47 protein-coding genes, 1 other RNA gene and 2 pseudogenes (2 of these 50 only partly in view) are annotated in these 57,671 nt (G+C 48.3%); 23 read left to right on the top strand and 27 right to left on the bottom strand.

Annotated elements, in window-relative coordinates; genetic code table 11:
• Positions 1-427, top strand: the final stretch of a protein-coding gene (locus V5J35_RS09565; RefSeq protein WP_354011031.1) for a sulfite exporter TauE/SafE family protein. 437 nt of this gene lie to the left of the window's left edge; 427 of the gene's 864 nt are visible here — the last part of the coding sequence; its start codon lies beyond the left edge, outside the window; the stop codon is at positions 425-427.
• Between the two features lie 64 nt (positions 428-491).
• On the opposite strand, the gene V5J35_RS09570 is transcribed toward V5J35_RS09565, so the two are convergent.
• The 3 genes from V5J35_RS09570 to V5J35_RS09580 all read right to left on the bottom strand — a co-directional run bounded on the left by V5J35_RS09570 (position 492) and on the right by V5J35_RS09580 (position 3,413).
• Positions 492-1,742 (bottom strand): ammonium transporter, encoded by a 1,251-nt coding sequence (locus V5J35_RS09570; RefSeq protein ID WP_354011032.1) that lies wholly within the window; start codon positions 1,740-1,742, stop codon positions 492-494.
• Positions 1,743-1,864: 122 nt separating this feature from the next.
• The gene (gene glnK, locus V5J35_RS09575) at positions 1,865-2,203 is read right to left on the bottom strand and encodes a P-II family nitrogen regulator (protein ID WP_262565631.1); all 339 of its coding nucleotides are present in this window, start codon (positions 2,201-2,203) and stop codon (positions 1,865-1,867) included.
• 304 nt (positions 2,204-2,507) lie between these two features.
• Entirely contained in the window at positions 2,508-3,413 is a 906-nt protein-coding gene (locus V5J35_RS09580) for a hypothetical protein (protein WP_354011033.1), read from the bottom strand.
• 568 nt (positions 3,414-3,981) lie between these two features.
• Here V5J35_RS09580 and V5J35_RS09585 point away from each other — a divergent pair.
• From V5J35_RS09585 to V5J35_RS09595, 3 genes are all read left to right on the top strand, one after another.
• Positions 3,982-4,242, top strand: coding sequence for an accessory factor UbiK family protein (locus tag V5J35_RS09585; RefSeq protein ID WP_354011034.1), 261 nt, complete (start codon positions 3,982-3,984; stop codon positions 4,240-4,242).
• A gap of 356 nt (positions 4,243-4,598) precedes the next feature.
• Entirely contained in the window at positions 4,599-5,528 is a 930-nt protein-coding gene (locus tag V5J35_RS09590; RefSeq protein ID WP_354011035.1) for a hypothetical protein, read from the top strand.
• Positions 5,529-5,739: 211 nt separating this feature from the next.
• The gene (locus V5J35_RS09595) at positions 5,740-7,260 is read left to right on the top strand and encodes a YifB family Mg chelatase-like AAA ATPase (protein ID WP_354011036.1); all 1,521 of its coding nucleotides are present in this window, start codon (positions 5,740-5,742) and stop codon (positions 7,258-7,260) included.
• A gap of 112 nt (positions 7,261-7,372) precedes the next feature.
• Here the strand turns inward: V5J35_RS09595 and rpoH are convergent, their stop codons facing one another.
• From rpoH to ftsY, 4 genes are all read right to left on the bottom strand, one after another.
• Positions 7,373-8,227: an RNA polymerase sigma factor RpoH gene (gene rpoH, locus V5J35_RS09600; RefSeq protein WP_354011037.1), complete on the bottom strand. Its 855-nt coding sequence runs from the start codon at positions 8,225-8,227 to the stop codon at positions 7,373-7,375.
• 162 nt (positions 8,228-8,389) lie between these two features.
• Complete coding sequence (gene ftsX, locus V5J35_RS09605; protein ID WP_354011038.1) at positions 8,390-9,484, bottom strand: permease-like cell division protein FtsX; 1,095 nt, start codon at positions 9,482-9,484, stop codon at positions 8,390-8,392.
• 2 nt (positions 9,485-9,486) lie between these two features.
• Positions 9,487-10,155 (bottom strand): cell division ATP-binding protein FtsE, encoded by a 669-nt coding sequence (gene ftsE / locus V5J35_RS09610; protein WP_354011039.1) that lies wholly within the window; start codon positions 10,153-10,155, stop codon positions 9,487-9,489.
• Positions 10,156-10,172: 17 nt separating this feature from the next.
• A complete protein-coding gene (gene ftsY, locus V5J35_RS09615) occupies positions 10,173-11,750 on the bottom strand; it encodes a signal recognition particle-docking protein FtsY (protein WP_354011040.1) in 1,578 nt (525 codons plus the stop codon).
• 188 nt (positions 11,751-11,938) lie between these two features.
• On the opposite strand from ftsY, the gene rsmD reads away from it, so the two are divergent.
• Both rsmD and V5J35_RS09625 read left to right on the top strand, forming a co-directional pair.
• A complete protein-coding gene (gene rsmD / locus V5J35_RS09620) occupies positions 11,939-12,538 on the top strand; it encodes a 16S rRNA (guanine(966)-N(2))-methyltransferase RsmD (protein ID WP_354016325.1) in 600 nt (199 codons plus the stop codon).
• A gap of 89 nt (positions 12,539-12,627) precedes the next feature.
• The gene (locus V5J35_RS09625) at positions 12,628-15,906 is read left to right on the top strand and encodes an RING finger domain-containing protein (protein WP_354011042.1); all 3,279 of its coding nucleotides are present in this window, start codon (positions 12,628-12,630) and stop codon (positions 15,904-15,906) included.
• A 23-nt stretch (positions 15,907-15,929) separates the two neighbouring features.
• On the opposite strand, the gene V5J35_RS09630 is transcribed toward V5J35_RS09625, so the two are convergent.
• The 3 genes from V5J35_RS09630 to V5J35_RS09640 form a co-directional block, all read right to left on the bottom strand.
• On the bottom strand, positions 15,930-16,865 hold the full coding sequence (locus tag V5J35_RS09630; RefSeq protein WP_354011043.1) for a 5-oxoprolinase subunit C family protein: 936 nt from the start codon (positions 16,863-16,865) through the stop codon (positions 15,930-15,932).
• Positions 16,862-17,521, bottom strand: a complete 660-nt coding sequence (pxpB, locus tag V5J35_RS09635; RefSeq protein WP_354016326.1) for a 5-oxoprolinase subunit PxpB — start codon at positions 17,519-17,521, stop codon at positions 16,862-16,864. Before pxpB ends, V5J35_RS09630 begins: the two co-directional genes overlap by 4 nt.
• 99 nt (positions 17,522-17,620) lie before the next feature.
• Positions 17,621-18,355 (bottom strand): 5-oxoprolinase subunit PxpA, encoded by a 735-nt coding sequence (locus tag V5J35_RS09640; protein WP_354011045.1) that lies wholly within the window; start codon positions 18,353-18,355, stop codon positions 17,621-17,623.
• 254 nt (positions 18,356-18,609) lie between these two features.
• On the opposite strand from V5J35_RS09640, the gene V5J35_RS09645 reads away from it, so the two are divergent.
• A complete protein-coding gene (locus V5J35_RS09645; protein WP_354011046.1) occupies positions 18,610-19,701 on the top strand; it encodes a malate dehydrogenase in 1,092 nt (363 codons plus the stop codon).
• Positions 19,702-19,842: 141 nt separating this feature from the next.
• A complete protein-coding gene (locus V5J35_RS09650; RefSeq protein WP_354016327.1) occupies positions 19,843-21,507 on the top strand; it encodes a hypothetical protein in 1,665 nt (554 codons plus the stop codon).
• 85 nt (positions 21,508-21,592) lie between these two features.
• On the opposite strand, the gene V5J35_RS09655 is transcribed toward V5J35_RS09650, so the two are convergent.
• Together V5J35_RS09655 and V5J35_RS09660 are read right to left on the bottom strand one after the other, a co-directional pair.
• Positions 21,593-21,997, bottom strand: a complete 405-nt coding sequence (locus V5J35_RS09655) for a C2H2-type zinc finger protein (protein WP_354011398.1) — start codon at positions 21,995-21,997, stop codon at positions 21,593-21,595.
• Positions 21,998-22,090: 93 nt separating this feature from the next.
• A pseudogene (locus V5J35_RS09660) lies at positions 22,091-22,327 on the bottom strand (C2H2-type zinc finger protein); the annotation flags it as partial.
• A 254-nt stretch (positions 22,328-22,581) separates the two neighbouring features.
• Between V5J35_RS09660 and V5J35_RS09665 the strand changes: the two are divergent.
• The 3 genes from V5J35_RS09665 to V5J35_RS09675 all read left to right on the top strand — a co-directional run bounded on the left by V5J35_RS09665 (position 22,582) and on the right by V5J35_RS09675 (position 24,938).
• Positions 22,582-24,054 (top strand): coniferyl aldehyde dehydrogenase, encoded by a 1,473-nt coding sequence (locus V5J35_RS09665; protein WP_354011048.1) that lies wholly within the window; start codon positions 22,582-22,584, stop codon positions 24,052-24,054.
• Between the two features lie 113 nt (positions 24,055-24,167).
• Positions 24,168-24,653: a pantetheine-phosphate adenylyltransferase gene (coaD, locus tag V5J35_RS09670; protein WP_354011049.1), complete on the top strand. Its 486-nt coding sequence runs from the start codon at positions 24,168-24,170 to the stop codon at positions 24,651-24,653.
• 33 nt (positions 24,654-24,686) lie between these two features.
• Positions 24,687-24,938 (top strand): YfhL family 4Fe-4S dicluster ferredoxin, encoded by a 252-nt coding sequence (locus V5J35_RS09675; RefSeq protein WP_354011050.1) that lies wholly within the window; start codon positions 24,687-24,689, stop codon positions 24,936-24,938.
• 100 nt (positions 24,939-25,038) lie between these two features.
• Here the strand turns inward: V5J35_RS09675 and V5J35_RS09680 are convergent, their stop codons facing one another.
• The 7 genes from V5J35_RS09680 to V5J35_RS09710 all read right to left on the bottom strand — a co-directional run bounded on the left by V5J35_RS09680 (position 25,039) and on the right by V5J35_RS09710 (position 31,237).
• The gene (locus V5J35_RS09680) at positions 25,039-25,260 is read right to left on the bottom strand and encodes a DUF2835 family protein (RefSeq protein ID WP_262565594.1); all 222 of its coding nucleotides are present in this window, start codon (positions 25,258-25,260) and stop codon (positions 25,039-25,041) included.
• Between the two features lie 158 nt (positions 25,261-25,418).
• Entirely contained in the window at positions 25,419-26,240 is an 822-nt protein-coding gene (locus tag V5J35_RS09685; protein ID WP_354011051.1) for a hypothetical protein, read from the bottom strand.
• 172 nt (positions 26,241-26,412) lie between these two features.
• Positions 26,413-27,567, bottom strand: a complete 1,155-nt coding sequence (locus tag V5J35_RS09690) for a histidine-type phosphatase (protein ID WP_354011052.1) — start codon at positions 27,565-27,567, stop codon at positions 26,413-26,415.
• Positions 27,568-27,632: 65 nt separating this feature from the next.
• Entirely contained in the window at positions 27,633-28,865 is a 1,233-nt protein-coding gene (locus tag V5J35_RS09695) for a UbiH/UbiF/VisC/COQ6 family ubiquinone biosynthesis hydroxylase (RefSeq protein ID WP_354011053.1), read from the bottom strand.
• Positions 28,866-28,891: 26 nt separating this feature from the next.
• Entirely contained in the window at positions 28,892-30,157 is a 1,266-nt protein-coding gene (gene ubiH / locus V5J35_RS09700) for a 2-octaprenyl-6-methoxyphenyl hydroxylase (RefSeq protein WP_354011054.1), read from the bottom strand.
• Between the two features lie 78 nt (positions 30,158-30,235).
• Positions 30,236-30,823, bottom strand: coding sequence for a UPF0149 family protein (locus V5J35_RS09705; RefSeq protein WP_354011055.1), 588 nt, complete (start codon positions 30,821-30,823; stop codon positions 30,236-30,238).
• Positions 30,824-30,895: 72 nt separating this feature from the next.
• Positions 30,896-31,237 (bottom strand): helix-turn-helix domain-containing protein, encoded by a 342-nt coding sequence (locus V5J35_RS09710; protein ID WP_354011056.1) that lies wholly within the window; start codon positions 31,235-31,237, stop codon positions 30,896-30,898.
• A 391-nt stretch (positions 31,238-31,628) separates the two neighbouring features.
• Between V5J35_RS09710 and V5J35_RS09715 the strand changes: the two genes are divergently transcribed.
• Positions 31,629-31,934, top strand: coding sequence for a cell division protein ZapA (locus V5J35_RS09715; protein ID WP_354011057.1), 306 nt, complete (start codon positions 31,629-31,631; stop codon positions 31,932-31,934).
• Positions 31,935-32,048: 114 nt separating this feature from the next.
• Positions 32,049-32,227, top strand: a non-coding RNA gene (gene ssrS / locus V5J35_RS09720) — 6S RNA.
• Between the two features lie 50 nt (positions 32,228-32,277).
• Here the strand turns inward: ssrS and V5J35_RS09725 are convergent.
• Together V5J35_RS09725 and tfpB are read right to left on the bottom strand one after the other, a co-directional pair.
• Positions 32,278-32,766, bottom strand: a complete 489-nt coding sequence (locus V5J35_RS09725) for a hypothetical protein (protein WP_354011058.1) — start codon at positions 32,764-32,766, stop codon at positions 32,278-32,280.
• 57 nt (positions 32,767-32,823) lie between these two features.
• On the bottom strand, positions 32,824-34,572 hold the full coding sequence (tfpB, locus tag V5J35_RS09730) for a type IV pilus assembly ATPase TfpB (RefSeq protein WP_472924779.1): 1,749 nt from the start codon (positions 34,570-34,572) through the stop codon (positions 32,824-32,826).
• Positions 34,573-34,817: 245 nt separating this feature from the next.
• Here tfpB and V5J35_RS09735 point away from each other — a divergent pair, with 245 nt between their 5' ends.
• Positions 34,818-35,411, top strand: coding sequence for a hypothetical protein (locus tag V5J35_RS09735; RefSeq protein ID WP_354011059.1), 594 nt, complete (start codon positions 34,818-34,820; stop codon positions 35,409-35,411).
• Here the strand turns inward: V5J35_RS09735 and V5J35_RS09740 are convergent.
• Positions 35,408-36,019 (bottom strand): CYTH domain-containing protein, encoded by a 612-nt coding sequence (locus V5J35_RS09740; protein ID WP_354011060.1) that lies wholly within the window; start codon positions 36,017-36,019, stop codon positions 35,408-35,410. The two genes, V5J35_RS09735 and V5J35_RS09740, sit on opposite strands and share 4 nt — an antisense overlap.
• 148 nt (positions 36,020-36,167) lie before the next feature.
• Here V5J35_RS09740 and V5J35_RS09745 point away from each other — a divergent pair, with 148 nt between their 5' ends.
• Both V5J35_RS09745 and V5J35_RS09750 read left to right on the top strand, forming a co-directional pair.
• Positions 36,168-36,845: a TIGR00153 family protein gene (locus tag V5J35_RS09745; RefSeq protein WP_354011061.1), complete on the top strand. Its 678-nt coding sequence runs from the start codon at positions 36,168-36,170 to the stop codon at positions 36,843-36,845.
• A 26-nt stretch (positions 36,846-36,871) separates the two neighbouring features.
• Positions 36,872-38,144, top strand: a pseudogene (locus tag V5J35_RS09750) (inorganic phosphate transporter).
• Positions 38,145-38,152: 8 nt separating this feature from the next.
• On the opposite strand, the gene V5J35_RS09755 reads toward V5J35_RS09750, so the two are convergent.
• Positions 38,153-39,205 (bottom strand): methyltransferase domain-containing protein, encoded by a 1,053-nt coding sequence (locus V5J35_RS09755; RefSeq protein WP_354011063.1) that lies wholly within the window; start codon positions 39,203-39,205, stop codon positions 38,153-38,155.
• Between the two features lie 173 nt (positions 39,206-39,378).
• On the opposite strand from V5J35_RS09755, the gene argE reads away from it, so the two are divergent.
• Both argE and argA read left to right on the top strand, forming a co-directional pair.
• Entirely contained in the window at positions 39,379-40,533 is a 1,155-nt protein-coding gene (gene argE, locus V5J35_RS09760) for an acetylornithine deacetylase (RefSeq protein ID WP_354011064.1), read from the top strand.
• A gap of 229 nt (positions 40,534-40,762) precedes the next feature.
• On the top strand, positions 40,763-41,998 hold the full coding sequence (gene argA / locus V5J35_RS09765; RefSeq protein ID WP_354016328.1) for an amino-acid N-acetyltransferase: 1,236 nt from the start codon (positions 40,763-40,765) through the stop codon (positions 41,996-41,998).
• A gap of 119 nt (positions 41,999-42,117) precedes the next feature.
• On the opposite strand, the gene V5J35_RS09770 is transcribed toward argA, so the two are convergent.
• Positions 42,118-43,674 carry a hypothetical protein gene (locus V5J35_RS09770; RefSeq protein ID WP_354011066.1) on the bottom strand — a complete coding sequence of 519 codons (1,557 nt, stop codon included), beginning with the start codon at positions 43,672-43,674 and terminating at the stop codon, positions 42,118-42,120.
• A gap of 432 nt (positions 43,675-44,106) precedes the next feature.
• Here V5J35_RS09770 and V5J35_RS09775 point away from each other — a divergent pair, with 432 nt between their 5' ends.
• On the top strand, positions 44,107-44,703 hold the full coding sequence (locus V5J35_RS09775) for a hypothetical protein (RefSeq protein ID WP_354011067.1): 597 nt from the start codon (positions 44,107-44,109) through the stop codon (positions 44,701-44,703).
• A 13-nt stretch (positions 44,704-44,716) separates the two neighbouring features.
• Here the strand turns inward: V5J35_RS09775 and V5J35_RS09780 are convergent, their stop codons facing one another.
• From V5J35_RS09780 to thiI, 3 genes are all read right to left on the bottom strand, one after another.
• Positions 44,717-47,062: a hypothetical protein gene (locus V5J35_RS09780; RefSeq protein ID WP_354011068.1), complete on the bottom strand. Its 2,346-nt coding sequence runs from the start codon at positions 47,060-47,062 to the stop codon at positions 44,717-44,719.
• A 230-nt stretch (positions 47,063-47,292) separates the two neighbouring features.
• Complete coding sequence (locus V5J35_RS09785; RefSeq protein ID WP_354011069.1) at positions 47,293-47,802, bottom strand: dihydrofolate reductase; 510 nt, start codon at positions 47,800-47,802, stop codon at positions 47,293-47,295.
• 116 nt (positions 47,803-47,918) lie between these two features.
• Positions 47,919-49,379 carry a tRNA uracil 4-sulfurtransferase ThiI gene (thiI, locus tag V5J35_RS09790; protein ID WP_354011070.1) on the bottom strand — a complete coding sequence of 487 codons (1,461 nt, stop codon included), beginning with the start codon at positions 49,377-49,379 and terminating at the stop codon, positions 47,919-47,921.
• A 565-nt stretch (positions 49,380-49,944) separates the two neighbouring features.
• Here thiI and V5J35_RS09795 point away from each other — a divergent pair.
• From V5J35_RS09795 to V5J35_RS09810, 4 genes are all read left to right on the top strand, one after another.
• Positions 49,945-51,123: a hypothetical protein gene (locus V5J35_RS09795; protein WP_354011071.1), complete on the top strand. Its 1,179-nt coding sequence runs from the start codon at positions 49,945-49,947 to the stop codon at positions 51,121-51,123.
• 460 nt (positions 51,124-51,583) lie between these two features.
• Entirely contained in the window at positions 51,584-52,987 is a 1,404-nt protein-coding gene (glnA, locus tag V5J35_RS09800) for a glutamate--ammonia ligase (protein WP_354011072.1), read from the top strand.
• 195 nt (positions 52,988-53,182) lie between these two features.
• Positions 53,183-53,719 (top strand): DUF4124 domain-containing protein, encoded by a 537-nt coding sequence (locus V5J35_RS09805; RefSeq protein WP_354011073.1) that lies wholly within the window; start codon positions 53,183-53,185, stop codon positions 53,717-53,719.
• Positions 53,720-54,024: 305 nt separating this feature from the next.
• Positions 54,025-57,671, top strand: partial view of a retention module-containing protein gene (locus tag V5J35_RS09810; RefSeq protein WP_354011074.1) — the start only. Its footprint extends 5,782 nt past the window's final position; only the first 3,647 of its 9,429 coding nucleotides appear in the window; it begins with the start codon at positions 54,025-54,027; its stop codon lies off the right edge, out of view.

Here is a 57,671-nt window from a genome sequence, read left to right on the forward strand (position 1 = left end):
GAAAGGTACAAAAAAACAGCCTGAACAACGAGAGCAATCAGACATCCATACTAAAAAAGGAATAATGGATTATATTCAACCGGCTCTGGCAGGTGCTGGCTCCGGAGTTGTTATTGGCGCTACGGGTTTTGGTGGTGGCGTGCTGCTGTTGCCTATCCTGACGGTGTTACTGCGGGTTAATATCAAGCAGGCCGTTGGTTCTTCTATCGTTATCGCCCTGCTATTGTCTTCACTCTCTGCCCTCACCTACAGCGGCGGGGGGCAGGCTGATATGGTAACAGCGTCCATCCTGATAGAAGGCTCACTGATAGGAGTACCTGTGGCAGGCAAAATGGTCAAATTAGTATCTGGCAAAGCACTGCACAGACTGACTCTCATTCTGATCACCCTGAGTGCTTTAATGATGATGTCCAGCGCTCTTGGTTAACATCCCATTAATCATAAGTCCCCAGTCATCCCCGTCAAAACCGGGGATGACTGGATGCTTCAGATTACTGCTTTCCGGTAAACTCCGGATAGGCTTCCATACCGCATTCAGTAATATCTGCGCCTTCATACTCTTCTTCTTCAGTAATGCGCAGGCCGATGATAGCCTTCACCACACCCCAGACTATCAGTGAGGCACCGAAGACCCAGGCAAAGATTGAGGCGATACCCAATAGCTGAGCACCAAGTGTTGCCTCACCATTGGTCAGAGGTACTGCCAGCAGTCCCCAGATACCCACAATACCGTGTACAGAAATGGCACCGACCGGGTCGTCCAGACGCAACTTGTCGAGGGCAACGATAGCAAACACAACCAGTGAGCCACCGACAGCACCGATCAACGTAGCAGCCAGAGCTGTTGGCGTCAGAGGTTCTGCGGTAATCGCAACCAGACCAGCCAGAGCGCCATTCAGGGCCATGGTCAAATCAGCTTTACCAAACAGCAGTCGTGCAACAATCAGAGCAGCAATAACACCACCTGTCGCACCGGCATTGGTGTTAACAAAGATCTGGGCGACAGCGTTAGCGTTTTCAACATCAGAAATTTTCAGCTGTGAACCGCCGTTAAAGCCAAACCAGCCCAACCACAGAATAAAGGTACCCAGAGTCGCCAGAGGCAAGTTGGCACCCGGCATTGGGTTAATGGAACCATCTTTGCTGTACTTGCCCTTACGAGCACCCAGCAGCAGAACACCTGCCAGTGCAGCAGAAGCACCCGCCAGATGAACAACACCTGAACCTGCGAAATCCTGGAAGCCGGCTTCATTAAGGAAACCTCCACCCCACTTCCAGAAACCCTGAACGGGATAGATAAAGCCGGTCATGAACACTGCAAACAGCAGGAATGACCAGAGTTTCATTCGTTCAGCCACTGCACCAGAGACAATGGACATAGCGGTCGCGACAAAGACAACCTGGAAGAAGAAATCTGAACGCAATGAATAGTAAGGTGCATCGTCGCCGCCGGCAGTCACGGCTTCAACCGAATTTTCACCGCCAATCAATGTACCGAGTACTGGCAGAATGCCACCTTCATTGGTACCCGGATACATAATGGCGTAACCACACAACAGGTACATGGTGCAGGCAATGGCAAACAGGGCAATGTTTTTGGTAAGAATTTCTACGGTGTTTTTCGAACGCACCAGGCCAGCTTCCAGCATGGCAAAGCCAGCCGCCATCCACATGACCAGTGCGCCCGACATCAGAAAATAGAATGTATCGAGTGCATACGACACCTGAGCAAGATTTTCCACGAGTCCCCTCCTCGAAGGAATTCACAATATTGTTCTTTTGCTGTGAACGTATTTTTCAGGTGAAAAACAACGACCGTTACAGGCTGATTAAAAGCTATTTATTAGTAGCCTGACGACGTCTGTCAGATAGCGTCTTCACCGGTTTCGCCGGTTCGAATACGAATCGCCTGCTCCAGCGTCGTTACAAAGATTTTGCCGTCACCGATTTTGCCAGTGTTTGCGGCTTTGGAAATAGCTTCAATCACCTGATCCAGCAGGTCATCGGAAATACCCACTTCAATCTTCACCTTGGGCAGAAAGTCAACAACATACTCGGCTCCACGGTACAGTTCGGTATGACCTTTCTGGCGACCAAAGCCTTTTACTTCCGTCACGGTAATACCCTGCACGCCAATTTCTGATAATGCTTCACGAACATCATCCAGCTTGAAGGGCTTTATAATGGCTGATACCAACTTCATGCATCTCTCCCGGGTCTAGTTAGCTCTTGGGTAAAAATAAGCAGCTAGCCTGACTAGCTGAAACAGTGAGGAGGGAGCTTAAGTCTACGACTTTCGCCATGGACGGTTAAGCCCTGCCTCATAAATTTATTCTTGTTAATGCAGGTGTTGTGCCAACTTATCCCAGTCAGAGTCATGGCTGTCAGCCGCCGATTTTCAGGGCATCCCCGGTCATCGCACTTTTTGCGTGCATCGTCTTTTTATAAGTTTCATAAAAATGCACCAATAAGGTGCAAATACCCCCTCTCGTTTTCCTTCAGAATTTCTAATGCCTGATATCTTCCGCTTGAGTTTCATCGCTATACAAGTAAGTATTTTCTGTCTCACTGTTTTTATATTTTTCATGCAATAAAGCAGGATCACCAATAAAGTGTTCAAATTCAAAAAAAGTTAACCCGTTCACCTGAAGGCAACCAAACGTAAGGGATTCATCACCACGGTTACCCCCACTCTTGCAGAACCGGCCTATCGGGCAAACAGGAGAATCCCCCATGCAGAAGGCTCCTGATGGTGGCTTCATGGTAATCGATTTAACACTGACATAAGTTGAGTTATTGTCAGGTTTCCAGAGTGGATGAAGTAGAAAATAAACGGTTCGACGTGAATCATCCAGCGTATACATGATTGACATGCACTGCCTGGCTTTCAGGTGTGCCAGTCCGTATTTATATAAAGCAATCCATTGTAAAGTCACATTATTCTTCCGCATATCTGCACCATCTTTGATATGCATGGGCAGCCCAGTTAGTACGATAGAACTATTTAGTGACAAACCCATGTTGCTACGGTCATCCAGGTGACTGATTTCGAGTACGTCATCACTCACTTCCAGTTTATTTTCTTTCGAAAAATGACATTCCTTTGTCAATGTAAACTGCTTAAGGTAAGCGTCAGGATCACCAAACGTTTCCTTTAAGTGATTATGTTTTCCTTCGGTTGTCTGGATGGGACCAAACAGGACGGGCGATTGGTTGCTATCACGACACATCATGCCCAGTGGCTCGAATTGACCTATGCATAATTCTTTACTTTCAGTTTCAGGGTCGGTGCCGACAATAAAATGGAAATCTGAGGTGAAAGCCAGCTGGACGGCATAAGCCCTGTAATAGAGCCATGTAGAATATTTGATACCCTTAATCATTTTAAATGGATGAACCCAGAAAGAGGCCATTTTTTTTCCGGAGTTGTCAGGTTCGGAGTGTAACATCACCGACATACACTGCTGTTCTTTCAGATGGTCCAGTGCATACTGATACAGACACGGCAACCAATGCATACCCAAATACGGCAATTCCAGCTCACCTGATTCATTTGTTTCCAGTTCTACCCAGGGGCAGGTTTTGAGTCTGGAGACAAAGCCTTCTGACAGTTCATCACTATCGACTACTTTTGTATAATTCTGGCAGTTCTCTAATTGGGGTACCCATGCGTACCCAGATGGTGAAGCGGCAAATAATATTGTTACCATGCACCAGCATAAACAAAACCGTTTTTTAACAACCAGAATTTCGCGGACATTTATCAGTAGAGAGACTGAACCGCTTGACTTGTCAGCGTAAAAACAGTGCATAAGTTCGGGCTGCCATATTTAAGAGATATTCAGGTTGACTGGATAATAGCCCCGGTATCGCATCTCTGCCGATTTTGCAGCTACTGAGACATACCTTGAATCTTGAAGTCACTTTGCTTACAGTCAGGACAGCTAGCCATACACAACCAATAAGCAGTCAGGAACCCCCATGATCGACAAGGCAGCCATCATCAATAACATTGCCAGCCGGGCAGGCCAGATGCTCAGTGCAGAGAAAAGCAAAACCGCTGAAGATATTGAGCACAATATAAAAGCCCTGGTCAGCAGTACAATGACCCGGTTTGAGCTGGTGTCTCAGGATGAATTCGATGCCCAGATGGCCGTTTTACGGCATACCCGTGAACGCCTGGAGGCACTGGAGAAAAAAGTGGCTGAGATGGAAACTGCACTGGCAAAAAAGGTCGAATAATCCGAACTCAATGATTCCGCCAGTATCCGATTCCATATGGCCACAGGCGCCAGCACGGCGGGAGTCGTTAATTTCTTCGAGAAAGGTCATTAAAGGAGCAGGCTTTAAAACAGCCTGTTTTTTTATGCGTAAGCCCTGAATACTGGCTAAAGCCGCAACAATAAGACCAGTAGCGCAGTTAATAGCAGTGTTTTCTAGTGCCTTCGGCAAATGCGAGGAGGGATCAGACCCAATACGCTACCGGCCAGATAGCTGTCATATTAGCACTGTGGAAAAAATATAAATGTAAGAAAAAAATCCTTAATCAACTACTTTTATTTAGGGCTTCTTATCAGCATGTCTAAAGGTACGTTTGTATGGTGAATCAGAACAGTTTTTCAGTGCTTTACTTGAAAAAGTACCTAATGGTTATTTTGTTTTGCTCGATGACCATTTCTCAGGCAGCGAGCGCTGGAGACCCCACACAAACATATGGTACGAGACATAGGGACAGCAACGCTATAATAGTCTGGTTGCTAGTGTCAGGAAGTTTTTTACTTGGTTATTCCGTCATTCCCTGGCTAGGCCAGTATTATGTTTCGATACCAAAAATAACCTATAACGAATATTACTCAAACGGAAAACTCATACTTGAACCTGAAATTTCCAGAGATGGATATACGACGATGATTTGGTTTTTAGCATCGCAAAATACCAAACGTGCCATCTGTGAACCAATTACCTTGATCAATGCACCAGAGTTTGATTCCCATAAGATAAGGAAAAAATGTAATCAATGGCTTAGCCAAAACAGCATATCCTTTCCCCATGATATCGCAGGTGTAACCATCGACAGACTCAATACGCTTCTCTTACCCAAACTGGTTTACCACCCGAATGAAGATCGTTTGGATTTTCTGGTTACCGACGTGACCTATGTAGATTATGACAACAGGCTATTCCAGAAAATTCCTGAAGTTTGCAATGTCGACAACCTGTGGGAACGCCACAACATTTCATTTATTAATTCATATAAAAAATCAAACAAAAGCTTACTTTTGTCCCATGAGTATCCTTACATTAATAAGAAACAGGAAGCCAGAAGCACATCAGAAAGGCACTCTTATCACATTGCGATTCCCGGTTTATTGCGCCTGCATGATCAGGAAGGTGATTATTATATAGCGACAAAAAAATCGGGAACTGATGCCACCCTGTGCTACTGGAAAATTAATAGCCACTGGAAACAACACTGCAAAACAATGCGCCTCGACGAAGCCGGTACTCCAGAGAGTGTTGTTCAATAAACAGTCCGGAACGAATGTCATCAACATGGAGAGGTAAACTTTTCTAATTGTTTTCCCCATCCTGGGTGAAGTTTGGAGGAACCGTCCATTCAGTAATAAATATTCGGTAATAAGGTCATTAGAATCACCCCTGTGCGCACGTGGATTCACTGCTATTCTTTCTCCCCATTCTGCTCACAAGACTAACAACAAAACAGAGGCAACTCTCTTCGTGTCCAAAATTGCGGTTGTTCATACTCGTGCCAGAACCGGACTGGAGGCACCGCCTGTCACGGTTGAAGTCCATCTTTCAGCCGGGCTTCCCGCCCTTAATATGGTCGGGTTACCCGAAACTGCTGTGCGGGAAAGCAAAGACCGGGTACGCAGCGCCTTAATCAACAGCGGCTACGAATTTCCAACCAGTCGCATTACGGTGAACCTTGCACCAGCCGATTTACCGAAGGAAGGCGGTCGCTTTGATTTACCCATCGCCCTGGGAATTCTGGCGGCTTCAGGCCAGTTGCCTATGGACACCCTGAATGGTTATGAATTTCTGGGAGAACTGGCACTGACCGGCAAATTGCGTCCGGTTACCGGCTCATTACCCGCCGCTATTGCCGCCCGTAAGGCATCCCACCGGCTACTTCTACCAGACGACAGCGCACAGATTGCCAGCCTGTGTCGAGAGGCCGAAATAATTGGGGCAGAAGACCTTTTACAGGTCTGTGCGCATCTGACCGGACAGACTCTGCTGGAACCCGTCACAGCACAGCTCAATAATAACGAGGCAATTGGCTACCCGAATCTGTCCGATGTAAAAGGCCAGCAGCAGGCAAAGCGGGCGCTGGCAACCGCAGCTGCCGGTGGACACCACCTGTTGTTGTTTGGTCCACCGGGAACCGGAAAAACCATGCTGGCCAGTCGTTTGCCCGGACTCCTGCCAGAGCTGTCTGATGACGAAGCCCTTGAAGTGTCGGCGATACATTCGCTGTCATTACAACAGCAGCCTGTCACCTGGAAACAACGCCCTTTCAGGAATCCACACCATACGTCTTCTGCTGTTTCTCTGGTAGGCGGTGGCTCTCACCCACGCCCCGGTGAAATCTCTTATGCACATCAGGGCGTTCTTTTTCTGGACGAGCTGCCTGAATTCCAAAGGCTGGCTCTGGAAGTATTACGCGAACCACTGGAAACCGGAGAAGTAGTGATTGCACGGGCCAGAGGGCAGGCAACTTTTCCCGCCGCCTTTCAGCTGGTGGCCGCCATGAACCCCTGCCCCTGTGGCTATCTGGGGGATACCCGGCGAAGCTGCGAGTGTTCGCCAGAGCAGGTGCGTCGTTATCAACGCAGAATATCTGGTCCGTTGCTAAACCGCATAGACCTGCAGATTGAAGTCGCTTCCCAGAATGCCGCAACACTGTTCCAGCACAACACAGTTGATGCGGAACACTCCACGGAATCCGTCAGACAAACAGTGGTTAAAGCCAGAAACCGACAGTTCCAGCGACAGGGTAAAACAAACGCCCGCTTGTCAGCCCGGGAAATCAACCGGTACTGCGCTTTGAATAAAGCTCAGCAAACATTTCTGACCAACCTGTGCGACAAGCTTGGGTATTCAGCCAGAGCCGTACATCGCATTCTCAGGGTAGCGCGTACACTAGCCGACCTGGATGAACAGGAGTCTATTCAGAAAAATCATCTGGCAGAAGCGATTCATTACCGGAAGCTGGATCGGGAACATCCGAAAAAATAGTTTCAGGAAACGTTTCAGACAGGAGAATAGTTCAGGGGCAGGAACGTCAACCACGCGCAGGCGGGGATCCACTGTTCGTGGTGGGTTCCCGCCTTCGCGGGAACGACTGTATTCAGGCTGAAATGGCGTTTTTTACTTTTTTCATCGCATTCTTTTCAAGCTGACGAATACGCTCGGCAGAAACGCCGTATTTATTGGCAAGCTCATGCAATGTGGCTTTTTCTTCACTGAGCCAGCGTTGCTGCAAAATATCCTGACTGCGCTCATCAAGCTGTGCCAGTGCATTGCGCAGCATGTTAACGGATGATTGCGACCAGTCGCTGTCTTCCAGCAGAGTAGCCGGATCGTGGCTTTTGTCTTCCAGATAGTGAACCGGAGCCTGATAAGCCTGATCATCATCGTCAGCCGCATAGCCGTCAAAGGCAGTGTCCTGCCCCGCCATACGACCTTCCATTTCCCGCACGACATTAGGTTCTACACCCAGATCACTGGCAACGGATTTTACTTCGTCGTTGGTAAACCAGGACAGGCGCTTCTTGGAGCTGCGCAGGTTAAAGAACAGTTTGCGCTGAGCCTTGGTGGTGGCGACCTTAACAATTCGCCAGTTTTTCAGAATATATTCGTGAATTTCCGCTTTGATCCAATGCACAGCAAAAGACACCAGACGCACACCCACTTCAGGATTAAAACGCTTGACCGCCTTCATCAGGCCAACGTTGCCTTCCTGAACCAGGTCAGAAATGGGCAGACCATAACCGGTATAGCTTTTGGCAATATGAACGACAAAGCGCAGATGTGACATTACCAGCTGCCGGGCAGCTTCAAGATCATTCTTGTAGTAAAGGCGACCAGCGATGGATCGCTCTTCTTCAGCAGACAACACAGCAATGCTGCTAACGCCCTGCATGTACGCTTCAATATTGCGTCCTGGCACTAACATATCAACTGGTTGAAGACTGGTTCCCATAATCAACTCCACTGGAGTGCAATACAGGCACTCATCTAAACATTCTGACTGTTAAACAGACGTAATAAGGAAATAACCTTTCCCATTATATCAAAGTTTATCATTTTTGAAGCCAGTCACTTTACAGGATTCTTTCGCCTTTTACAGTGGCAATGATCAACTTTACGACATATCAATATTACGAATATGACGCTGACAACTGACCGCAGCACCTGCAATGCCTAAGACAATACCGCTGAATATCAGTGTTAGCAGGATACTGCCACCCGGCCCCTGCGGAGCGAATGAACTACCATACAGGCCAGCCAGCTCCAGAACATTCGCCATCAAACCCAGTAATACACCCCAGGCAATCAGGTAGGCCAGCAGGGCTCCGCCCAGTCCATACCACACACCGGCATAAAGGAATGGCAGCATAACAAACCCGTCGGTACCACCCACCAGCTTGATAACCCTGATCTCATCCCGGCGGCTTTCAATGCCCAGCCTTACCGTATTACCTATCGCCAGAATAACCGTTATCCCCAGCAATAATGACAATAACAGGGCAAACTGATCCAGCAGGTCGACGATGGATTGCAGCCGTTGAACCCACTCCCTGTCGAGTTTGGACTCCAGAACGCCGGAAACGTTCTGATAACGTTCTGCCAGTGCATTCATTTCTTCATAACCCAGACCTGGAACTGGCAACACTTCAATCACACCCGGCAAAGGGTTATAGCCCAACGCGTTAACGACCCCTTGCATATCGGTTTTTTGCTGAAACTGCTGCAGACCTTCATCAGGCGTGATATAGACAATAGAGTCAACATCCGGGTCGTTGGCGACTTCTGCCCGAATATTGGCGATCTGGGAGCGGTTCAGGCCAGCATCCAGATAAACCGAAATGCGGGGGTTCCCCTCCCAGCCATTTCCGAGAATCTGCAGGTTGGCCACCAGCAGATACATGAGTGCAGGCAAGGCAAAAGCCACACCAATCATCAGGCAGTTCAACAGCGTGGACACTGGTGCCTGTATTAACCGACGGAAAGACTCAACGGCATTCTGTCGGTGCAATGCTTTAAGATAGGTAAAGCTGAACCCGCCGGATTCATGTTTTGCCGCCCCTCGCTCTGCATCAGCTTCCTGTCTTATATCAGGGGCTTTGCCTGGCCTGCGGGTCTTATCATCCTTTTGAGGATTGCTGCCGGGCTTTTTACGGCGGCCCTTTCCGGGGAACGCTGCTTTATTTCTGGGAAGTGCCTTTTTAGGAAACACGTTCAGGCTACCTCCTGATCATTGACCAGATGCCCCTGATCCAGAGTCAGCACCCTGTGTCGCATACGGGCAACCAGTGCCAGGTCATGACTGGCAATCAGTACCGTGACGCCAATCTGGTTAAAATTCTCAAACAGTTTCATCACTTCTGCAGACAGGTTCGGGTCAAGGTTACCCGTTGGCTCATCTGCCAGAATCACCGGAGGACGGTTAACCACAGCACGGGCCAGACCAACCCGTTGCTGCTGTCCGCCGGAAAGGGAGGATGGCAGCATTTTTTCCTTGTTAAGCAGACCGACCATATCCAGCGCGGCACGCACACGTCCGGCGGCCTCATCACGGGAAACACCGGCAATGGTCAGCGGCAGGGCAACGTTGTCGAAAACCGTACGGTCAAACAGCAACTGATGATCCTGAAACACCAGCCCGATATTCCGCCGGAAATACGGAACCTGACCATGATTGAGGTCTTTAACGTTATGTCCACCGACCAGCACCTGACCACTGCTCGCCTGTTCCATGCGCATGATCAGTTTGAGCAGGGTGCTTTTACCGGCTCCGGAGTGTCCTGTCAGAAAGGCAATTTCACCCCGGCGCAGGTGGAAGCTGACATTCTCCAGCCCCACATGCCCTCCGGGGTAATGCTTGCAGACATTGTCAAAGCGTATCATTCAGCATCCTGCTCTGGTTAGGTGTCAGACTGCCTGTCAGGCTTTCTGTCAGACCCTCTGTCGAACAATGCTTCAACAAACTCTCTGGCGTCGAACGGTCGCAGATCATCAATCTGCTCACCCACCCCCAGAAAACGAATAGGCAACTGCAACTGTTTAGACAGGGCAAAAATGACACCGCCTTTTGCCGTACCATCCAGTTTGGTCAGTGCCAGACCTGACAGTTCAACCGCTTCGTTGAAGATTTTTGCCTGATTCAAAGCATTCTGCCCGGTACCGGCATCCAGCACCAGCAGGGTTTCATGAGGTGCGCTGTCGTCCAGCTTACCAAGAACCCGCTTCACCTTTTTCAGCTCTTCCATCAGGTTGTCTTTGTTATGCAGACGACCTGCGGTATCAGCGATCAGAACATCAATACCACGGGCTTTAGCGGCTTCAAAAGCATCGTAGATCACCGAAGCACTGTCGGCACCGGTGTGCTGTGCAACCACCGGGATACGGTTGCGCTCGCCCCAAACCTGCAGCTGCTCAACCGCCGCAGCGCGGAAGGTATCACCCGCTGCCAGCATGACACTTTTGCCTTCAGCCTGAAGTTTGCGTGCCACTTTACCAATGGTGGTGGTTTTACCCACACCATTGACGCCCACCACGAGAATCACGAACGGCGCTTTTTGCTGGTCGATCACCAGAGGTTTATCAGCCGGAACCAGAATGCTTTGCAATTCCTGTTTCAGAGCATCCATCAGGGCATCCGCATCGTTCAGCTCTTTACGGCTGACACGCTGGGTCAGGTGTTTGATGATCTCTGTGGTCGCTTCCACACCAACGTCTGACACCAGCAACTGGGTTTCCAGCTCTTCCAGCAGGTCATCGTCGATTTCCTTTTTACCGATGAAAATATCAGCCACACCCTCGACCAGAGCCGTTCGGGTTTTGCTGAGTCCTTTCTTCATGCGGGCAAAGAAGCCAAGCTTTTCTGCCTTGGGTTCAGGCTGCACAGCCGCAGCAACCACTTCCTGAACGGGCTCTGGCTCTGGCTCTGGCTCTGGCTCTGGCTCTGGCTCTGGCTCTGGCTCTGGCTCTGGCTCTGGCTCTGGCTCTGGCTCTGGCTCTGGCTCTGGCTCTGGCTCTGGCTCTGGCTCTGGCTCTGGCTCTGGCTCTGGCTCTGGCTCTGGCTCTGGCTCTGGCTCTGGCTCTGGCTCTGGCTCTGGCTCTGGCTCTACAGGAGTTTCCTGTACCTGCTCTACCTCTTCAACAATCGTTTCTGCTTCCTGAGGCGCTTCTTCTTGTTCTGGCTCAGTAATAACCGCTGCAAGCGGTTCAGCCACTTCAGGCTGTTCCGTAACAGGTTCTGCTGTTACTTCAGGCTCAGCCTGAGCAACTGGCTCTATATGGCTTTCTTCTGTAACAGGCTCAGCAACCGGAACAGCCGGCTCGACTATGGTTTGCTCAACAACGGGCTGCTCTGCTGCCGTTTCAACATTATCCTGGGTATTGTCCACGGTTTCCGGGGCTTGGGTTTTCTCCTCCCTTCTTCCCCAGGGCCAAAAACGTCGCTTGGCCTTTTTCTCATCATTTTTGCGAGAACCGAACATAGACTACTTCATCAAATAGTTGGGATAGGCCACTGCCAAAAAACAGTGGGGATAAATCAAGTGCGTATCCTATCTTAAATCGCGTTTGCAAGAAACGAACTTTCCTTACCTGCTCAGGGTCTGACCGCTGGTTATCTCCTTTGGGCATTCATTTTGTTACAATCGCCGCCCTTTGAATTGTTTAGAGATTGCACCGATGGCACGAAAAGCATCCGGTAAACCTTCCGCCAGAGGCGGGAGGTGGTCAGATTCGCATCATTGCTGGCGACTGGCGTGGCAGGAAGCTGCCTGTTGCTGACCTTCCGGGGTTACGTCCAACATCAGACCGGGTGCGCGAAACCGTTTTTAACTGGCTGGCACCATACATTCCCGGCGCCCGTGTTCTGGACTGTTTCAGCGGGACTGGCGCACTGTCTCTGGAGGCATTGTCCCGAGGCGCAAAAGAAGCTGTTATGCTGGAAATGGCAACACCTGCGGTCAAAACCCTGAAGAGCAACCTCTCCTTACTGAAAGCGGATAATGGTCAGGTGATGGGAACCAATACCCTGCAATTTCTGAGCAAGCCCTGCCCCGAGCCATTTGATGTTATTTTTCTCGACCCACCATTTCGTCAGGGAATGCTGGAAGAAACCTGTCGTTTACTTCAGGACAATGGTTACCTGCATGAACAGACCATTCTTTATATTGAAGTCGAGAAAGAACTGGACCCTCTGCCGGTTCCTCAAGGCTGGCAGCTGTTGAAGTCAAAACAGGCCGGCCAGGTCAGCTTTAACCTGTTATCCGGTTAAAGCCAAAAGATTTATTTACAAAATAGATTCAATATCTATTATTACGCACCAGTAAGCTCCTGCGGAATGTTGTGCAGGTATAATCAGCAATGGTACGAACAAGATATAAAACTATCTATGTGGCTGCTTTTGTATCGGTACTACTTGTATCGGTACTACCGGCTGTCTCGCTGCACGCTTTTGCTGCCCCCTTCTTTGGTGGAGAAACAGGTCTGGTTCAGGTTGAGAAAAATTTTGTCGGAAACTTTATCCGTGTAGGCAAGGACATCACTTATCGCAGGTATTTTTATTATTTTACAACTAAAGAGGGGATTTACGCCTTGCTCAGCGGTTTGGCTCAAATGCTCCTCACAGGCTACGTAGACTATCAGGTGGCTCGAGAGGTAAGAAATTTAGCCCCAAGCCCTTTTCTGAAACATGCGGGCTTTTTGTTAACCTTGTATTCCCTGCCGCTGATGGTTCGCAGCACTACCAGCTGGTACATGAGCAAGCGTCTGACAACTGAACAGATCATAATAGACAGCCCCCATATCCAAAACCGGTTTTATCTTGAGTTGTCCTACAATCCTTCTGGCTCAGGGGAAGTACTCAAGATACTTCCGGTTCCTGCCAGTATTGTCCGGTCAAAGCTCAATGAAAACAACCAACAACCATCTCCTGCCCTTGACCTGTGGAATAACTTTTACAAAGTCCTCCTGAAAAAGGACTATGTGTCCGTAGAGCTTTCATGGTTTGAGCATGACACAAAGGCTGGCATTTTAGTGAACTTCATAAATGGAGCGGGTGATAAACAGAGCCGTATCATCAATGTTGAGCATTTTAAAAGAGAGCGACTTCCGGCCAGTATTGAATCACTGCTCCATAACGAGTGGAAACCTGATAGCCATCTACAACATTTTTCAATTAATTTGCCAGTCATCAGCCTGCTCAAAGGCGATGTTATTCAGCGGGTCATGGAACTCGTGCTTTCTGAAGATAAAGAGAGTGTGGTGATCCCCTCCGGCTCGCTATTAACGTTTATCTCATCAGCAGAGTCCGGACTACCCTATGAAATAAACCTCTGCCGGGAGGGTCAGGTTTATTGTGACACCATCCTGCAATTGTTCTGGCGCCCCTTACCTTACCCTCACTACAGGCTGGCACTCAAGTTCGCGGACTCAGGGTACATAAGGCACCATGAAAGCGTGTTGCGTTCCACTCTTGCACAGCCAGGGGATATCAACCTGGCAGAACAACTGACTCAGTTGTTTGAAAAAGTAGTCTTTTCCGCTGTTATGGAGTTTATCCGGCAACAACAGGAATACACCGAACTGAGTTTACCAGAATCCGGCAAAGTGCTGGTTGCTAATGATCTGGTACGATATTCCACCGTAGAGTGGATAGGTATTCTCAGGGCTTTGAAAAGCAAACCGCATGAAGTCGACATGGATAAGGTTTGTATATGGCTGACAAACAACGGTTTTGCCTGGCCTGAGTTTTTTCAGCTAAAAGTTACGTCGACAAACAGAGTACAGACCGTTCATCCAATTTCTCCATCCTTGCTGCCTATTCTGACCAACCTGCCTCCCCGAGCACAATGGAATGTACTGGATATCTTGCTGAACACGTCTCCCATATATTTTTTTGCCGCATTTAAAAAGCTTACCCATCGAGACAAAATAAAATTTCTGCGAGCTTCTGAAGGAGACGAAACAACGATTACTGAAATTCTCTCACATCTGGATGAGAACCAGGTTAACGCTTTTACGGATTTGCTGGTCGACTCGTTTAAATTCGAAAATCATCAGCATGTCTCCCTGACTGCTTTACTCTCAGCACTTCCCGAAGAGGCAAAAGACAAACTGATTAACTCTCTTACTGCGGTATTCGATGAAGAGGAGGAGGATCTGCTTTTCAGCTACATAATAAAGAATAAAAAAACCGAAGCTTTCCGGATTCTGGTTGCTCACCCGGAAAATGCTATTCAAGACAAGCTGGCAAAAAGCATTGTCGCATACATAGAAGAAGGCGGTGATATCTGGCAGAACCTGTTCATTACCCTGCCTGCACAGGAAAATTTCATAAAAAAATTAGTGCTGTATATAAGCCAGCACTGTGAACCATCATCCATATCGTACAATTTTCTGGGAACATTAAGCACTAAGCTTCTGGAGTCTCCGAAATATGATGACGACCTTCTGCTCTTCCTGATTGCAGAACTGGCAAAAAACGGTTTTATATCTGCTGCCAGTCAGCTGGTGATTGCTCCTGATATGTTGCACCGGTCCATGGAAAAAGCTTTAGAAGCAAGCAACCCGAACCTGTATACCGGGCTAGCTAGGGTAAGTAGTGAACTATACCTTCAGCATATTTTGAGCAACTACTCCGACAATGGGGAAAAAGCTCAGGAATGGCTTAAGCATTTGCCTGCTGACACACAAGAAAAACTGATAACTATAGGGTTAGATGCTGATCAGGCTGGTACTGATTTTCTGCTGAACAACACCAGACCTGAAGCTGTCGCTCAAAGTGTTTTACAGTATTTGCAAAAGTCAGAGCAAAAGCGCAACAACTGGGAGCGCATGCAGATCAACCATGGAATGCTAACGCTTAAATTAGTGATCAATCATCAGTGTAAACCGTGTATGCCTCCTCTGCTGCAATGGCTATCAGCGAAGTCCGGGGACCAGCTGACTGAGGGACTCGCAAACCTTGAGTTGCCTGAGGAGCAGACCAGGTGGTTTGCTGATACTACAGTTTCAATGATCAACTCCAAAGAGATCGAACCGGCGCATATCACTGGACTACTAGTGGGTATTGCAAAAAATTTGTCTTTCCGCTGTATTAAAGCGCTTATCGAACCACTGCCGGAAACGGTTTCTACCTCTCTTATGATTGGCCTGGAAGAACAGCTAAAGCAACGTCCGGAGCATTTTGCTACAGCACTTGAAAGTTTGTCTGAACTACAGGCTGGCCACTATCTTGCCACACTGACGAATTCTCAGGAACTATGGGAAAATAGCCTATGCAATGCTTATATGACGACTCAGAAACTGGTTACTAGCCTTCATGCTGTTGCCCGGTTTCAACCGAATGAAGCGCACTTCGAAACCATTAAAGGCTGGTCACGCACTATTTTGAGTACTGGAAATTTTGTTAAGAAAAAAGACCTTCAGGAAGATCTGGCCTGTAGCATTTGTCAGGAGGTATTTAAACAACCTGTCGTATTGCCGTGTGGACACACGAGTTGTCGTGGTTGTATTACTGAATGGGTTCAGCATAGTCGAAGTTGCCCGAATTGCAGATTAGACATTTTCAGAGACTGGACCTTTCCCTCAAACCATGCTTTAGAAAAGTTGATCAACAATAGAAAGCTTCAAAGTGAATAAGTATTTCAATAACCAGGAGTTTTTTATGCAGAATGGCTTATGCCACAGAAAAACTGTTTCTCAACCCGATACCCGGCTTCAGCTTTATACAGGTCTTTCTTAACAAACCGGATGGTGCCTCCGGGCTGACATTGCGCCAGTTTATTCAGGCTCCCTGCTGTAACACAGCCTATTTTGGGATACCCCCCCATGGTCTGTCGATCCCGCATCAGAATAATAGGCTGACCATCGGCTGGAATCTGAATGGCTCCCGGGGCAATGCCTTCCGAAACGAGGTTTTGCCTCTGGCACTGAATGGCTTCTCCTGAAAGGCGGTAACCCATTCGATCTATCTGGGGGGTTACACAGTAGACCGAGTTAAAAAAGCGCTGCCGCTCCTGCCTGCCAAACCACTCGTACTGATAGCCGGGTATGACTTCCAGGGTAATATCCTGACAATATTCAGGAATAAATTCATCAGGCACCTGTTTTGTTAACACAGGTTTACTGACCGGATAGTGCAGGCAGTCACCTGCACATAATTGTTTACCATCCCGATGCAGGCCGCCCAGCTGGTCACGTACGACAGTGGCGCAACTTCCCAGTATTTCAGGAATATCCAGACCGCCCCTGACAGCAAGATAAGCCCTTACCCCCGAGCGCGCCCCTTTAAACGACAGTTGATCCCCGGTCTGGATTGAATAGCTTTGCCACGGTTGAATCGCCACACCATTAAGCTCCGCAGACATATTGGCACCCGTGATGGCTATGGTGGTGGGTAACTGGAATTCACAATGGAATGACCCAAGATTTATTTCAATCTGAGGATCATTAAGCGGGTTGTCGAGCAGACGGTTTGCCCAGGAGAAAGCATGTTCATCCATAGGGCCACCGGGGCTGACACCTATATTCTGATAGCCGAAACGCCCCAGGTCCTGAATCAGGCTCAGTGGCCCCGGCTCTAAAATACGAAGTGTCACACTCCCTCCTGGAATCGCTGATCTTCCAGAGAATGCTCTTCTTGAGAAAGAACACCACCCATGTCTAAAAAAGCGGTCTTGCTGATCGGGATAAATTTCACCTTTGCCCCTACCTCAAATAAAGATAAATTCTTACGCTGATAGTCAATGGGGTTGACCGGGGAACGACCAATGATCTGCCAGCCACCCGGAGACTCTCTGGGATAAATGGCAGTTTGTCGTTCGGCAAGCGCAACACTGCATGCCGGAACCTTTAACCGGGGTGTTTTTTTTCTGGGGACGGCAATGCGCTGATCGGTATTGCCAAGGTAGGCAAAGCCGGGAGCAAAGCCAATGGCATACACCCGATACAGTGTTGAGGCATGAATATTGATCACTTCCTCAAAACTCAGACCTGTGTGATCAGTGATGACTTTTGCATCCAGAGAAACTTCAGGCCCGTAATAAACAGGCAGTTCTATCAAAGAAGGTTCAGCCTCTTCAGCCAGACTGCCGCGACAATGATCAAGAACGTGCTGAAGCTTCTGTACAAAGGATTGATGCCCAATGGTCATCAGGTCAAAGCTGACAAGAATCGACCTGTAGGATGGCACAACATCAATGATGCAGCCCCCCATCTCCTGCTTGAATAATTGACAGAGACCGTGCAATTTCATCAGCGGTTTCCGGGCTGGGCTCCGGGGTATCCGGGGTGTCTGGGGTAAGAGCATCAGCAAAATAAATGATGACACTGTTTTCATTAACCGGGCATATTTTCATGGGCAGGCAGCCCTGTCGTGTAATAGCTTTGCTGTTGGCAGGGCAAGCGGGCTATCACCGTGAATACACAGCGTATCAGCATGAACCGGAATAATCTGGCCGGTTGCGGTTGTCAAAGAGCCCTGCTCAATCAGTTGCAGTGCCTGTTTCTCAACTTTTCCTATCGAGGTGTACAGGGCATCGGGCTCCGAGCGAGGCTTTAGTCGGCCATTATCATCGTAGGCACGATCAACAAACGCTTCAAACCATAATTCGACACCGTATGAAGCCGCTAAATCCTGATATTTTTCAAAATCAGGCACCGCCATCACCACCAGTGGTAGTCCGGCATTATAGCTCTGTATGCCTTTGAGCAGCGCAGTAAAGACACTGTCGTCTTTCATCATGGCGTTATACAGAGCGCCATGAGGCTTTACATAATCCAGTGATGCATTTTCACTCAGGCAAATAGCCTGCAAAGCGCCAATTTGATAAATAAACAATGCGGTAAGGTCACTGGATTTCATGGGAATATAACGGCGTCCAAATCCCTGAAGGTCTGCATAGCCAGGGTGAGCCCCAATACTTACCTGACACCGCTTCGCCATTTTCACGGTTTTTGTCATGACTGACGGATCAGACGCGTGCATACCACAGGCAATGTTTGCCATATCCAGATAAGGCATTATGTCTTCGTCGCACCCCAGGCTCCAGATACCAAAGCTTTCTCCCATATCGCAGTTGATTTTCATGCCGCTTATTCCTGATTTGCCCATTGAACCCGACCCGGCTGTTTAACACTTGCTTTCACAGAGCTACAAATACAGTCAATGGTAATAGCTGACACTACATTTCAACAGTCTAAATAGTGGACACACCCTAATTGCCTAAGTAATCTTCACTGCGCTGATCCTGATCAAAAAAAACAGCGCCGGTTAAATTGTAAGATGCCGGATTACAAAGATTTTAAACTGAATCGTATTTATAAAACCTAAGGAGCGGTTTCATGAAACAACCTGTACGCATTGCGGTGACTGGCGCAGCCGGTAACATCAGCTACTCTCTGCTGTTCAAGATTGCTGCCGGTGAAATGCTGGGGGCTGATCAGCCAGTTATCCTGCAACTGGTTGAAATTCCACAGGCAATGGACAAGCTGCGCGGCGTAGCCATGGAGCTGGAAGACTGCTCATTCCCGCTGGTTCACGGTATTTCCCTGCACGACAACCCGTTCGACGGTTTCAAAGGCGTTCACTACGCTATGCTGGTAGGCGCCCGTCCTCGTTCCAAGGGCATGGAACGCGCTGACCTGCTGGAAGCGAATGCGGCTATCTTCTCCGAGCAGGGCAAGGCTCTGAACGAAGTGGCTAACCGCGACGTTAAAGCACTGGTCATCGGTAACCCAGCTAACACCAACTGTCTGATCCTGTCCCGTAACGCTCCTGACCTGGATCCATCCCAGTTCTGTGCCATGACCCGTCTGGACCACAACCGCTCCCAGGGCATTCTGGGCAACAAGCTGGGCGTTAACCCGTCCGACATCGACGGTGTTGTTGTCTGGGGCAACCACTCCCCAACCATGTACCCGGATCTGCACAATGCAACCGTTCTGGGTGGCGAGTCGGTTATCGACCAGATCGACGAAGACTGGTACAAGAGCGAGTTCACACCTCGTATCCAGAAGCGTGGTGCTGAAATCATTGAATGGCGTGGACTGTCTTCAGCGGCTTCAGCTGCTCAGGCAGGTCTGGACCACATGCGCGACTGGGCTCTGGGCAGTGACGGCAAGATTGTCAGCATGGGTATCATCTCCGATGGCAGTTACGGCGTTGCCAAGGGTATCTACTACTCCTTCCCATGTATCTGCGAATTCGGCAGCTACCAGGTTGTTAAAGGTCTGGAAGTCAACGAATACGGTCAGGCCATGATGAAGAAGACCGAGCAGGAGCTGCTGGAAGAAAAAGCCGCTGTCGACCACCTGCTGCCTGCTGAAACCGCTGAATCCCGCGAGAACCTGAAGACTTCTACCGACGGTCAGACTCAGTTCGACAACGGTATCGACGCGGCTTCCGCTTACTACAAAGCTGACCGCATCTGTTGATCAGCGCCCCCGCGTTAGCTCCTCCTGGAGCTAACGCGTCCCCCTTCTCCAAACGCTAACCTCATACTGGGAACTTTCCTTCTGAACGGCTATCAAAGTTTGGACCGTACAGTTTTTTTAAGTGGGAGTTAACAAACAGCTATGGATAGCGTACAGACAGCATCTTCACCTTTGCACGAAAGCGGAGCTTCAACCAGTTTTACCTGTCCTGAGCCTGCGTCAACTGGCTCTCATCACACGAGTAAATCCTGGTTATCCCGTAAGCGAAAGAGCCTGCCACCTGTTGAGCATGACCAGGTAAGTCCAGACAATCAGCCAGTCAAGAAAAGGCGGGTTAAATTAGTTAAACAAACTAATGAGACTGAAGAGGATAAGCGAAAAGCTGCTGTCGCTAAACATCGTTCAGAAAGCCAGGCTCTCAAAGTCGCAAAAAGGAATGCAATGAAAGAAGTAGAGCAATGGCTAAAGGACAAGGATATTGACACAGAGAGCTTAAAGCCAACCGACACAGAAGTAGAAAAAGTTTCTCAGTATGAAAAAATTTTACATTCCTATAAAGACAGGGGTGATGAAACAGCTATATTATGCCAGAGTGCGCTTGGAGAATTAGCTGAAGTTTTTTGTGATTTCAAATGGGACCCTAAAAGAGAAAGCAAAACAAAAACTGTGGAAAAAAACACAAAACAACTAAACCAATCAATAAGGAAAACAAAAAAATTAAAAAAACTCATCACTTTAAATGAAAAAAATTATAACAAACTAATAAACTTAAGAAAAATGGTAGTTAGCAAGTTCTGTACTAATAATAGCACCAACAGAAATAGGAATTACGCCAAAGCCTTATACTCTAAAGCTCAGCCATTAATAGAAAGTTTACCAGAAAACGAACGCACCAATATGAATGAAAAATTAGACCTGCTTGGTAGATTAGCAGGTCTAACACAAAAACCAAAAAGGAAAAACAATTTCAAATCAGCCAATTGGGTTAAAGAGAGAGATAAAAAAATAAAAGAAGCTTGTGACAAGCTGGAAAACATTTTGCTGGAAAAATACAATATCAGAATTGTAAAAAATTCTCACTTCAACCTTATTCATATTGCTAAGGAAAGTATCGAGTTACTCAAACAGCATGGCCAGTTGCCTGCCAAAACATACACACAAAAAGAATTCAAAGAATTTACCAACAGAGACAAAAGAACTGAAAAAACCAAAAAAGACAGCAAAGAATATAGCAAAGAACATAGAATAAAAATAAACAATGCTTTATTAGGGTTACAAGCTTGCTTAGGCAGCCATTTTATTAACAGTTACGGCAATGCAGATTTTGAAACTACAATATTAGCAGCTTGTGACTTTCTTGATAAACATAAGCCTGATCCTCAATTACCCATACCCACACAAGAAGCCGCAGAAGAAGCCCCCCAGACTCAACCAGCCCTGCCATCAACATCACTTAGCTTTGAACCAAAAGAGTCTGCCTGTAGTTCAAAACATATTTACAATCTCCGCAAAGAGCTTGCCTATGCAGAATTGAGAGAAGCTATAAAGCGCTGGCCTGTTTTTCCAAATCCTATCCGAGATAAAAGAGAGTTAATCTGTGCGACTGAATATTGTATTAAATCCATACAGTGGACAGCACCCATAACTTACGAGGCATACCAGCGATTCCTTTCGTCTCAACAGGTAAGCAAGGACTACGATAGCACCCCTGAAGAATCTATCAATAAACAACTGGACTCATTAAAAAAACAATTAATGGAGGTGGCAATACACTCTGAAAGAATAGAAAAAAAAGCAGGACATTGAAATTATCAGGGCCGCAGTCGAATATCTTAACGGCAGGTCTGAAGAAAGCTGCAGGCATTAGTTGCCACTCAGGTGGTGTCTGTAATTACAAAAAATCTTCTTCGCTTACATCTAGAACAGGCAAGCCCCAGCCTGATGTCGCCTCATTTGACACCCCGGAATCACGCCCTGCTAAAAGCGTACCGTTATTCGTCGTTGCTGTTGCCATTCCCTCTGCCGGCAGAGGCACCATGGTTGTAGTGGTCGCAGTAGTACAACTGGTCACCAGGTATGCACTACCCTCGGGGGAGACAATCGTGCTGACGGTTGTTGAATTACCACAGGCTGCCACAGTTTGAAGCGATGTAGTCGTTACGATACCTACAGGCTCTACTTGGGACTGCACTGAAACTGGTGTAGGGCTCTTGTGTTTTCGCTTCATGTGTCCCTCATAATCAGCTTTCCGGGTAAACCCAAGCTGGCATAGGTCACACTGGTAAGGACGCCCCATGTCATGAACCCTCATATGCCTTTTAAGGCTATTTGCCTGGTTAAAGTCCCAGTTACAAACCTGACACAAGTATGGCCGTAAACCTGAATGGGTTTGGGCGTGATTTCTCAGATGTTGTCGTGTATCGAACGAGCGATAGCACTGCGTGCAGTAAAATTGCCTCTTATGGGAGTGGATTTCACAGTGTGTATCAAGGTTTGCCTGTGTCAGAAAATGACGATGGCATTCAATGCAAACGAAACGCGCCTGATTGGCGTGAGCTGCCATGTGAGCACTGAGTTCAACTAAAGTACCAAACTCTGTACGACATACTTCACAGGTATAAGGCATACGAGGTAATCATCGTTCGTAGGGATGGAGTTAAGCACTTACCACCGACGGGAGTAACTCTTCAGTTTCAACTCCCAGATTAGTATTATCAGGAGCACTTTGCATAAGGACTTCTCAACCCTGGTCTATGAGCAATAAGTCAGAAAATAGGATTCCATGTGGTTGAGTACTTATCGTTGAATGATGAAAAAGTCATTGAGCTTTTAACTCAATCTCTGACACACTGGCTCTCTAACATCTGAAGGAAGCAGACCATGAGTGAGTTCGTTCTGGAAAATAATAATCAGACCACCTCCAGCGTAACCGAAATACCTGCTGCTAATATGGAAAAGACTCTGGCAGAACAGCTGCACAAGCAGCGGGAAGCCTTCCTCCAGAACCCTTGCCCAAGCGCCTCGGAACGGCGTGAATGGCTACAGCAGCTTAAACAGGCTTTGCTCAGCCATCAGGAGCAACTTATTCAGGCGATTGATACCGACTTTGGTGGACGTTCCCGCAATGAAACCTTGCTGGCGGAATTTATGTCCTCCCTGAGTGATATTGCCTACGCCAGCAAACGTCTGAAAAAATGGATGAAACCCAGCCGTCGTCGTGTACCACTGCACCTGCAACCTGCTTCAGCCAGGGTGATTTATCAGCCCGTGGGGGTTGTAGGCATTATTGTTCCCTGGAACTACCCGCTGTTTCTGGCTATGGGGCCATTAGTTGCCGCGCTGGCAGCCGGAAACCGCTGCATGCTGAAACTGTCTGAGTTCACTCCGGACACCTCAAAACTGATGGCTGATATTATTGCCAGAACCTTTCCGGATGATCTTGTAACCGTGATCAACGGTGAGGAAGATGTTGCCGCTGCTTTTTCCAGACTGCCTTTTGACCATCTGTTGTTTACCGGCTCAACATCGGTGGGCAAGCATGTGATGCGTGCCGCTGCGGACAACCTGACACCTGTGACACTGGAGCTGGGCGGTAAATCTCCGGTCATTATAGACAATGACTTTCCATTGCAGGAAGCGGTCGAACGCATCTGCTACGGCAAATCCCTGAATGCCGGTCAAACCTGTGTGGCTCCGGATTATATTCTTATCGACAAGTCACGACAGCAGGCGTTTGTCGATACTTACTTTAAGACGTTCCGCTCGATGTACCCAACCGTCAGTGGTAACAGTGACTATTCAGCCATTATTAATCATCGCCAGCATCAACGACTTTTGTCGTTAATTCAGGATGCCAGAGACAAAGGGGCAACGGTTGTAACTCTGGATGATGAAACTATTTCTGACGGTTCTCGTCGTATTCCTCCACACCTGATTCTGAATGCCACAGACGATATGGAGGTGATGCAACAGGAAATTTTTGGCCCCCTGCTGCCGGTCATTGCGATTGATAACCTTGAAGAAGGCATTGATTATGTTCGGGCGCGCCCCCGCCCTCTGGCTCTGTATTATTTCGGGTCCAGTAAGCAGCGCCAGAACCAGGTACAGCAGCAGACCCATTCAGGTGGTGTCTGTATTAACGAAACCCTGATGCACGTTGCCATCGACGATATGCCATTTGGCGGCATCGGCCCTTCAGGCATGGGTCACTACCACGGGCAGGAGGGATTCCTGACCTTCAGCAAAGCGAAATCGATCCTGTCCAAGGGGCGCTTTAACTCCGCCAGGCTGATATTTCCGCCTCATAACAGCCGGTTCAAACAAGCCATACTGAAGTTCCTGTCATCACGTTAACGTGAGAAGAGGCCGTGATAAATTTGAGCCTGAAGGCTGATTTCGTTACGATTGCGCCCTGATTTGCCAACACAACCTCCGCTCAGGGGGATACAGCAGGAAAAGCACTTTCGATGAGCAAAGTTATCTATCCTGGCACTTTTGACCCGATCACTAAAGGCCATATGGATCTGGTCGAGCGCGCCGCTCGCATCTTCGACGAAGTTGTTATTGCGGTGGCTGCCAGCCCCAGAAAAAAACCTTTATTCGACCTGAATGAGCGGGTTCGACTGGCTGAGGAAAGCATTGCTCACCTTGATAATGTCAAGGTCACCGGCTTTAGTTCCCTGTTGGCAAAATTTCTGGAAGAACAGCAGGCAACCGTGATTCTGCGCGGCTTGCGTGCTGTTTCTGACTTTGAGTATGAATTTCAGATGGCGAACATGAACCGTGTTCTGGCGCCATCTGTAGACAGCCTGTTTCTGACGCCTGCGGAGCAGTATTCGTATATATCCTCAACCCTGGTGCGTGAAATCGCTTCTCTGGGTGGAGACATAACGAATTTTGTAGACCCTTGCGTTGGCAAGGCTCTGGCTGAAAAGTTTGGTCAGAAAGACTGAGTTGATCAGAACAGGCTTTTCGGAGAAGATCCCATGGCTTTAGTCATTGTTGACGATTGCATCAACTGCGACGTCTGCGAACCTGAGTGTCCTAACAGCGCCATCTCCCCGGGAGATGAAATCTATGAAATTGACCCGACTCTGTGTACAGAGTGTGTGGGGCATTACGATGAGCCTCAGTGTCAGAATGTCTGCCCTGTCGACTGCATTGAGCTGGATCCTGAACACCAGGAATCCAAAGAGGAGTTGATGGAAAAGTACACCATCATCACCAGCGCTGCGTAATATCTGCGGCTTTTAATGCCGCTTGATGCTAAAGATAGAGGCATTGTTTCTGACAATGCCTCTTCTGTATCTGACTATATTGGATTCACTCAGGGCTGGATTAACTCAGACGGCGTAAATCACCCAGTTTGCCGTCATCGCTATAGGATATTTCAAACGTTCCGTGAATACCTTCACGGGTGACATGCTGTAGCAGAATGTCGTAAGGCAGACTCATCGTGAAGCCTTCCCTGGTTCGTACCTGAACCCTGTGTTTTTTCCCTTTGTAATAGAGCAGAACCTGCTCAGAGTTCAGGCTGATTGAAAACACTGCCGTGTGCATGCTGCCTCCATCCAATGAATTATTCGCTTATACAGTAAAATCTAGCAGGTTGCCTGCTGGTCATCAGGCGGTACAAAACTATCTTATACCAGATGGACAGATACAAAAAAGCCCGGACTCTGTTCAGATATCCGGGCTTTTTTTCAGTCAGGTTCGGATTATGGTTGTCCCTGATCCGGTTGAGGAGGCATCAGGCCCTCAGGCAGTTGCATATCGTTTGGAATCTGCATCTGCTGCATCACCTGATTAATGGATTCGCGGATACTGGCAATCATTGCCTTGTAACCTTCATCAAAGCCACGATAGAACGCCAGAGTTGTTCCCTGCAGCTCTTCACTCTCCTCAGGCTGGAATATTGCCGGTTGCTTGCCTTCCGGATTCTCACCACTGAAGAATGACTCCATAGAGGTTGGTACGGTCAGCGCTACGCGTCCACCCGCCATATAACCATCTACAAAGCGACCTCTCATGAATGGGTTATCACTGCTGCCTACGCCGGCAATTCGATAGGCGTCTTCAGCTTCACACCAGCGATCTTTATATTCACTGGCCTGCTCGCCGTCCCGACAGTCATATTCAAGAATGCCCAGTTTTTTAACCATGCCGTTGTAGCCTGCACGGTAGCCTGCCTCGAAAGGCTTTTCATTCTGTCCTTCAAGCGGTTCCCGGGCCACACTGCTGGCTTCAGCACGTCTGCCATCGTTGATGCCCTGGCGGAAACCTTTCAGGAAAGGACCAAAAGCCTCCGGGTCATCTGCTACGGTGCTCTCATCAAACAGGCTTCTGGCTTCACACCAGGTCTGTTTCATGGGGTCACTGCTGTCGACTATGGAACAGTCGTAAGATTCTTCAACGGCGGCAGGACGGCTATCGTCGACTACAGGTGCCACTTTGGGGCATTCTTTGGGCTTGCTGCATCCCTGCAGAATGGCCAATACAGCCACTGCGGGCAGAAAACCTACCGAAACAACTTTACGCATTCAATTCTCCTTCCGGGGACTGAGCCCTGAGAATCATTGCCTGATGTCGATATGAAAACCATATAAACCACCTGGGAACCAATGATACGGACTCAATTTAGTATTTGTTCACCATCGTTTGACGGAGCTGAGTAAATATAGTTCACAAAATCAGTCATTTTCTTTTGTCGCCTCACTGTTCTGGTCGTAGTACTGAAAAACGGCTGTTTTTAAGCTGGACGCCAGCCCCGAAGCCGCATAATTCCTGCCAGCTCTCCGGTAGCTGTTGCCTGAGCAGAGATATCAGTTGCTCAAGCGGGCAGTCCGCCTGACAGGCAGGCAATATCAGTGGTTCATCATCGAGGAACCATTTAACACTGGGCTTTCGTCCCTCACTGCTGCTCACAAGAAGATCAAGGTGAGACCCGTAGCCGACATTCTGAGTGCGTGGAACGCCCATAATGGCCAGAAATGCCAGCAGGTTAAGATCACTGGCCACGTAGAGGACAAAGCGTTCGCAATGATTTCCTTTGCAGGTTTGATGACGGGCTGGCTTGCGAGCCTGATTCCTGGCCTGATAGCCATCCAGAGTTTTAATCAATTCCTGAATAAAGTTTGTACTCAGGATCTGGAGAATTTTCCGGTCTTTCACAAATTCTCTAAAAAACCAGTCCAGCAAGCCGATCAGTTGTTCCTGATCAGCAGGGGTCAGGTCATCAGGCAGCGGGATGTTGTATAGCTTACGGATAAACACCGCATCCATCAGAGAAGCCAGGGGGAAAATCAGTTCCGGCCGGTTAGCCACTTTTGCCCAGTATGAAAAGCGCGCTCCATAGCTCGCTTTTTTCTGTTGCCATATCGCACTGGCTTCCAGAGCTTCCAGACGTTTCACAAACCCCGGACAAAGATAATGAGCACTGAATAGAAAGTCAGACTCAGGAGGATAGGCAAACAAAGGAGGAATCTGCGTCTGGTTCGGCAGGCCGGTTTCAGCCACGCCTGCAGGGTAAAAACCCTGAAGGATGGCACTGGCAGACTGGATGGTGCGGTTCAGGTTTCTGGCAATATGTCGACTGTAACCACTGTGCCAGGTTTCAGGGAAATCATCAGAAAAGTAGCGTTTCCTAAGCTTTTTTCCCAGTTCGTAGCATTGCTTCACCCCCTTTACCGTCAACTCACCGCTACCCATAGGCCAGAGTTTTTCATTGAAAGGAACCTGGGGAGAACGATCACCATGACGAACCAGGCTGATAACCAGATCCGGAGACTCAGCAGTTGCGAAATGAGGTTGAAAGCAGGTGCCTGCTAAAAAAGCCAGCAGCACCATCCAGATGCAAGATTTATTCATTATTCTGTTCGCTTTAGAATTAGCCTTGCGAAGAGAATAGAAAAGATTTTCTGTTTAACCAGTCTTCACTGTATGTCGCTGATTCCCATTGCCTGTTTGATAATACATTCTTTTATCAAATGAGAATCATTAGCCAGTTTTAACCCCGTGTTACGTAACCAGCGAACAGTCAGATCGTCAGCGTGAAACAAATGCTGAAAGCCGTCCATCGCCGCTAACATGGTCATGTTGGCACCTTTGCGATGACGCTGGTAACGCCCGAGAATATGCTCACCTGCAATATCATCGCCACGCTTACAGGCACGGGTTAATTCCCTGCTTAACGCTTCAACATCCTGCAGTCCCAGATTAACCCCCTGCCCCGCCAGAGGATGAATGGTATGGCAGGCGTCTCCCACCAGTACAACGCCTTCCCGGTAATAGTGTCTGGCGTGTCGATGTTTGAGGGGAAAACGGTAACGCTGATCTGTCCGGATAATATTACCAAGGCGGTGTTCAAAAGCGTTGCCCAGCGCTTTGCAGAATGCCTCTTCGTCAAGCGACATAACTTCATCAGCACGCTCAGGCAGTAGTGACCAGACAATAGAACAGTAATGTCTGCCGTTTTGATCAGGCACAGGCAGAAATGCCAGAGGGCCGGTATCGAGAAAAACCTGCCAGGCCGTATCCTGATGGTGTTTTTCAGTCTCAACCGTAGTGACAATGGCATGATGCAGACAATCTTTTTGTGACTGCGGAATGCCCGCCCATTTTCTTACCGCAGACCCGGCACCGTCAGCACCCACCAGCAACCGACAATGAAATGCCTGCCCGTTTTCAGCCACTACCTCATAACCCGTTTCAAGCTGCCTGAATGACAATTCGCCCGAAGCTTCCAGCAGGTCAACAGATGAATTCTCCAGCCCTTTTAACAACGATTCCCGAATCACAGGGTTCTCAACGATATACCCCAGCTGTGGATAACCTACTGACCCGGCATCAAAGGCTATTTCCCCGGTACCTTCACCATCCCAGACCCGCATGTGGCGGTATGGACAAACCCTCTGGGAGATCATGGTGTCCCAGACACCCAGGCGCTTAAAAAGCTGCACTGAAGCTTCTGTCAGAGCACTGACCCGTGGAGAATAAGGGGCATTCTCTGAAACCAGATCAGGCTTCAGGCTATGTTGATCAATGACGACTATTCGCAGAGAGGTTTCACTCAGACTCAGCGCCAGAGCCGCGCCCACCATTCCACCACCAACGATGGCAACATCATAGTTCTGTGAAAAATAGTTCTGCGAAAAATAGCTTTGCATAAGAACATACTCCTTCCCTGATCCGATCAAAGCCCCATGGCTTTTCGGGCAAAACGGGTCTTCAGGCGACGACTGACATTCAATCCGGCCAGCCCAAGGTTACGGGCCAGAATCACTCCTGCCTCTTTTCGGGCAAAGAGTTTGACCAGGTTGTCACAGAAATCCAGCGTCATAGACTGGTCCCGTTTCTGACCTTCAACATACTGCAACAACTGACTCAGCTGACCGGGCGATTTTCCCGCAGCCAGAGAATCCGATATATTACTCATCAGTGCCATCGCATCCCTGATCGCCAGATTATATCCCTGCCCGGCAACAGGATGCATGGCATGGGCAGCATTGCCCAGAACCACAAGGCCGGGACGAACCTGCTCTCTGGCAACATTTAATGACAACGGATAGCTGTTTCTCTGACCGAGCCGGACAAACCGCCCCGCGCGCGTGCCAAACAGCTGTTGCAGTCGCGCCATAAACGACTCGTCATCCAGTGCCATATAATCACCAATCTGTCGGTTTGGCAGTGTCCACACCAGACCGCATCGGTAATCTCCGGCTTCAGTGCCTGTCAGGGGCAATAACGCCATAGGGCCTTCACCGGCAAACCGTTCGTAGGCAATGCCCGCGTGAGGGCGATCAAGGGATACATTTGCCACCAGGGCATGCTGCTGATAGTCAAACTGTTTACGGGATATGTGCAGTTTATCCAGCAGTGACGAACGACCACCATCCGCAAGAATGGTCAGGTCAGCCTGATAGTTATTTTGAGAGCCACTTCGGTTATTCCCCGCAATGACTTCAACATCCATCCGGGCTTCTGGCAGAGGTTTGATGCCGGTGACTTCAGCAGGGCTTAACACTTCAATCAGCTGCTGGTCGCGAAAAGCTTTAAGACGTTTGAGTAACACCTTGCCCAGACGAAAGTTCTCGATCACATAACCCAGAGCCGGAACATTTTCTTCGTTGTGATTAAGGTGTGTCTGACCAAAATGCCCTCTGTCTGAAACATGGATATCAAGAATAGGCATCGCATCGTCAGACAGTTCTTTCCAGATGCCCAGCTGCTCATAAATAAGACGGGTACCGTATGAGAGTGCCGACGCTCTGGCATCATAGCTGGGCGGAGTATCCCCTGGTTTATCAAGGTCATGGCTTTCGATCAGCCCGACCTTAAGCTGATGACTTTTTATAACAGGCTCCAGCGCACACAGCAGGCTGGTGCCTACCAGCCCTCCTCCGATAATCAGGATATCGAACTGCTTCTCCGTCATATCTCCCCCGAATTCATCAGTCATGAAGAGCCATTCATGGCTGTTTGTATTTATTATTTACAATGAAAATGCAGCTTATACTGTTCATAAGCTCATGGCTGTTTAATGCAGACGACTATTTTCTGCGGCTGCCACCGGTGCTGCCGCTTCTTCGTCTGAATTCATTTCCGCAAACACATTCAGCAGTGCCATGCGCACATATTCACTGACTTCCAGGAAAAAGCGCTCGGTTTCATCGCTTTCATCCGATTCCTGAATCTGGGCGATCTCAGAGAAATCGTGCAGGATGCCGTTCAGATCTTCACTCAGTTTCTTGCTGGCAGCACTTTCACCAAAACCCGAGAGAAAACCATGACACCAGAGACCCAGCGCTTCAGTACGCTGCTCCATCGACTCTTCATCATCAGGTAAAAGTACCTGAATGCCAAAATCCCCCTGCTCCAGCTGTAAGCGGGTACCTTCATACATAGCGGCAAATTGTTGCAGGCTCACTTCATCCAGCGGCTCATCGCTCAACATACCCGCGACCTGACGTTGCCAGGCTTCTACACCCGGACGTTCTCCACCCGCCAGCAGGCCACACAGTAAACCATGCAACTCCGATGGGTGACTGCCACCGCCCAGCTCTACCAGTCTGTCTGCCAGTTCATCAAAAAGGATGGGCTTGTGACCCATTTCATTGTGAGACATGTCTCTAAAACCTGAATACATCAATGCAGGCAGTTTAACAGATTACACAGAAAAACCCTGACCGGACTCACTTCAACAACCGGGCATCTGCTCAACGGCCTGCCTGAGTTCGGGATGATGGCGCAAAATAAACGCCTTCTGCTTCTCTTTCGACCACCCCAGAGTGTTCAGAATACCCAGCAGGTTTCCGGGGTCCGGTGTTACAGCCGATTTGTGGTGTCGCCGTCGTTCTTCTGCCAGTTGATGAGCCGTATGGGCATCATAGCCACTTTGTGTATGATTACGCTTCAGTTCCCGACTGATTGTACTGCGGTGACATCCCAGCCTTCTGGCGATCTCTGCCTGACTTTTACCCTCTCTTTTCAGTGACCAGATAGTGATACGATCATGTTCTGTTAATTGTGTGTAACTCATATCCGAATCCCCCGTCGTCCTGCCCGGAGAAATAATAAACCTGTCGTACAAAACAAATGATTGGTCTGAGACAATAAAAGTTTCGAATATCCGAAAGCAGGCAGGGTTGAGGGGGTGTTCTGCTATTCCATAGCCGCTCCCTAGCCGCTATAGTAGAGGGAATAAAACGGTCAGCTGGATTTTATGAACGACCCGGATTTAACAGCACTCAGTCAGAAAATAGAGTACCTGGTGAGTCTCTGTAATAAATTAAAGGGAAGAAAACAGGCTGCTGCGGAATGAGGAACGCAAGTGGCAGCTTGAGCGTGCCTATTTGATGTCAACGAAAGATCAGGCGAGAGGTGAGGTCGAGGACATGATCAAACGATTACGAGGATTGGAGCAATAAAGCATGATTGATAACCCTTCGACCACTTCTGTAAAAATTCTCGATAAAGAATACCGCATCAGCTGCCCTCGTGAAGAAGAAGCCGCACTGCATAAAGCTGCGCACCTGCTTCATGACAAAATGAAAGAGATCAAGTCTGGCGGAAAAGTGATCGGTCTGGAACGAATTGCGGTTATGGCGGCTCTGAATATGAGCTATGAGCTACTGCGACTCAAAGAAAATCAGTTCGAAAACAACACCGATGCCCAGCAGCAGATTCAGGATATGATGGGCAAGCTGGATCAGGCTCTGACCAATCTCGACAGCTAACGTTTGCCATCAGAAAAGCGCATCTTTTTACATCCTACGGCACTATTAAAAAATAAATCAATAGCAAAAAAAACCTACAGACTTGAGAGCGAGAACCGATATAATCGAACTCAAGTCTCCCTGGTCTGTTTGCCAGTCATTAAAGACCCGGGCTGATAATACCATACCAGGAAGTTCCTCGTTGGTGCTGGAGCGCAGGTCCACCATGCAGTGGAAAGCCCGATTCACTACAGCAACTTCCACCGTTGCTTAACAGCAACGGGCTTACGTGACAGCGGCGGTTTGGGGAGGCTTACACATTCAGATTAAAATGCTTTGACCAGCATTCTTCAGGCTGCACTTCTTACCGCTGCATTTCCTTGATTAGCAAACCGATACCTGTTGCCAGCTCCTTTACCGCTTTGGGCGCATAGGTGATTTCCATCCAGCGTGTCTTCCGGTTGGGAAACAGAACCCAGCAACGTTGTTCCAGTCTGGAACAGTCCGACTGCAGGGAATATCCCATGCCATACACTTTAAGTGTATTGTTTTCCATTACGATTCGGTTTGCCTGCGTCAACTTGCGTGTAACAACCAGATCGCCAGCCTGATTGGCCTTCACCGAAAAATACAACGATGGCTGTTCATCAGAAGCCGTTCTGTCATAAATCGCATTGGCACGCAAAAGACTGTTCAGATAAGCCTGCAATTCCTGACCAGACACTCGCTCGCCGGAGTCATCTTTCATCAACCGAACAAATGAAGTGGGCTTGCCTTCCGGTTTCAAAACGGCGGCTCCCCAGGCAGGCAAAGCCGTGAGAAAAGCAAACAGCAGAAGCGTTAGTTTATTCATGGCAACCGGCAGTAGCAGTCTGTCATTACTTCTACTATCGGTCGCGAATTGAGCGCCTTAATGGTTGTTATGGTCTGGCGTCACCCGAATCACTTCTTCAACGGTTGTCAGACCTGAAGCCACTTTTTGAGCACCGGACAATCTCAGGCTGTACATGCCTTCTTTTGCCGCCTGCCGCCTGATGCGATGGATATCTGCGTCATCGTTCAACAGGGTGCAAAGGGTTTCAGACATGGGCATGATTTCATACACCCCTGCCCGTCCATGGTAGCCGGTTTCCCTGCACTCCTGACAGCCAACGGGGCTGAACACTTCAGCAGGCTGGGGAGCCGACCAGGGTTTGGTTAACGATTGCCATCCTGATTGATCAATCGCAACCGGCTGTTTGCAGGAAGGGCATAAAGTGCGTACCAGTCTCTGCGCCATAATTCCAAGCAGTGTCGCCTTAATCAGATATGCCGGTACGCCCAGTTCCATCAGACGGGTCACCGCAGAAGGCGCATCATTAGTATGCAGGGTTGAAATCACCAGGTGTCCGGTCAATGCAGCCTGAATCGCCATATCAGCGGTTTCAAGATCGCGAATCTCGCCCACCATGATGATATCCGGATCCTGTCGTAAAAGAGCCCTTAAACCACTGGCAAATGTCAGGTCAATATTATGCTGCACCTGCATCTGGTTGAAACTGGCTTCCACCATTTCAATCGGGTCTTCAATGGTGCAGACATTCACCTGCTCGGTCGCCAGTTTTTTCAGCGTTGAATACAGGGTGGTGGTTTTGCCTGAACCCGTAGGCCCGGTCACCAGCACTATGCCACTGGGCTGACTGGTCATTTCTGTCCAGCGGCGTTCATCCTCTCTGGAGAAACCCAGGTCAGAAAAACCTTTGACCAGTACTTCCGGGTCAAAAATCCGCATCACCAGCTTTTCACCAAAGGCCGTGGGCAGGGTAGAAAGACGCAACTCCACTTCATTGCCGTCAAGGTTAACGGTCTTCAGCCGCCCATCCTGAGGTTTACGTTTCTCTGCCACATTCATCCGGCCCAGTATTTTAAGGCGACTGGTCACTGCTGCCGCCACTTTTGCGGGCATCTGATAGATAGAATGCAGTACGCCATCAATGCGAAAGCGTAGATGGCACTGGTCTCTTCGGGGTTCAACATGAATATCGCTGGCACGTTGCTCAAAGGCATATTGCAAAAGCCAGTCCACAATATTGACAATATGCTGGTCGTTGGCATCCGGGGATTTCATATTCCCCAGCTCCAGCATCTGCTCAAAGCTGTTCAGGTTCGCTGACTGCACCCCGTCGTTTTCAATCGCCCCCTGAATCGATTGGGCAATGCGGTAGAACTCTGTGGTAAAACGTCGTATATCAACCGGGTTAGCCACAACCCGGCGAATCGTTTTGCGATTCACATGCTGAAGGTTGTCTTCCCAGCCCGTATACCAGGGGTGGGCAGAAGCAATAACCACCTCATCATTACTGACATCAACCGCCAGAATTTCATGTCGAAGGGCGTAAGCACGGGACATAACCGGAGTGACTGCCGAAGCATCTATTTTCAATGGATCAATGGCGAAATACTCCTGCCCGGACAGGGTGGCCAGCCATTGTATTAGCCATTCCAGCTCCAGATTTTTTCCGGGTTCACTGGCACTACTCAGCTCCAGTGAGGCAATGTATTCCAGAGGGTGAAGCTTCAGCTGCTCAGCAGACCGGTGTTTGGACAACACACTGTCAGCATCAGCCTGCGACAGATGCATGGAACGCACAAGGTCTGAGACTGTGGTAGTCAGGTCCAGACGCTGGTGACGATGCTTAAAGACAGCTTTAGAGGCTTGAGAGGGCTTGAAGGTTGTATTTTTCACGCCAGTCACGACAATTCCCTGTTGTTACTGCTTTTTATTGTAGCTGTCGCTACTGTATCCTGTTCTGCACTCTCTCCTGTTCAACACTGTATGCCTGCCTCCCGTCCGGAGTTGATTTCCAGAGGCGTGCCAAAGCTCTCAAGATGAGGTGATAGAAAGTGGTAGAACAGATTTTTGACATGACCAACAAACACTCTGCATTTGTCCATTGGCGTCAAACAACGACCGGGCTTAATACCCGCATGGAGTATCACGATAAAACAGATAATGTCGGTTTATGCGCAGGCATCACAGCAGTCTGGATAAAAAAGAGTCTGGCATCCAAAGGCAGAGGCATCAAAACAGCGGTTGAGCTGGGCTCGCTACACCTGATGGGAATCGTACATGGAGCGTTCAAAAGAAAAATGCCTCGACCACAAGACTACGATATAGCAGACTCGATCACCCCTTTGCTGAACGCTCAAAGTCTGATGTATTGGGATTCCATGTGCGGAAAGTATCGGATGAACCCTGCTGCCATGGCTCTCTGGGGATCACTCAAACCCAGCCACTGCCTGATTGCCTTTAATCATCAGGAATCTGGAATGGGCCATGTAATGGGCATGCGCTTTGAAGATAACACACTGGAAATGTTTGACCCCGGTCAGGGTCTTTTTCAGTACAGTGATCCGCTTAGCTCTGCAATGCACCTGCAAAGTGTCATTTACGGGCGTTATTCAAAATGCATTGGTGGAGAATGGGGAGTTTTCAGAGTGAAATCCACCCTTGACTAACCGGATCTGTAAAGCAGTTCAAACCCCCGTTCAGCCTTACTCTGGTCTGAAGGCGTCAACTGAATAGTTTGACCCAGTTCATCGGCTATCTTCTGAAGAACAGATTCATCACCTTCTATTAATTCCAGTTCCAGCTCACAGATCGGGGAGTGGGCATCACCACTCTTAACCAGTCCATGATCCAGAGCCGCTTCAACTCTCGCCCCGTCGTATTCAACCAGCCAGGTGGTTCGGTCAAAGTCGGTCGCAAACAGAGGTTGCAGCTGATCCGGAGCAACACCCTGCAGAGACTCAGGCCAGACCTCAGTCAGCCCGGAAAAGTCCAGTTGATTCCCCGGAATGCGCCATTCCCACTCTCCACGGCGGGTCAGGCCGTTAATGCTCTCTCCTTTTGTTTTAAGGGTCTGAAAGTATTCGCCATTTTTCTCACGAATACGCAGTGCCACCCTGGCCTGATTCAGAGCCATATCCTCAGTGTCGTAGTAAATATTGCCCAGATGAAAGGTTCCCGGACCTTCGACAGCGAACTTTTTCCAGAACGAGTGGGTCTTAAGCTGCGAAATAGAGTTTTCAGACAGCGACAGTTTTAACTCAGTTTCAAAACTCATGGGAAGGCTCAACCTTCAATAATTACAGAGGCGCAGAGTTTACGTGATCTTAACAGCAACGGAATAGCAAAAAGCCCGTTCTAACCGGAATGTGCATAATTTACACAGTCTCCTATAATTTTTCGTTCAGTTAACCGGATTTGCAGTTATGCCAAGCAACTTACTGTCCAGTGTATTTGGCCGGTCTCCCATCGGCCCGATACAGAAGCACATAACCAAGGCGCATGAATGCGCCATGGAACTGGAACCGTTTTTTATTGCGGCTTTCGATGGCGACTGGAAGCAGGCTGAATCCATCCAACAGAAAATTGTGCAACTGGAACACGAGGCGGACGATATGAAAAGGAGCGTCAGGCTGTCCCTGCCTAACAGCCTGTTCCTGCCCGTTCCCCGCACTGACCTGCTTGAAATTGTCACGGTACAGGACAAAGTCGCCAATCGTGCCAAAGATATTGCCGGTATTGTGCTGGGTCGTCACATGGTCATTCCTCCCGAAATCCGGACAGCCTTTCTCAATTACCTGAAACGCTCTATTGCTACCTCTGCCCAGGCGCTCCGTGCCATGGACGAGCTGGATGAGCTGGTTGAAACCGGCTTCAAGGGGAGAGAAGTCAATCTTGTAGAACAGTTAATCGATGAACTGGATCGAATTGAAAGTGAAACCGATGAGCATCAAGTTGAAGTCCGAAAAATACTGTTCAGGCTGGAAAAAGACCTGCCTCCCGTGGACGTCATCTTCCTTTACAAAATCATTGACTGGGTTGGAGACCTTGCAGACCGCGCCTCTCGCGTGGGCGGCTATCTCCAGTTACTTCTTGCCCGTTAACTGAACCACCAACCGGAAGCATATCCATGAGCATTATCGCAGAATATGGCACGATACTGCTGGCACTGGCCTGCCTGTTTGGTTTTTTCATGGCCTGGGGGGTTGGAGCCAACGACGTTGCCAATGCAATGGGAACCTCGGTCGGATCAAAAAGCCCTGACTATCAAGCAGGCCATCTGCATCGCCATCATACTGGAGTTTGCAGGGGCTTACCTGGCCGGAGGGTCAGTGACCGACACGATTCGCAAAGGCATTATTGATCCCCACATGCCGTTACTGATCGACAACCCCCATCTGCTCGTTTATGGCATGATGGCTGCCCTGCTGTCTGCCGGCACCTGGCTACTGGTCGCCACCCATTACGGCTGGCCCGTTTCAACCACACACTCCATTGTCGGTGCCATTGTGGGGTTTGCAGCCGTTGGCATTTCTACTGAAGCCGTCATCTGGAGCAGTGTTTCCTCCATTGTTGCCAGCTGGGTCGTATCGCCCGTTATGTCCGGCACACTGGCTTTCATGATTTTTATGAGCGTGCAGAAGCTGATTCTTGATACCGACAACCCTTTCAAAAACGCCAAGCGCTATGTCCCTGTCTATATGTTTCTGGTCGGTTTCATGATGTCCATGGTGACTCTGGTCAAAGGGCTGAAGCATATTGGCTTACCACTGGATTACAGCCAGAGTATTACCCTTGCCCTGAGCATTGGTCTGCTGGTTATGATCGCAGGCAAAATATCACTGACCAGAATCAAGGAAGATATTCAGGCTGACAAAGAATTCCACTTCTCCAGCGTAGAGAAAGTGTTTGGTGTTATGATGATTTTCACTGCCTGTTCCATGGCGTTTGCCCACGGTTCCAACGATGTTGCTAATGCCGTTGGACCTCTGGCAGCCATTGCCAGCATTATTGGCAGCGGTGGCGAAATCTCCGGACAGACAGGTATGCCAAGCTGGGTATTGCTGCTGGGAGCTGCCGGCATTGTGGTCGGACTCGCCACCTATGGTTACCGGGTCATGGCGACCATTGGCACCCATATCACCGAACTCACGCCCAGCCGTGGCTTTGCCGCAGAACTGGCCGCAGCGTCTACGGTGGTTCTGGCTTCCGGCACAGGCTTACCGGTCTCTACGACTCATACACTGGTAGGTGCTGTTCTGGGCGTTGGCCTTGCCCGGGGGATTGGAGCCCTTAACCTGAGAGTTATTGGCACCATCTTCATGTCCTGGCTGATCACTCTGCCTGCTGGTGCCTTCCTTGCTATTGTCTACTATCACTGCCTGTACTTTATCTTTGGCTGATCATTTAATTAACAACAGGTACCAGCAAGCTCTCTATCGTCGCACCCGGGTGAGCAATCAAAAGGACCATAATGAACTTTCCGGGTGCCATGGATCGTGAAGTGCGCCCCTAACCGGGTGTTTTGCAGCATGGCGGCCGTATTGCCGCACACTCTTACAGGCTTGCCCGTTATAAAGCGATGATGGTCATCCAGTTGAAAAGAGTGTGGATACCCGGATACGGTTCCTTTGTAGGCGGCTATCTGGCCGTAGTCTTCACAAATATCTTCAAGGTTATCCAGTTTAAACGCCCGTATTGTCATGGAGTAAAATGCAATACCGCCTATTTTCGCTTCTATCTCGGGATTATTAATGGTCACAGGCGCTTTGGATAACAAACGGTAGTCAGGGCAACCCAGTTCATTTAAAAGACGCCTGAAGTCTTCAATGTACAGAGCCCCGCTCAGGCACTCGCCAAGAAGAACAGGGTCGCCCTTTAGTGACTCAGGTATTCGCTGACCGGAAAAAACATCTGAAAAGAGCAATTCCCCTCCCGGCTTAAGAACCCGAAAAATTTCTTTAAAAACCTCTCTTTTATAGGGCGAAAGATTGATGACACAGTTTGAAACAACCACATCAACCGACTCGCTCTCAATCCCCAGCCATTGCAACTTTTCAATATAACCTGACTTGAACTCAACATTAGGCGCCTGTTGAAAGCCCAGTTTCTCCATCATTGAGGGCAGATAGCGCCTGGCGACAGACAGTTGTTCATCGGTCATATCAACACCGATGACCAGACCATTTTTACCCACCAGCCCTGAAAGAATATAAGTATCCCTGCCGGTGCCGCAACCAAGATCAAGCACGGTACACCCGTCCAGAGACGCTGGAATAGGCGAGCCGCAGCCGTAAAACCGGTCAGTAATTTCCTGATCTATAAGCTTCAGAATGTTCCGGGCGGGCAAAGGCATTGTGTTGGACTCAGAACAGCAGGCATTGGTTTTAAGATCCCCGGTTCCGGAAAGAACACGACCATAATACTCTTTGAGAGTTTCGTGATTATGGGACAGATTTTTCATCGTGTTTACCTTTACACAGAACCGCCCTGAACAAACCATGACCAAGTTTAGTCCAGAATATCTCAGCCCTGCCTGACCATGGCTTATAAAATACTCCGACAGCCTGATATGATGAACGAGTTGCCAAAGTCGTTAACTCCAGCATCAAGGCGACCCGGAACCGGTACCAGCATATGTCAGATAACATTCAGCCTGATCTGCGATCAGCCCTTTCACGTCTCATTCAGCTGCCTTCTGTCAGCTCTACCCAGCCGGCACTGGATATGGGTAATCTGCCTGTTATCCATGAACTGGCCAGCTGGTTTGAAAGCATGGGGTTTCAGTGTGAAATCATGCCGGTTCCGGAACTCTTCGGGAAAGCCAACCTTATTGCTACTCTGGGACAGGGTCCCGGGGGGCTGGTTCTGGCAGGGCACACAGACACGGTTCCCTACAACGAGCAGCTCTGGCAAACCGATCCATTCAGGCTGGTAGAAAAAAATAATCGTTTCTATGGGCTTGGCAGTTGTGACATGAAGGGCTTTTTTCCACTGATTATGGAAGCCGCCAGAGAGTTTGCCGCAGGCGATCTGAAAGCCCCTCTGATTGTCCTTGCTACAGCAGACGAAGAGTCTTCCATGTCGGGAGCTAGGGCTCTGGTGACAGCAGGACGTCCAAAGGCTCGTTATGCCGTAATCGGTGAACCCACCGGCTTAACACCAATTTATATGCACAAAGGCATTATGATGGAACGCATCCGGGTGGTTGGTCAGTCAGGACATTCCAGCAACCCGGCGCTGGGAAAAAACGCGTTGGAAACCACACACAAAGTGATTTCCGAAGTGATGGCTTTTCGGGCAGAACTGGCTGAGCAATATAATAACCCCGGATTTACCATTCCATCACCCACCATGAACCTTGGCTGTATCCATGGTGGTGACAACCCCAACCGTATCTGCGGGCAGTGCGAACTGGATTTTGATGTCCGGCTATTACCCGGTATGGAAAGCAATGAAGTTCGTTTAAAACTCAATAACAGACTGCAACCCATTGCCCGTGCCGATGGCGTAGAACTGAATCTGGAACCGATTCAGGCCTGTGTTGACCCCTTTTCAGGTCTTGCCGACTCCGAACTGGTCAAAACCTGTGAAGCCCTGACCGGACATAAAGCCCAGTCTGCTGTGTTCACAACAGAAGCGCCTTTTTTCAGTCAGATGGGAATGGACACGGTTGTTCTGGGTCCCGGTGATATTGATCAGGCTCATCAGCCGGACGAATTCCTTGCCCTTGACCGAATTGAACCCACAATAAGTTTGCTAAAAGCCCTGATCAGGCAGTATTGTCTCTAGGAGCCTGTCGGACTTAAGACTGTCCTACTGCGGTTGCAATAAATTGGTCTAAAAATTCCTGCTTTCTCGTTGAATAGCTCGCTATTCGCCTCAAAATCAGAAATTTTCATCCTCAATTTCTTGCAATCCTTGCTACGGACGCTTAAGTCCGACAGGCTCCTGGAAATACAGTCTGGCTACATGAAGTAGCCAGTCAATTAACGAAGAATGATAAATATCTGGCCAACCTGTGAATGATTTCAGCACCGAGTATGTAAAATTTTTTCGTCAGTCTTCTCCCTATATCCATGCCCACCATGGCAAAACATTTGTCATCACACTGGGGGGAGAGGCTCTGGCCCATGAAAATCTGACGAACATAATCAACGACATTGCCCTGCTGAGCAGTCTTGGGGTACGCATGGTGCTGGTGTATGGCGCTCGCCCCCAGATCGAAAGCCGACTGAAAGAAAAAGGGCTTAAGTCAAACTATTACCAGAATCGTCGTATTACCGACAAACAAAGCCTTGAGTGCGTCATGGATGCCGTTGGCAACCTGAGGGCGCTGATTGAGTCGCGTCTGTCTTCCAGCCTGGTCAATTCCCCCATGCAGGGTGCCAGCATCCGTGTTGCCAGTGGTAACTTTGTGATCGCTAAACCACTGGGCGTGCTTGACGGAAATGATTTTCAGCATACGGGCGGAGTACGCCGCATTGATGATAAGGCCATCCACCAGCTGTTGGACAATGAATACATTGTATTACTACCCTGCCTTGGTCTCTCACCAACAGGCGAAGTGTTCAATATTGAAGTCGAAGAACTGGCAACCCATACCGCCATTCATTTGAAAGCTGAAAAGCTGATTCTGTTTGGAAAGCAGGGGGGGATTACCAACGAAGACGGCCAGTTAATCAGTCAGCTATCTCCAGCCACTGCAAACCAGTATCTGGAAAAGCTGGAAAAGCAGGGTGGTCAGATTCATCTTACACGTCTACTGTCTTCTGCCATCAATGCCTGCCTTGATGGCGTAGAGCGAGCCCAGATGGTGAACTTTCAGGAAGACGGTTCCCTGTTGCTGGAGCTGTTTACCCGGGATGGCAGAGGCACGATGGTGTCCCGCGATCGTTATGAGGAAATCCGTACGGCCACCATTGAGGATGTTACCGGCATTCTTGAACTGATCAGACCTCTGGAAGAAGCGGGTGTTCTCAGGCGCCGGTCCAGAAAAGAGCTGGAGCGTGAAATCAGCCTGTTCCGGGTTATTGATCTTGATGGCACCATTATTGGTTGCGCAGCTATTCACCCTTTCCCCGGAAAGAAAGCAGCCGAGCTGGCCTGCCTGGTGGTGCATCCTGAATATCGTAGAGACAAGCGGGGCGACAGCCTGCTGGAAGCCATTGTAGAACAGGCAAAACAGCAAAAACTTGAACAGGTTTTTGTTTTAACCACGCAAACCGTTCACTGGTTTATGGAGCGTGGTTTTTAAAGAAGTTGATGCCAATGCACTGCCACCTGAGAAAAGGCAGCAGTACAACGTTAAGCGGCAGTCAAAAATACTGGTTCTTGCCATGTGACATTACATGACCTGCACTGTGTTTATTGCCCTTACGGCTGCATGTAATAGGATATATCTTCTTCAATGGGCTTATTAATAATGATACCTGATGGATTCAAAGTTGCAGCTTCCGGTACGTCCTGATCTGCAACTTTTTTATCCTGATGAAGGGTGTTTATAGTGATCTTATTTTTTATTTCGTAATCATTAGCCTTGGCATAGGCATAGCCCGGTGTCCAGGTGGCGGGATGGGGTTTTCCATTCTGAACAAATGACTTAACAATAACCAGATTATGATATCGCTGTATGCCAAAATGTTTAAGCAGAGAAACCATATACGTCAAAGTGCCACAATTTTTGTCCCTTTCAATGTTCTGAATTGAACCACTGTATTTAAAATCAGATGCTTTAGTGACAACTCTCGGCACAACAGGCTGTGAAAGTGATTTTTCAAAAAAAGAAAACAGATTAACACCATCATCCATTTCATTTCTATTCAGCATTAAGTCCAGATAACTTAGAGAGTGGTGCTCACAGGAATAATAAGCAGCCATTTCAAATTGCCACAAGGTCAGGTGGGAACGAAGCCCCATATGAACGGTATAGTCGTAAAAGTAACCACTCAAATAATAAGTATCAGGCATTTCCCAGCTATATACCCTATCGCCAGACCGCCAGAAAACCCGCTTCCCATACTTATCATCGTCTTCTTTTGGAAACAGGCTATCCATCGCTTGTTGGCATTCAAAATAATTAGCAGTTTCAAACCTACCTTTACTCCATCCTTCACAAGGGGAATCATTTTTAAATTTTTCCTTATAGTTTTTATAAGCCTTCTTTAGTCCAAACCCCAACTTAGATTCAGCCATCACTTTGTTGACGTTCTTCTGGATAAGGCCATGTTCAAAAAACAATAAAGCCTTATCATCTATTTTCTCAAGGGAAAAACTTTTGTTGAATAACTTTATGTTGTCTGTATCTATTTCTGATTTCAAGCTCACAGCCACTTGAGTAGAACTTCCACCTAGTTCAACAATACCGTAAGACTCCTCAGGATTATCAAGTTTCCCATAAATGTAATTTACTCCCAGCCAGTTGTAGGCACCTTCCATTGAACCATCAAGCACTTTCATTTCAATATCATATTTACTTCCATCTACGCCAAAATGCTCAAGCTTTTTCCTGATCTCTCCAAACACTTTCTTTGCGTTCTCTTTATCCGTTCTTTTACCTGCGGTTGCTCCAAGAAAAAAAGATGACTTGCAATTAACACCACAATTCTCTTCTTTCAGCAGGTTTGCTATCAGTTGTGCAGATTTATCGGTAATTCCACCATGTTTCAAGCTCAGGGAACTGGCTTCGTGCATAGGCGACTGTTTTATTAATCGAAATTCTTCATGATTATAATTTCTGCCAAACAAAAAAGACACAACCCTTGACCCTGTGCTGCCATCATCCAGCACAACGATTTTACGGGCTTCCTGATATTGCATACCCTCTTCAAAAGAAGCGTCTTCAGCAGAAGCCATAAAAGACAGAGGCAACAACAAAATCATAAGATGTTGCAAACTACGGGGAGCAAGCGAAAAAAACTGCCGGTACGTCATTGCACTTTTCAACGCGTATAGTACCCAATGAAGCCGCAAAGGAAATAAAAGCATAATTAACTCTTGTTCTTTCTATCTTTTAAATTCAGAAGCCTAAAAGATAGTCCAGAAAGAATTATTCGCCAGCGATGACATCGACTGCCCCGGAAACATCAGTCACTTTGACGACCAGGGACAAATAAAAATGCTTCTCGGGATGAGCCTGCACAGAGGGCTTTAGATTGCGACAAGTATAAAAACCATACTCTTCTACCAGAAATACAGTCTGCTCGTTTTCTGCTTCGGAGTTAAGTCGGAGTCGATATCTCGCTCAATGACTTTGAATTTACACTTGCTCATGGCTATAAATAGTATCGGTACTGTAATTGGCATTTCTCCCGTTTGGGGTAATTAATTCTGATAGAGTGCCACGGCAATTGAAGGAGTTCTCTAATGAGCTTTCTGTATAATGCATGCTCTGACCGTTGTTATTTTAAACATAAAAAAAGTAAAAGGGTTTTCCAGCTTGAGCGAATTATTACAGATTGCAGCAATAATAACCTGATATTGCGGTTCTATGAGGGTGAAACTGAAACAGGTTCTTTGACAGCAGGTTTTGGAGATAATCCCAGAATAAAAGAGGAGTTCGGAAAATTTTATTTGGAGGACATTTTTTTCAAAAACAACTATCAAGGTATTGGGCTAGGCAATCTTTCGATCTATTTGTTAATAATGGAAGTGCGCGTTAATGGTGGTGAATATTTATATGTTAGCGCTCCCTATCTGTCAGCATTAGGCTTTTATATAGGTATAGGTTTTTATCCGGACCCTGATGAAGCAGCTTTGCAACAGCCTAAAGATCGTGCAAATGCCACCAGGAAGTCTGCACAGGGATTCGGTGATTTTACTCGCCTGTTTCTTAATGAAAGGCTTAACTCAGCCAAATACTTTGGCATGTGGAAGGGCTCCGTTGAAATTATAAAAGCGAATATTTCGGAAAAGGTGTTGACTCAGTTTGAAGCTTATTACCAAAAGCCTTCCGTTGGTTAGTTTAAAACTAAAATTATTCGCCAGCGATAATATCTGCCATTCTTGAATCAAGATACTGTGTTTTGGTTTGAATACTACGATGCAGCTCACCAACAGCACCAGCCATCATCTCCCTGACCCAGAACTCATACTTTTTCCGTTTCAGGATCATGATAGCGGCTTCATATTCATCCATATATTCATAGGGCCTGGCGTATGGATTTTTGTCACTCAGCTCCTTTTGCAATTTCATCTCATCCATAAGTTCTTTGTGATATTTGTGCAGTTTAAGCACCTTTTCAACAAAGTCTGGTAACTTGTCTTTCGCAAGACGCCGAGTGGTATTAACCTCTTCACGCCCCGTTCGGAACCTCTGCCAGGGACCAAACCCTGTTTTTGCCTTTTTTCCTTTTTTAATCGCTTCAAAACGGTGTTTATTGATTCTCGTATTCACCTGTTCCAGTACAAAATCCACGGTAAAGAAAAAGCCAAACGTTGCCAGTCCTTCAAAAGAGGGTTTTGGCATCAGTGGCATGACTTCCAGCCTTGGGGCACCCTGAATACTGGACCACCCCAGTTTCAATCCATGAGTAAGCGTTGAATTAACCGTATCTTTTATCAGCTTCAGCATGTAAAGGCCAACCCCGTCCTTGGCAACATGGGCAGCGGTTTCAGCGTGACGATTCAGCATTTCTCTGTCATTGCCATTGCTGGCCAGCTCCGGCATTTCCTGATCGATGATCTGCTGATATTCTTCCAGCGTCTGCTGTCGCTGTACGGCTGGTACGCCACTTTTTTTTGAAAGCTGTGGGAAAATACTTTTCAGCCAGTCCGACTTGTTTGTGACCAGGTGAAATGCCCTTTCAGTAACTCTGGGATCATTGGCAGCCCGGTTAAACAGCGCCTCTCGCCGGGCAGGGTTCATTCTGGCAAACCTGGCGTCCCACAAGTCACTGACGCTGTTTTCCCACTCCCTGTCCATTCGGCCAAGGTCTGCTGTAACAGTGGTATAAAGAATATCGTATAACCTGAAAGCCTTCCTGACATTCTCACGCCGGTGCAAATAACGGGCTCTACCTTCTTCCAGCTTTATTAAGTCATCCAGAGTGTGAGCATCGGGATTCATTGCCAGGCGGGCCTGTGCATCTTTTTCCAGTTCAGCATAAGCGTTATAAATGCGCGCAAGTGTTTCATGGCTGCATATATAACGCAGGCTACGCATAAACACTCTGAACTTCTTCTCATCCAGCTCGCTGATAAAATCAAATTCGGAACCATCCAGCTTAAAATCTCCAGACATCTGCATTTTCTGAATCGCCTTAAGCGCCCGCACCATTCTCACGGCATGGGTAATGCCGCTCCAGAGAGCGTAGTAGCCAAAGTAGTAAACAAGGTTCAGCACCGCCGCCATACCACCACTGCCCACACCGAGAAAAAAGGTACTGAATAGAGTGCCTAACGTACCAATAAGGGCTTCTTTCTTGTTTCTGAGCGCTTTACGCTTTAACCGGTTAAGCAGGTCATGACGGGGAATTTTTATTCCTTTGCCATTGTCGACTACCGTTCTGATGTACTGTTTATCTTCACGATCCAACTCGTAGCGGGTATTCCCCGGCCGCTCCAGCCCCGGAGGCGTTGAAGCGGGACTGCGCCGGTCAAATTCCATAAAACCGGCAGGTTTGTCTGGATAATCCATCTGCGCCCGTTCAGGGGCGGACGGTTCACTGAAGTGCCAGCGAATCCGGTTTTTGACTTCAAGAATGCGCTCAAAAGTAATGTCCCGGTCTTTTCGCAACTCCTGAGAGTCAGCAATTTCAGCAACAACATCCTCAGCGGTTTCCCGGTCCACCCTGTAATGACGAACCACAGTATCAACAAAGTGAGGAATCAGCGCTCTCTCCAGAAAGCCGGTTGGCAGACTCCGGTCTTGAGAAAGAAAACGATAAGCCAACTCCGTGCTTGAGAGATCAATGTCCGCCTTGATAGCCTCCAGTATATTTGGCCGAACGGATCGGGAGCCTCCCGCAAGCACTTCGTGCTTTTGATCATTGATGGTCTTGCGCTGAACCTCGCCAATACCATGCAGGTGCATCACACAGGCAATTTCGTAATCCTTGATATTGCGGTGAAACTCATCGGGAATCCGGCTCCAGGCTTCTTTGCAAAATGAATCATACAGGCCCAGAGCGCGATCAGCAGAGGGTTTGCCAAACAGTAAGCGCTTAACACCACGGGACAGGGAAGCCAGGGCTGAGACAAGATGCCCCTTCCAGGTCTGATATTCCGAAACTTCCAGCTCGCGGCTGTTCGGATTTGATAGGGGCGGCAATGCCGGAGATGGTCTGGCATCCGAATGGCTGCCAGCCCTGAATCTATGCATACCTCTAAATCCCTGAGATATTTTCATTCGGTATGACGAAGATTTTTTTATTCTTATTTGTACAAAAAAAATGTCTTTAAATTATATAAAGGAATAAAAAAATCTTTTTGTAACAACTTTTAAACTATAGATGGGAGCAGCTCAGGTCAGATTAGTGGTAGGCATAAGAGCATACTGTTTCTTCCACAGGAAAAGTGACAAAAACAGTATGAACTGAGAAAACTGGCTTGTTATTGAGCTTTACGATCAAGCACCAGATAACTGAACGTCAAAGGTTCTTCGTCTTCAGACTGCATATCCTGTCTGGCTGTTTCAAGCCAGTCGCTTTCGTTAATGTCCGGAAAGAAAGCATCGCCTTCAAAGCTCTGGTAAACCTTTGTCAGATAAAGCCGGTCAGCCTTATCCAGAGCCTGTTTATAGATCTGCGCACCACCAATGACCATCACCTCGTCATTGCCATTGATCAGGGCAATATCTTCTGCCAGTGCCAGCGCCTCGTCGAGACTGTGAACCACTTTTACACCCTCATGGTGCCAGTCAGCATCCCGGGTGATGACGATATTGGTGCGTCCGGGCAGGGGTTTGCTCAGGGAATCGAAGGTCTTACGCCCCATGATAATTGGCTTACCCATGGTCACTGCTTTGAAATAACGCAGGTCACCAGGCAGATACCAGGGCATTTTGTTGTTAATGCCAATCGCGTTGTTTTCCGCAACGGCAGCAATCATGGCTATTTTCATTTGTCAGATAACAGGTGAGTGAGTTTGGTTGAGTGTCATTGTGTTGGTGAAACCGGGCAGATTCAAGGGGAGCTGACAGGTAAACAATGCCCGCCAGCTGTTTAAGTTTTTTAAGGCTACTTTTTATCCGGATTAAACACACCCACATTATCATGACCCTCTTCACGAAGGTGCATGGCGTGCAACTGGCTCATAACGCCTTTTTCACAGTACAACAGGTAGTGTTTTTCCCGATCCAGTTCAGCAAATTTTGTACGTAACTGGTAGAAAGGTACGTGCATCACTTCGCGATCCGACATGGAGAACGGCTTGATCTCTTCTTCATCCGGATGACGAATATCAATAATAATCTCGCCCTGATCCACATGATCCACCACGTCCACTTCTTCACGGGTTAAGTCATCAGCGATAATGTCACTGACGGACACAGTACGACGCTCTGCGACTGCTTTATCAAGCAGGGCAAAATCAAAGCGTTCTTCTTCCGCTGCAATTTTTTCAGGCTTGGCTTTCGTCGTTGGATTTTTAGAGATAACGGCACAGTACTCAGGAATATTTTTAACAAACTCCTCAGTGCCAATGCGAGCAGAGATATCAATAATATCCTGTTTATCCATCGCCACCAGCGGACGCAACACCAGATGATCCGTCGCAGCATCAATCACCGCCAGATTGGTCAACGTCTGGCTGGATACCTGAGCCACCGCTTCACCGGTCACCAGAGCTTCCACGTGCATTTCTTTAGCCACTGAGGTTGCCGCCCTCAGCATCATACGCTTGAGAATCACGCCCATCTGGGAGTTATCCACATTCTTCAGGATTTCCTCAACCACCCCTTCAAAAGGGACAGTGACAAACCGAACATTATGGGATGAACCAAAACGGCTCCACAGATAATAAGCTACTTCTTTAACCGCCAGCTCATGGGCATGACCTCCCAGGTTAAAGAAACAGAAGTGTGTACGAATACCCCGCTTCATAGTCAGAAAGCTGGAAACCGTTGAGTCAAAACCGCCGGAAATCAGGGACAGAACCGGCTCCATGGAACCCAGTGGGTAGCCACCAAGACCTTCTCCACGCGCCGTCTCCAGAAAATAACGGTCACGCTTGATTTCAATCTTTACCGTCACATCAGGGTTCTTGAGCTTAACGCCTACCGCTTCAGTGTGGACATTCAAGCCACCACCCACCTGCTTTTCTACATCAATAGACTGAAAATCATGGGTTCCCTGTCTGGCGCAGGTAACACGGAAGGTTTTGCCTGCCAGGCGCTCACGAAAAGCAGGCAGTGCTTTTTCAAGAATGTCGTCAATGGTTGTCAGGGGGTATTCTGTCACCTGCATCCAGTAGGCAACACCGGGAATATGACTCAGCTGATCCCGGGCTTCCGCCAGTACGATGGGGTCATCAGAAGAGGTCGTCACTTCGATAAAATCCCAGGTACCACGAACATCTACACCCTCATCGGAACGCTTGAGGATGGTACGAATATTCTTCCGCAACACTTTAATAAAGCGCTTTCGGACCGGAGTACTTTTAATCGTAATTTCCGGAAACAGCTTAATGATGAACTTCATGGTTCGGGCTACCGTGATCATGCCGCAGGCACGCTAAAAACGATGAGTAGTAAAGCCTGACAGCAAAATATTGAGAGAAAAGTGGCGGAATTATACAGAAACACACGGTTGTGACATATCCCTCAAATCTGACGGAGTGCTGCCCTCTGCCACCAACACAAAGGCATACAAATACCGACTGACGTTAGTAGTCCACGCAACTTCACGATACACTGAGTGCCGCCTGTTTTTCGCAACTGCAGAATCAGGCAGCACAGGCTTTTTTCTGCTGGATGACTTTGGTGGTTAATTAAACCGGCTAAGTCCTACGACAGGTGTTTAAGAAATGCCGAAAGCTGTAATGGCTTTCAGCATTTTTGTATCGGTTATTTTTGAAAGGGCTACAGATACCATAAAAAAATCAGGCTAAAACGCCATTGATACCCTACATTATTCTCTGTTTCACCGTCGGTGTACCCATTTTTGAATACAACAACACAATGGCTGTTCTGAATCAGGCACATGACGGGGGAAACGGATTTTAAAACAATGCTCAGTCAATTTAGCTATGGCATTCGAGGGGATAATGCTTTCGATAAAAAAGCAAACCGTACAGGTTATTGCACTTCTTGTCGCTATTTTATTTTGTATGGCAGAAGCACACAGCCAGGGAAAAGGGAAAAACACAAAAGACAGTGAAAAGATGCCCCTGCTTCGCCAGGAGATGACTGTTGAGGAGGCTCCGGCTTCTTACAACGCATTTCGCAGAATAGAGAATCCGCGACGCTACAGACTGACCTTTACTATTCGTGCCTCAGACGATTTGAGGGATACCCGGGAAATACCCCGCACCGTCATCATTGCGCTCCCGGGAAACCTTCAGCCGCCGGTATTCAACAGGCAGCCCCAGCCTGCTCAGCTGACCGCTATGACCCCATTTGGAATGGCAGGTTCATTCGACAACATGGGCGAAGGCACTTCCTGGATGGGCGCAAGTACTTCGTCGGGCTGCACAGGAACAGGCACAACACTAGACGATGCGGTTGAGCAATATCGCCTGAACAACCTGCAACTGGGAATTTCTGAGTTAGTACCAACGTTTTATAATTATTCCGATGTGCCAGCCATCGAACTCAGGCACATAGAAGACATAAGCAGTTTACTACGTTTGCTAAGGGGTATCGGGTCAACAGCGTTCAGGCTTACTGACCAAAGAGATTATCTTCAGAATCTGGCGGAGACCTGTCAGCACTGCGATCGCTATGGTAGCGAGGGGGTGACATTTGTCGGAATCAACGGATGTATCCTACTGGGAGCATGTGCTTTTGATGCATGGCTGTGTCAGCTTTCCAAAGTCAAGATTCTGACAAAACTGATAGCTGGTCTTTCTCCATTTGGTCTGTCTTGTTGCGGGTGCTGGTACACAATGAATCTCCTGGACGGAACACTGGCTTCCCGTACTGTCACAATCAGTCTGACCGAACGGCTTTCTTCTGAGGATGACTCGCTTGAAAGCAACTTGTCACCTGAAACCATTGAGCTGTTACGAAACAGCCTGTCAGCTTTTCATCGCAGAGACCAGTGGCCTTTTATTCGCTCACTGGACTCGTCGTTATCTGATGAAGGCCAGACCAGAAGGACTTCAATACACGTTGAGGTGCTGGCTCCGGAGACATATACTAGGTCCTCCGATATTCTCAACTATCTGGGGCTGACCAACATGGGCAATGAGGAAATCTCCTTTTCTGTATTGGGGCGGGACTAAAATGCCCCCGGGAGACTCCGTTAATTTCGCTCACTGCACTCATCACTGTCTGATGATGGCGTAGAAGTATCTTCATACAATTTGAGGTGCTGGTTCTGGAGATAAAATGCTTTTCGCCACTATGTGGCTGTTTTGCACCAATAGGATTCAGGCAATCCTCTTATACATCAAAGTAGTGCATCAAATTAGTGCATAAAAATGTCTGTCATGTTTACTTTTAGTGCAACATTTCAGGATTTCAGTAGAAAATCCTTCAACACTGCCGCACAAGAGGGCATGAAACAGTGTTTTGAAAAGCTGGCACGCTGTTTGCTTTTCCAAATGCAGATCAGTCACACCTGTGGCCAACCATTGAGCCAGGCGGAAGATCATTCAATCGACTCAACCCTATTGGCGTTGAAGATCAGAGCCAAAAGCGATGCTCTCAGTTTTGAGCTAAGTCCTCTGGAGGAAATAATAAATGTCCAAGACCCTGAACCTGATCAAGGATCATGACGTTAAATGGATTGACCTGCGTTTCACCGATACCAAGGGTAAGGAACAGCACGTTTCCATGCCAATCAGTGAAGTAGATGGCGATTTCTTCGAACTGGGTAAAATGTTCGACGGCTCCTCTATCGCAGGTTGGAAAGGCATCAACGAATCCGACATGATCCTGATGCCAGATGACAGCAGCTCTGTAATCGACCCGTTCACCGACGAAACTACCCTGAACATCCGTTGCGACATCATTGAGCCTGCCACCATGCAGGGCTATGAGCGTGACCCTCGCTCCGTTGCCAAGCGCGCGGAAGAGTACCTGAAGTCCACCGGTATCGCAGACACTGCATTCTTCGGCCCGGAACCAGAGTTCTTCGTATTTGATGACGTTAAGTGGAAAGTTGATATTTCCGGCGCATCCTACGAAATCAACTCTGAAGAAGCCCACTGGTCCAGCAACGCTACCTTTGCTGACGGCAACACTGGCCACCGCCCAAAGGTTAAAGGCGGCTACTTCCCGGTTCCTCCGGTAGACTCTCTGCACGACCTGCGTGCCAAGATGTGTCAGGCAATGGAAGACCAGGGCCTGGAAGTTGAAGTACACCACCACGAAGTGGGTACTGCCGGTCAGTGTGAAATCGGCGTTAAGTTCAACACTCTGGTGAAAAAGGCTGACGAAGTTCAGATCCTGAAGTACGCAGTACACAACGTTGCTCACGCTTACGGCAAAACCGCTACCTTCATGCCTAAGCCTCTGGTCGGTGACAACGGTAGCGGCATGCACGTTCACATGTCCCTGAGCAAGGACGGTGACAACCAGTTTGCTGGTGACGGCTATGCGGGACTGAGCGAAACCGCCCTGTACTACATCGGTGGTGTCATCAAACACGCTAAAGCGATCAACGCTTTTGCCAACGCCTCCACCAACTCTTACAAGCGTCTGATTCCAGGCTTCGAAGCACCGGTTATGCTGGCTTACTCTGCCCGTAACCGTTCTGCTTCCATCCGTATCCCTTACGTGAACAGCCCTAAAGCCCGTCGTGTAGAAGTTCGCTTCCCTGATCCGACCGCTAACCCATACCTGTGCTTCGCAGCACTGCTGATGGCTGGCCTGGACGGCGTAAAGAACAAGATCCACCCTGGCGATGCTGCGGATAAGGACCTGTACGACCTGCCAGCTGAAGAAGCTAAGGAAATTCCAGTCGTTGCTGAAAGCTTCGAAGAAGCCCTGGCAGCCCTGGACGCTGACCGTGAATTCCTGACCGCAGGCGGCGTATTCACCGACGACATGATCGACGCTTATATTGAGCTGAAGAAGGAAGAGTGCCTGGCTATCAGCCAGACAACTCACCCTGCAGAGTTTGACCTGTACTACTCTGTTTGATTGCCCGTACAGATAAGGCAGAGAGTTCTGCCTTATCAAAACACTGATTTTCAGTGTGCTTTCCAAACCCTGAAATGGCTGATCGTGGTATTTACCCGGTTAGCTATTTTCTTTTCTGACTACTTAATTCCGACTATTCAACGGCCCTTCAGAGCAGTAATCTATTCCTATACCGCTATCCACTGGTAGACTTCAATGAGAATAAAAACTCTGTCACTGCTCCTGATATTGATGACTGCGTCATTCAATGCCAGTACGCAGATTTACAAATCCATTGATAAACATGGCAATGCTGTGTTCACCGACAAGCCTTCCACTACCCGTCCCAGTGAACCCGTTACGCTTGAACCCATCACCAGCCTGCCAGCTCCAGCCAATACTCCTTCCCCCGGCTTCTCTGCTCCTGAGCCAGCAGAACAACAGGACAAACCTGGTTACAGCGTTTTTTCAATCAGCAGTCCGGCTAATGATTCAACCGTTCGGGATAATGGCAACTTCACGATAACAGTCAGTGTCCAGCCCAATCTGGCCAGAGGACACCGAGTACGTTTTTTTATTAACGGTCAGGCAGTGGCAGGTCCACAAAGAGCGCTTAGCCATAAGGTCGAAAATATAAACCGGGGAACACACCAGATCAGGGTAGAGGTGGTTAGTCATTCAGGAAAAGTGATTCGGACAGCCGAAAACACCGTACACGTCCAGCGTGCTATTTTCAGGCCTCCTGCCCCCTGAGTAACGGGTTATATTGGCCGGAAAACAAGATACCAATCTGATAAATCACTCATTCAGCAACCAGATTAAGCATTTTGCCTTCTGACAATGATCGCCATATTAATGTCCTGATTAATTAAAAATCACACAGAATATTCTGCCCACGAAAGTTTTCCACCTTAAACCGCCACTAACTCAGACATAGCTATGCTAGATGTTAATAAACGTTTGATGCAATGGCATAAAAGAGAGTTGTTATCAATATTTCATAAGAGAATTAAATACAACTCTCTTAGACTTTAAAGCTATGAATGAGCATAAGGATCATGAATTCAAGTTCAGAAAACTCTACACCTTTGGTTGGTGAAGTCGTCGCCGTGACAGGCAAAGTTGTTGTTTTAAAACCAGATGGTTCCAGAAAAATACTTGAAGAAGGCTCAAAGGTTTACCTCCATGATCGCATTCTGACAGATGGTGGAGGTTCTGCTGAAATAAAAACGATGACCAATCAGGCGCTGGTTCTTAGCAATAATCAGCAACTGGTTCTTGTGGATGGCATATTATCTCACGTTGATAGTAATCCTGAAGAAGATCTTCGGTCGGACGAAGACATTCAGTCTGAAATTGCCGACGGAAAAGACCCAGCCTCAATCACAACAGCCAGTTCTGCCGGTGAAAAAGAAGCATCTGATGAAGGGAGTTCAAGGGTAGGTGTCATCAAGCGGGTTGCGCTTGATATGCCGATCATTGAGAACCTGGGGCATCATAAAAATAAAGCCAGTGTTGATCCAAGCCATATTGATCGGGATGAATCGAGTACACTGAGCGAAGAAAAATCAATTAATCCGGAAGAAGAAAGCGAGCAGGAAAAAAGTGAGTTAATACCGATTTCTTACAAGCCTGTTATCTTAAGCTCTGAATTTTCAAGCAATGATGACAACTCTATCCTTAAAGGCCAGCTTTCCGTTACCGATCAGAATGTTGGCGAATTGCTGACATATTCTTTGATCTCTTCTCCAGTTTCCGGCTATTTAAACCTGAAAGAAGATGGCTCATTTGAGTTTGACCCCCGATTCGATTTCAAAGACCTTGGTGAAGGAGAAAGTCGTACGGCCACCTTTGTATTCGAGGTTTATGATACGCAAAATAATAAAAGTCAGGCCTCTATAGATTTAGTCATTCAAGGCTCTAATGACGCACCAGAATTTTCTGACCCAGTCACCCTTTCCACCAGCCAGAATGACGGCATCGTTACTCTTAACCTGCTGAAACACGCTACGGATAAAGATATTAACGACCAGTTATCCATAACAGACTTAAAGCTGGTATCTGGCACAAACTCAGGAGTCAGCTTCGAAAATAACATCCTGACTATAGATACGAATGCCTACAGATACCTGGGAGAGCAAGAGTCCGAAACCATCACTTATGAATACCAGGTCACTGATTCTCAGGGAGCTTTTACCTATCAAACCGCAACTGTATCAATCACTGGAACTAATGATCTTCCCGAAATCGAAGCTGACATCGCTGTAACAACCGACGAAAACGCTTCCCTGTTGAATGTTGATTTACTGGAAGGGGTTTCAGACATTGATGTTAACGACACAATAGATGTCGTTAACTTCCAAACTCAGGAAGGCAACTCAGTTGGTGTTACTACGGCTGCTGATGGCAAAAGCCTGACAATCTCCCCCTCAAGTTACGAACATCTGGCAGAAGGCGAAACCGAAGAACTCAAATTCAGATACGATATCCAGAACAAGAACGGCGATTTTATCAGCCAGAGCGCATCCGTGATCATTCAGGGGATTAATGATCCGTCAAATATATCGGTTAATGACAATCTTTCTTATATAGAAAACGACGCTCACATTCCAATAGACCGAAGTCTGACCCTGACAGATGTAGACTCATCAACCATTCATTCGGCAACCATCAAGATCAGCGGAAGTTACAACCCGGCTGAGGACCAGCTGGGTTTTCTGGATCAGAACGGTATCACTGGACACTGGAATGCAGTGTCTGGAACGCTGGATTTAACGGGTCAGGCTACCACTGCCCAGTATCAGGAAGCGTTAAGAGCTGTCACCTATAGCAACGGTTCTGATGCGCCTGATACCACAGACAGGATTATCAGCTTTAAAGTCAATGATGGCTATCATGACAGTAGTGTCGCCACTGCTACCATCACCATTACAGCCGTAAACGATGCACCAACTGCATCAGACAAGACGCTTACCCTTGACGAAGATACCAGCTACACCTTTACTGCTGCAGATTTCAGCTTCAGTGATATTGACGGCGACAACCTCTCCAGTATTACCATTAAAACGCTGCCAGCTGCCGGTTCACTAACACTCAACGGTTCTGCGGTTACCGCTAACCAGGTGATTACCGCTGGAGATACTCCCAACCTGGTCTTTACTCCGGCGGCTAATGCCAACGGGGCGAATTATGCCAATATTGGCTTTACCGTCAGCGATGGCAGCCTGAACAGTGGCACACAAACCCTGACCATGGATGTAACAGCTGTTAATGACGCTCCAACAGCCGCAGACAACACGCTCACGGTGGCCGAAGATGGCAGCCATACCTTCAGTGCTTCCGAGTTCGGATTCAGTGACATCGACAGTGGTGACACCCTTTCCAGCGTTACCATTAAAACGCTACCAGCCGCCGGTTCGTTAACACTGAATGGTTCTTCGGTGACTGCTAATCAGGTGATTGCCGCCGCAGATATTCCCAACCTGGTCTTTGCCCCGGCGGCTAATGCCAACGGGGCGAATTATGCCAATATTGGCTTTACCGTCAGCGATGGCAGCCTGAGCAGTGGCACACAAACCCTGACCATGGATGTAACAGCCGTTAACGATGCCCCAACGGCTTCTGACAACACGCTCACTGTTACAGAGGATGGCAGCCACACCTTTAGCGCCTCTGAGTTCGGGTTCAGTGACATTGACAGTGGTGACACCCTTTCCAGCGTTACCATTAAAACGCTACCAGCCGCCGGTTCGTTAACACTGAATGGTTCTTCAGTGACTGCTAATCAGGTGATTGCCGCCGCAGATATTCCCAACCTGGTCTTTGCCCCGGCGGCTAATGCCAACGGGGCGAATTATGCCAATATTGGCTTTACCGTCAGCGATGGCAGCCTGAACAGTGGCACACAAACCCTGACCATGGATGTAACAGCTGTTAATGACGCTCCAACAGCCGCAGACAACACACTCAGGATGGCTGAAGATAGCAGCCACACCTTCAGTGCTTCCGAGTTCGGGTTCAGTGACATCGACAGTGGTGACACCCTTTCCAGCGTCACCATTACAACATTACCAGCTGCCGGTTCATTAACACTCAATGGTTCTGCTGTTACTGCTAATCAGGTGATTGCCGCTGCAGATATTCCTGATCTGGTCTTTGCCCCGGCGGCTAATACAAACGGTACGAATTACGCCAATATTGGCTTTACCGTCAGCGATGGCAGCCTGAACAGTGGCACACAAACACTGATCATAGATGTGACGACAGGAAACGATGCACCAACGGCTTCTGACAACACGCTCACGGTGGCTGAGGATGGTAGCCACACCTTCAGTGCTTCCGAGTTCGGGTTCAGTGACATTGACAGTGGTGACACTCTTTCCAGCGTTACCATCAAAACACTACCAGCCGCCGGTTCGTTAACACTGAATGGTTCTTCGGTGACTGCTAATCAGGTGATTGCCGCTGCAGACATTCCCAACCTGGTCTTTGCCCCGGCAGTTAATGCCAACGGTGCTGGCTATGCCAATATTGGCTTTACCGTCAGCGATGGCAGCCTGAGCAGTGGCACCCAGACCCTGACTATGGATGTGACTGCGGTAAATGATGCACCGATCGCTGCTACTCCACAGGTTACTCTGCAAGGTACTGAAGACACGGTTCTGACCATAACCAGAAACCAGCTACTGGCAGGTGCCAGCGATGT

Source organism: Endozoicomonas sp. NE40 (genome assembly GCF_040549045.1).
GTDB classification, from domain to species: domain Bacteria; phylum Pseudomonadota; class Gammaproteobacteria; order Pseudomonadales; family Endozoicomonadaceae; genus Endozoicomonas_A; species Endozoicomonas_A lisbonensis.

Excerpts from the sequence above, each read along its gene's own strand:
- V5J35_RS09680 (WP_262565594.1), bottom strand. The coding sequence starts at position 25,260 with ATGCACACGGCAGTGTTTTCAATCAGCCTGAACTCTGAGCAGGTTCTG.
- V5J35_RS09645 (WP_354011046.1), top strand. The coding sequence starts at position 18,610 with ATGAAACAACCTGTACGCATTGCGGTGACTGGCGCAGCCGGTAACATC.
- V5J35_RS09580 (WP_354011033.1), bottom strand. The coding sequence starts at position 3,413 with ATGGCCTCTTTCTGGGTTCATCCATTTAAAATGATTAAGGGTATCAAA.
- V5J35_RS09705 (WP_354011055.1), bottom strand. The coding sequence starts at position 30,823 with ATGTCTCACAATGAAATGGGTCACAAGCCCATCCTTTTTGATGAACTG.
- V5J35_RS09745 (WP_354011061.1), top strand. The coding sequence starts at position 36,168 with ATGCCAAGCAACTTACTGTCCAGTGTATTTGGCCGGTCTCCCATCGGC.
- V5J35_RS09785 (WP_354011069.1), bottom strand. The coding sequence starts at position 47,802 with ATGAAAATAGCCATGATTGCTGCCGTTGCGGAAAACAACGCGATTGGC.
- V5J35_RS09690 (WP_354011052.1), bottom strand. The coding sequence starts at position 27,567 with ATGAATAAATCTTGCATCTGGATGGTGCTGCTGGCTTTTTTAGCAGGC.
- V5J35_RS09775 (WP_354011067.1), top strand. The coding sequence starts at position 44,107 with ATGAGCTTTCTGTATAATGCATGCTCTGACCGTTGTTATTTTAAACAT.
- V5J35_RS09740 (WP_354011060.1), bottom strand. The coding sequence starts at position 36,019 with ATGAGTTTTGAAACTGAGTTAAAACTGTCGCTGTCTGAAAACTCTATT.
- thiI (WP_354011070.1), bottom strand. The coding sequence starts at position 49,379 with ATGAAGTTCATCATTAAGCTGTTTCCGGAAATTACGATTAAAAGTACT.
- V5J35_RS09795 (WP_354011071.1), top strand. The coding sequence starts at position 49,945 with ATGCTTTCGATAAAAAAGCAAACCGTACAGGTTATTGCACTTCTTGTC.
- V5J35_RS09805 (WP_354011073.1), top strand. The coding sequence starts at position 53,183 with ATGAGAATAAAAACTCTGTCACTGCTCCTGATATTGATGACTGCGTCA.
- rpoH (WP_354011037.1), bottom strand. The coding sequence starts at position 8,227 with ATGGGAACCAGTCTTCAACCAGTTGATATGTTAGTGCCAGGACGCAAT.
- V5J35_RS09735 (WP_354011059.1), top strand. The coding sequence starts at position 34,818 with ATGACCAACAAACACTCTGCATTTGTCCATTGGCGTCAAACAACGACC.
- argE (WP_354011064.1), top strand. The coding sequence starts at position 39,379 with ATGTCAGATAACATTCAGCCTGATCTGCGATCAGCCCTTTCACGTCTC.
- V5J35_RS09585 (WP_354011034.1), top strand. The coding sequence starts at position 3,982 with ATGATCGACAAGGCAGCCATCATCAATAACATTGCCAGCCGGGCAGGC.
- V5J35_RS09665 (WP_354011048.1), top strand. The coding sequence starts at position 22,582 with ATGAGTGAGTTCGTTCTGGAAAATAATAATCAGACCACCTCCAGCGTA.
- glnK (WP_262565631.1), bottom strand. The coding sequence starts at position 2,203 with ATGAAGTTGGTATCAGCCATTATAAAGCCCTTCAAGCTGGATGATGTT.
- V5J35_RS09650 (WP_354016327.1), top strand. The coding sequence starts at position 19,843 with ATGGATAGCGTACAGACAGCATCTTCACCTTTGCACGAAAGCGGAGCT.
- V5J35_RS09715 (WP_354011057.1), top strand. The coding sequence starts at position 31,629 with ATGATTGATAACCCTTCGACCACTTCTGTAAAAATTCTCGATAAAGAA.
- V5J35_RS09675 (WP_354011050.1), top strand. The coding sequence starts at position 24,687 with ATGGCTTTAGTCATTGTTGACGATTGCATCAACTGCGACGTCTGCGAA.
- V5J35_RS09655 (WP_354011398.1), bottom strand. The coding sequence starts at position 21,997 with ATGGGGCGTCCTTACCAGTGTGACCTATGCCAGCTTGGGTTTACCCGG.
- V5J35_RS09780 (WP_354011068.1), bottom strand. The coding sequence starts at position 47,062 with ATGCATAGATTCAGGGCTGGCAGCCATTCGGATGCCAGACCATCTCCG.
- V5J35_RS09685 (WP_354011051.1), bottom strand. The coding sequence starts at position 26,240 with ATGCGTAAAGTTGTTTCGGTAGGTTTTCTGCCCGCAGTGGCTGTATTG.
- V5J35_RS09695 (WP_354011053.1), bottom strand. The coding sequence starts at position 28,865 with ATGCAAAGCTATTTTTCGCAGAACTATTTTTCACAGAACTATGATGTT.
- ftsY (WP_354011040.1), bottom strand. The coding sequence starts at position 11,750 with ATGTTCGGTTCTCGCAAAAATGATGAGAAAAAGGCCAAGCGACGTTTT.
- V5J35_RS09590 (WP_354011035.1), top strand. The coding sequence starts at position 4,599 with ATGGTGAATCAGAACAGTTTTTCAGTGCTTTACTTGAAAAAGTACCTA.
- V5J35_RS09725 (WP_354011058.1), bottom strand. The coding sequence starts at position 32,766 with ATGAATAAACTAACGCTTCTGCTGTTTGCTTTTCTCACGGCTTTGCCT.
- ftsE (WP_354011039.1), bottom strand. The coding sequence starts at position 10,155 with ATGATACGCTTTGACAATGTCTGCAAGCATTACCCCGGAGGGCATGTG.
- glnA (WP_354011072.1), top strand. The coding sequence starts at position 51,584 with ATGTCCAAGACCCTGAACCTGATCAAGGATCATGACGTTAAATGGATT.
- V5J35_RS09755 (WP_354011063.1), bottom strand. The coding sequence starts at position 39,205 with ATGAAAAATCTGTCCCATAATCACGAAACTCTCAAAGAGTATTATGGT.
- pxpB (WP_354016326.1), bottom strand. The coding sequence starts at position 17,521 with ATGAAATTGCACGGTCTCTGTCAATTATTCAAGCAGGAGATGGGGGGC.
- coaD (WP_354011049.1), top strand. The coding sequence starts at position 24,168 with ATGAGCAAAGTTATCTATCCTGGCACTTTTGACCCGATCACTAAAGGC.
- V5J35_RS09710 (WP_354011056.1), bottom strand. The coding sequence starts at position 31,237 with ATGAGTTACACACAATTAACAGAACATGATCGTATCACTATCTGGTCA.
- V5J35_RS09770 (WP_354011066.1), bottom strand. The coding sequence starts at position 43,674 with ATGACGTACCGGCAGTTTTTTTCGCTTGCTCCCCGTAGTTTGCAACAT.
- ubiH (WP_354011054.1), bottom strand. The coding sequence starts at position 30,157 with ATGACTGATGAATTCGGGGGAGATATGACGGAGAAGCAGTTCGATATC.
- V5J35_RS09625 (WP_354011042.1), top strand. The coding sequence starts at position 12,628 with ATGGTACGAACAAGATATAAAACTATCTATGTGGCTGCTTTTGTATCG.
- V5J35_RS09640 (WP_354011045.1), bottom strand. The coding sequence starts at position 18,355 with ATGAAAATCAACTGCGATATGGGAGAAAGCTTTGGTATCTGGAGCCTG.